A 43,125-nucleotide genomic window follows, 5' to 3' on the forward strand; every position below is an offset into this window, starting at 1 on the left:
CCATCGGCCCGAAACGCCTCAGGACCGTGGATGCACCGCTCACTCCCTTCACGCTACTCCCGTTCGCGGACCGTCCCCGCCCGAGCAGGCGGCACGTTAGGCTGGATGCGCCATGCTCGAACTCGATCTCTCCGCCGACATCCAGGCCCTTCGCGTCACCTACGGTGACATCCGCGAGGTCGTCGATGTCGATGCGCTCCGCTCCGACATCGCCAAGCTCAGTGAAGAGGCCGGCGCTCCCGACCTCTGGGACGACACCGAGCGCGCGCAGAAGGTCACGAGCGCCCTCAGCCACCGCCAGTCGTCTCTCGCGCGCATCGAGGGCATCGGACGCCGCCTCGACGACCTCGAGGTGCTGGTCGACCTCGCGAACGAGATGGGCGACGAAGACTCCGCGATCGAAGCCCGCAACGAGCTCGCCGCGCTGACCGAGGTCATCAACCAGCTCGAGGTGCAGACCCTCCTCGACGGCGAGTACGACGAGCGCGCCGCGATCATCACGATCCGCTCCGGCGCCGGTGGCGACGACGCCACCGACTTCGCCGAGATGCTCATGCGCATGTACCTGCGCTACGCCGAGCAGCACAAGTACCCGGTCAAGGTGATGGACACGTCGTACGCGGAGGGCGCCGGCATCAAGTCGGCGACGTTCGAGATCGACGCGCCCTACGCCTTCGGCACCTTGTCGGTCGAGGCGGGCACCCACCGTCTCGCGCGCATCAGTCCCTTCGGCTCCGCCGACAAGCGCCAGACGTCGTTCGCGGCCGTCGAGGTCATCCCGCTCATGGAGGAGGCGACCGAGGTCGACATCCCCGAGGGCGACATCCGCGTCGACGTGTTCCGCTCGTCGGGCCCGGGCGGCCAGTCGGTCAACACGACCGACTCGGCCGTGCGCATCACGCACCTCCCGACCGGGATCGTCGTGTCGATGCAGAACGAGAAGTCGCAGATCCAGAACCGCGCCGCCGCGATGCGCGTGCTGCAGACCCGCCTCCTGCTGCTGCAGAAGGAAGAGGAAGCGGCCAAGAAGAAGGAGCTCGCCGGCAACATCACCGCGAGCTGGGGCGACCAGATGCGCTCGTACTTCCTCTACGGCCAGCAGCTGGTGAAGGACCTCCGCACCGGCCACGAGTCGGGCAACCCCGCCGCGGTGTTCGACGGCGACCTCGACGGATTCATCTCGGCCGGCATCCGCTGGCGCAAGCGCAAGGAAGAGGACTGAGCTCCTCTGCCCAGCTGCATTGAGAGAGGGCCGGAACCCCTCGGGGATTCCGGCCCTCTCTCGTCGTCGGGTCTCAGCCGGCGGTCGGAGTGACCGTGATGCGCGCGACCTCCTGGAACATCTCGTCGGTGACGACGACCGTGTACGAGGCGCTCTGCGCGACGTCGAAGGTGACCTTGCCGCTGACCGAATCGCCCGCCTCGAGGTCGTCACTGCCGAGCTGGCCGTCGGCGAAGTAATCGTACGTGCCCTCTGCTCCCTCGGCGGTCTCGATCGCGAAGTAGATCGGGTTGACGTAGCTCGTGCCCTCGAGACCGGTGACGGTCACATCGAGGGAGACGAACCCGCCGTTGGTCGACGGGATGTCAGTGCCGTCGGTCGCGCTCCACGTCGCGGCTGTGATCGTGATCTCGCTGGTGCCCGAGTACTGCTCGATGGTGACGGGCTCGCCGAGCGTGCCTTCCACGACCTCGGTCGGCGTCGAGGTGTCATCCTCTGAACCGTCCGTGCTGGAGTCGCTCGACGGCGGCGAGCTCGGGAAGTCACGCACGCTCTCCGTCGCGACGGCCGCGACGAAGAAGACGAAGGCGACGACGGCGGCGATGATCGTACCGACCACCGAGAGGATCAGACCGGTGATTCCGGGCCACTTGCGCCCCTTCAGGAAGAGCGAGATGAGGGAGACGATGAAACCCGCGCCGAGCAGGACGAACCCCACGACGTTGAGCACCGGGATGAAGCCGAGGATGAATCCGAGTGCAGCCAGTCCCAGACCGATGATCCCGACGACGGAGAACGGCTTGGGTGCGGCGGGAGCGGAGGGGTAGGCGCCGGGGTACGCACCCGTCGGCGCAGCCGCCGGATACGCAGCCGCTCCCGGATAGGACGGTGCGGAGCCGGGGTACGTCGGCGCGCCGTAGCCGGGCGACTGCGGCGGCTGGGGCGATCCCGGGTAGGACGCCGCGGCTCCCGGATACGACGGCGCAGGGTTCGCGTACGGGGGCGCCTCGGTGCCGGACGCGCCGTACACCGACGTGTCCGCGCCGTTCTGTGCATTCGGCGCCGACCACGACGCTGCCGATTCGGGAGCGGAGACCTGCTCGGCGGAGGCCTGCTCGCTTGCCGCCGGTGGCTCGGTGCTCGCGGAGGAGGAGGCTGAGTCAGACGGCGTGGCGTCGTCGGACGGCGCCTGTCCGTATGCCGGCTCGGTGGACGGAGCGGGGGCGCCCGTGGACGGCTGCTCCCACGAACCGCTCTCGACGGCGGAGATCGACTCGACGGCGGCCGCCGTCTCGGCGGCAGCGGCCGATTCCGGCACGCTCGACTCGTCAGTGGAGGAGACAGCGCTCGAGGCGTCGGCGGCGGACGACGAGTCCGCGGTCTGCGAGACACCCGGATCTGCGGCATCCGTGGACGGAGCGAAGTGCTCCGTCCACTGCGTGCCGTCCCACCAGCGCTGACGTCCGGATCCGTCGTCGTACCAGCCTGCGGGCGTCGTCATGGGTCCCCCTCGAAGAATCGTCCGTGCGATCGGCACGGAGCGGATGTGCCGCTGAACACCGGCACATCATGTATAGCAGTGCGCCACGACGCGCAGGGGGCCACAGGGGTGTCGCTCGCGGGCGGAGCAATCAGCGCACTTAGGCTCGTATCGCCATGATTCGGTTCGAGAACGTCACGAAACGCTATCGCGGGACCACCAGGCCCGCTCTGTCCGGCGTCGACTTCGAGGTCCAGCGCGGGGAGTTCGTCTTCCTCGTCGGCGCCTCGGGGTCGGGGAAGTCGTCGTGTCTGCGGCTGATCCTGCGCGAGGACGTGCCCACCTCGGGTCGTGTCGCCGTGCTCGGTCGCGACCTGCGCTCGCTCGCCAACCGCAAGGTCCCCTACTTCCGCCGGCACATCGGATCGGTGTTCCAGGACTTCCGACTCCTCCCGTCGAAGACCGTCTATCAGAACGTGGCCTTCACCCTGCAGGTGACCGGGTCGTCGCGCGGCTTCATCCAGCAGGCAGTGCCGGAAGCCCTTGCCCTCGTCGGCCTCGACGGCAAGCAGAAGCGGATGCCGCACGAGCTGTCGGGCGGTGAGCAGCAGCGCGTCGCGATCGCGCGTGCGCTCGTCAACCGTCCCCAGGTGCTGCTGGCCGACGAGCCGACCGGAAACCTCGACCCCGCGACCTCCGTCGACATCATGCAGTTGCTCGCGCGCATCAACGCGGGCGGCACCACCGTGCTCATGGCGACACACGAGGCGGCCTTCGTCGACCAGATGCAGCGACGAGTCATCGAGCTCCGCGACGGAGTCATGGTGCGCGACGAGGTTCACGGCGGCTACGGCGACACCTCGCAGATCCCGCGCCTCGTGCCGGAGGAGGTGCGCGGAGCTGCTGCTGCCGCCGCCCTCACCGCTGTGCAGGAGGTGCAGCGTCAGACCGCCGACCTGTCGGTCGTGCGCGCCGCCCTCGCCGAGGAGCTCAGTGCGCAGCGCAAGGCTGCTGCCGCCGCGCCCGACGCCGTGCCCACCGCATCCGAGACGCCGGAGGCGCAGGCCGCGCCCGTCGTGCCGGCCGTCGAGGAGGCGCCGGTGGTTGCGGAAGCACCCGCCGCGCAGACCCCGCCGCGCACGCACCCCATCGTGCTCCCCGAGGTCGACGTCGCAGAACTGGGGGTCGCCGACCGCCTCGGCCTCTCGGACGACGGCGACGAGAAGGTGGGGCCGACGTCATGAGAATCGGGCTCATCCTCACCGAGGCCCTCGTCGGCCTCCGTCGCAACATCTCGATGGTCATCTCGGTCGTGCTCGTGACGTTCGTGTCGCTGACCTTCGTCGGCGCGGCCATTCTCATGCAGTCGCAGATCGGCACGATGCGCGGCTACTGGTCGGAGCGCGCTCAGGTCGCCGTGTACATGTGCTCGTCGATCTCGGAGTCGGAGACCTGCATCGACGGCGCGGCGACCGAGGACCAGGTCAACGCGGTGCGCGATCAGCTGGAGGGCGACGCGCTGTCTCCGCTCATCAGCGAGGTGGCCTTCGACAGCAAGGAGGACACCTACGCGAAGCTCGTGGCGCAGCTCGGCGAGGAGCAGGCCAGCGTCATCACCCCTGACCAGGCGTTCGAGGTGTTCTTCGTCACGATGAAGGACCCGGGGCAGTCGCAGGTGATCGCCGAGGCCTTCGGCGGGGTCGCGGGGGTGGAGCAGGTCACGGATCAGCTGCAGTACCTCGAGCCGCTGTTCTCGGCGCTGACCGTCGCGACGTACATCGCGGTCGGGATCGCGGTGCTCATGCTCATCGCCGCGATCCTGCTCATCGGCACCACGATCCGCCTCTCCGCGTACGCGAGACGCAAGGAGATCGGCATCATGCGCCTCGTCGGCGCCTCTAACCGGTTCATCCAGACGCCGTTCGTGCTGGAGGGCGTGTTCGCCGCCTTCCTCGGCTCCGTTCTCGCCAGTGCGGCCGTCGTGGCCGGCGTGCACTTCGGGGTCAACGGCTACCTGCGCGGGCGTGTGCCGTTCATCACGACGTGGATCGGGATGCAGGACGCCGCGGTCGTCGTACCCGTGCTGATCGTCATCGGCGTCGTGCTCGCCGCGCTCTCGGCGGGCTTCGCCATCCGGCGCTGGCTCCGCACCTGACCCGCATCGGTATAGACTGACAGGCTGCTCGGTGACGGATCGTGTCATCGACGTCGTCGTCACGCACAGGAGAGAATCATGCCCAGGGAACGCGGGGAGAAGGTCATCGCGACCAATCGTCGCGCACGTCACGACTACAACATCGAGAAGTCGTACGAGGCGGGGATGGTGCTCACCGGCACCGAGGTCAAGTCACTGCGTCAGGGGCGCGCGAACCTCAGTGACGGCTATGCGTTCGTGAAGGGCAACGAGGTGTTCCTCGACGCCGTGCACATCCCCGAATACTCGCAGGGGCACTGGACCAACCACTCGGCCAAGCGAATCCGCAAACTCCTGCTGCACCGCGAGGAGATCGCCAAGCTCGCGCACGCCGTCTCGGCGGGCGGCTACACACTGATTCCCCTGAAGCTCTACTTCTCCGACGGCCGCGCCAAGGTCGAGATCGCTCTCGCGAAGGGCAAGCGCGAGTACGACAAGCGGCAGACCCTGCGGGAGAGGCAGGACACGCGCGAGGCTGAGCGCGCCATGCGCCTGCGCAATCGCGTGGGCGAGTGATCAGTCAGCCGGGCTGAAGCCGAACACCCGGCCGAGGAACGCGAGTTCGCGCTCGAGAGCGTCGACGACGGTCTCCGCTGCTCGGAACCCGTGGCCCTCGGACGGATAGAGCACATACTCGTGCTCGACGCCGCGGGCCGCCAGTGCATCGCGGATCGCCTCCGACTGCGCCGGCGGAACGACCCGGTCCTCTCCGCCCTGCATGAGCAGCACGGGCACGTCGATGCGATCGGCCTGCGTGAGCGGTGAGCGCTCTTCGTAGAGGTCCTCCGCATCGGGAAGGGGACCGACGAGCCCTTCGATGTAGTGCGCCTCGAAGTCGTGGGAGTGTTCGACGAGCATCCGCAGGTCGGCGACGCCGTACCGACTGATGCCGGCGGCGAACGTGCCTCCGCGCACCAGGGCCGACAGCACGGTCCACCCGCCTGCCGAGCCGCCCTTGATCGCGATGCGGGCCGGGTCCGCCAACCCCGCGTCGACGAGCCCGCGCGCCGCGTCGATCACGTCGTCGACGTCGACGACGCCCCACGCGCCGTCCAGGCGCTCGCGGTACGCGCGCCCGTAACCGCTCGACCCGCCATAGTTGACGTCGAGCACGCCGATGCCTCGGCTGGTGTAGAACGCGACGGCCGAGGACGCGGCTCCGGTGACATGAGCGGTCGGACCGCCGTGCACGAGCACGATGTACGGAGGCTGCTCACCCTCGGGCGCGGTCGCCGAGGGGTTCGCCGGCGGGTAGGCGAAGGCGTGCACGGGGCCGTGAGCGCCCTCGACGACCAGAGCGGATGCCGTCGGCATCCACGCGGGGTCGGCCGGCGCGCCGCCGGCGACAGCCTCGACGGCGCCGGTGTCGACGTCGACGAGCCACAGGCCGGGAGCCCCGGTCGAGCTGGTGCCCGACAGGAGCACGCGCGACCCTGACGCATCATCGACGCTGACATGGCCGTCGGTCGGGACGCTCAGCGGCCGGACGCTGCCGTCGGGTGAGATCACGACGACCGCGTCTCGGCCGTTCGTGCGCACGGCCACGATCCGGCCGTCCTCCAGCACCCGGAACCAGCGGTTGCCGAGAACCCAGAGTCCGTAGCCGGTGTCGGCATCCGCCTCGGCGCCTGTCGCGGCCCTCGGAGCTGCCGGACGTCCGTCGTGATCGATGCGCACTCGGTGGAGCGCCCAGCGGCCGGACGGGTCGTCGGCGAACACGAGCTCGTCATCGTCCGCCCACTCCGGCTGCAGGGCGGCGCGGGTCGGAACGACCGTCGTGCGCGAGCCGTCGGCGATCGCGAGACGCGCCGACTGCCACGGCATCCGCGTCGCGTCCCACTCGACCCACGCGATCCGGCTACCGTCAGGCGACGGCGCAGGATGCGCGAAGAAGCCCTCGCCCTCGACGATCACCCGGACTGCGTCGGCATCGTCCGCGGCCGTTGCGTCGGTGGGGATCTCAACGATGGCACGGCGGTGCGGGTCGACGGTCAGGTCCTCGCGCACCGCGAACAGTCGCCCGTGCTGCAGGCGTAGACCGCCGTGAGCAGGTCCTGGCGGCGTGAGCGCCACGGGCTCGCCGCCCCGCGTCACCTTGCGCACGCGCTGGTCCTTCGCGTCGACGAAGTAGAGCGTTCCGTCGTGGTCGGCCGTCCAGGCGCCGCCGCCGTACTCGTGCACTCGCGAGCGCGCGCTCCACGGCGCCGGGAGCAGCTGGTCGCCGGTCGAACTCCGCACCGTCACGCGGCCGCCCTCGGCCGGGACCGACTCGCCCCACCAGACGTCGTCGCCGACGAACCGTGCGCCGTCGATGCGGGGCGATGAGGCGGCGACCGACGCGGGGGTGAAGGGAGACGGCCAGGAGCCGAACGGTGCGGGCATGCCTCGAGCCTAGGCCGCGCCGATGTTCCGGCGGGGCTTGAGCGGATGCTGTCAGACGGCGCGCAGGACGGCGACGACCTTGCCGAGCACCACGGCCTCGTCGCCGAGGATGGGCTCGAACGCCGAGTTGCGCGGCAGCAGCCAGGTGTGACCGTCGCGGCGGCGCAGCACCTTGACGGTCGCCTCGCCGTCGAGCATCGCCGCGACGATCTCGCCGTTCTCCGCGCTGTTCTGCGACCGGACGACGACCCAGTCGCCGTCGCAGATGGCGGCATCGATCATGGACTCGCCGGAGACCTTGAGCATGAACAGGTCGCCCTTGCCCACGAGCTGGCGGGGGAGCGGGAAGATCTCCTCGACCTGCTGGTCGGCTGTGATCGGTACGCCCGCGGCGATCCGGCCGACGAGGGGGACGAGTGCGGCGTCGCCGACCGGGGTCGCGACATCGGCGGGGTTCTCGGCGCCGGTGCCCGGCAGGTCGATGAGCACCTCCATGGCGCGCGTCTTGCCGGGATCTCGCCGCAGGTATCCGCTCAGCTCGAGCTGTCCGAGCTGGTGGGTCACGCTGGAGAGCGACTTGAGCCCGACGGCGTCGCCGATCTCGCGCATGCTCGGCGGGTAGCCGTAGCGGCTGATCGACGTCTGGATGACCTCGAGGATCGCCATCTGCTTGGGGCTGAGGCTCTTCCTCCGCCGAGTGCGCGGCGCCTCGGATTCGGGGGCGGAGATCTCGCTCATGGTGCTCCTCAGGTGTGCGGTATCGCGGTCCGGATTCGAATGTCGGTGGTCCGTGATGGGGTGTGCGTATCGAAACCGTATCCGAGAATCGGCCCGATCTGGAAGATCTGTTCGAGCGTGTCGGTCGATTCGGGGATCGGGTTTCGAAGAACTCTTGACAGATGTTCGAATTCGAAGATACCTTCGGAACGTAGCTTCGCATTCATGGCTCCCGGCCGAGTCGCGGATGCGAACGCTACGCCAACTTCATCGCCGGCGCAGACGCGCAGCGGTAGAGCAGAGGAGCACCAGATGAGCACCATCACCTTCAGCAGCGCAGCGGTCCTTCCGGCACGTCCGGCTACGCGCCTCCGGCTGACGGCGCGCGGTCGCCGCTTCCTGCTCGCTCTCGCCGCCGTCCCGCTCGCCGGGGGCATCGGCTTCGCGGCTCTGAGCGGGGGCACGGCCCTCGCCTCGAACGAGAGCGTCGCGACGGCATCGTTCGAGACCGTCACGGTCATGCCGGGCGACACCCTGTGGTCGATCGCCGAGAGCGTCGCGCCCGGCGCCGACCCGCGGGAGGTCATCGGCGACATCACCCGCCTGAACGTCCTCCAGGGCGGCGCGTTGCAGATCGGGCAGGAGATCGCGATCCCCGCGCAGTACTCCGAGTGATGTCACTCGGCAGCCCGCAGTCGCAGCGCGGCCTACCATGGGAAGGGTGACTGCATCACTCGCCGACCTGCCGCTTCGTGACGATCTTCGAGGCCTCACGCCCTACGGTGCTCCTCAGGCTCCACTTCCCATCGCGCTGAACGTGAACGAGAACACGCATCCGGTTCCGGATGCGGTGGCGAGCGACATCCTCGACGACATCGCCGTGGCGCTTCGCGACGTCAACCGCTATCCCGACCGCGAGTTCACCACCCTCCGCGAGGGTTTCGCGGAGTATCTCGGTCACGGCCTCGCGGCGGAGCAGATCTGGGCCGGCAACGGCTCCAACGAGGTTCTGCAGCACATCCTGCAGGCGTTCGGCGGGCCGGGGCGCACCGCTTTCAGCTTCGCGCCCACGTACTCGATGTACCCGCTCATCGCGAAGGGCACGGGCGCGACGTGGGTCGCCGGCACGCGCCAGTCCGACTACTCGCTCACTCCCGACGATGCCGCCGTGCAGGTCGAGGAGGCCGATCCCGATGTCATCCTCCTGTGCGCACCCAACAATCCCACCGGCACACCGCTGTCGCTCGATGTGATCGAGGCGGTATACGAGGCCAGCCGCGGGATCGTGGTCGTGGATGAGGCGTATCAGGAGTTCGCTCCGCACGACGCGCCATCGGCGTTGACCCTGCTCGGCGGGCGACCCCGCCTCGCCGTCTCCCGCACCATGAGCAAGGCCTTCGCCTTCGCCGGCGCGCGCGTCGGCTACCTCGCCGCCGATCCCGCGTTCATCGACGCCCTGCGACTCGTGCGGCTGCCCTACCACCTGAGCGCGCTCACGCAGGCCGCCGCCATCGCCGCGCTTCGCAACTCCGACGTGATGCTCGGCATGGTCGAGGAGATCGTCGAGCAGCGGAACCGCATCTCGGCGACGCTCGAGGCTCTCGGCTACACGCCGCACGAATCGTGGTCCAACTTCGTCCTCTTCGGCGGTGTGTCCGATCCGGCCTCCGTCTGGCAGCAGCTCTACGACCGCGGTGTGCTGATCCGTGACGTGGGCATCCCCGGTCACCTCCGCGTGACCGCAGGCACGGAGGCCGAGACGACCGCGTTCCTCGACGCGCTGGCCTCGATAGGATCGGCTTCATGAGCAGCACCGCCCTGACCCCGCGCACCGCGACGCGTGTGCGCAGCACCTCGGAGTCCACCGTCGAGCTCGAGCTGAACCTCGACGGCACCGGTGCGAGCCGGATCGACACGTCGGTGCCCTTCTTCGACCACATGCTGACGGCATTCGCGAAGCACTCGCTGACCGACCTCACCGTCCGCGCATCCGGCGACACGGACATCGACGCGCACCACACCGTCGAGGACATCTCGATCGTGCTCGGGCAGGCGATCCGCGAGGCGCTCGGCGACAAGTCCGGCATCTCGCGCTACGGCGACGCCCTGGTCCCGCTCGACGAGGCGCTCGCGCAGGCCGTCGTCGACATCTCCGGGCGTCCGTACCTCGTTCACACGGGCGAGCCGGCGGGTTTCGAGCACCACCTGATCGGCGGCCACTTCACCGGCTCGCTCGTCCGACACACGTTCGAGGCGATCTCGTTCAACGCCGGCCTGACGGTGCACGTGCGGGTCCTGGGCGGGCGCGACCCGCACCACATCGCCGAGGCCGAGTACAAGGCGTTCGCCAGGGCGTTCCGTGAGGCGAAGGCGCTCGACCCGCTCGTCGACGGCATCCCCTCGACCAAGGGCGCGCTGTGAGCGGCGCACCCCGCGTCGCGGTCTTCGACTACGAGTCCGGCAACGTGCACTCGGCCGTCAAAGCGCTGGTCGCGGCGGGGGCTGACGCCGTGCTCACCCGTGACCGCACCGAGGCGCTCGAGGCCGACGGCCTGCTCGTCCCCGGCGTCGGCGCCTTCCAGGCGGTGCGCGATGCGCTCCACGCGCACGGAGGCGACGAGATCATCGATCGCCGACTCGCGGGCGGGCGCCCGGTGCTCGGGATCTGCGTCGGCATGCAGGTGCTCTTCTCCCACGGCGTGGAGCGTGGTCACGACGCCGAGGGACTCGGCGAGTGGCCGGGTGCCGTCACCGAGCTCAACGCCCCGGTGTTACCCCACATGGGGTGGAACACGGTGGAGCCGGGCAGCGACAGCGTCCTGTTCCGGGGCATCGAAGACGAGCGGTTCTACTTCGTGCACTCCTACGCGGCGCAGTCGTGGGAGCTCGACGTGATCCCGCCGTTCCCGCAGCCCGTGCTCACCTGGTCGACGTACGGCGAGCCGTTCCTCGCGGCCGTCGAGAACGGTCCGCTGTCCGCGACGCAGTTCCACCCCGAGAAGTCGGGGGAGGCGGGCATCCAGCTGCTGCGCAACTGGGTGAACAGCCTGCGCGACTGATCAGAAGCCGCGTGCCACCGCGGCGGCAGCTGACAGCCACGCACGCTGCGTCGGCGCGGCCAGAGCCCGTAGACGCAGGTGGCCGTCGACCATCTCGCGGTCGAACGGGATCTGCACGACATCGCGGGCGAGCGGCTGGTACCCGGCGACGACCTCGGCGACGTCGGCCGATGACGCCTTGGGGTCTGCCTGGCTGACCACGACCACGGACTCGCGCGCCAGTCGCGCGGAGCGCTCGTCCCGGTCCTCGAGGGCCTCGAGCAGCAGGGCGCCGGCTTCCGCGTGGTCGTCGCGGGTGGTGGTGGCGACGACGATCTGGTCAGCGAGCTCGATCATCCGCAACCACATCGGGTCGGACTCGTCGTTGCCGGAGTCGATGATGATGAGGCGATAGAACTTCGCGGCCACGGCGTGGATCGCATCCACGTCGTCGGGACTCAGCCGATTCTCGTGTGCGAGGCGGATCGGCTTAGAGCGCAGCACGTCGTACTTCTCCTGCGGCTGGTGGTGCACGAAGTGAGCGAGATCCGCCGACTGGCCCTGCGCGCCGAGGAGCCGCTGCGTCTGCGGGAGCAGTTCGAGCAGCGTCCTGTCGTGCGCGCCGGTCTCGGTGCGCCAGCCGAGCGTTCCGCGGGTCTGGTTGTTGTCCCAGGCCAGCACACCCGCGCCGCCGTACTGCGCGAACACCGCGGACAGGAGGACGGTGGCCGGGGTCTTGCCCGCCCCGCCCTTGCCGTTCACGACCGCGACCGTGCGAGGGCCGGGCCAATGCCGGCTCACGGCGTGCTCATCCTCGCGCACCGCTCGCTCCTGGGCGTTTGGGGCGAGGGAGAAGCCGAGGCGGTTGAGCACGCCCCGGCCTCCGTGGCGGGCGGGCTCCTCGCGCGGATCCTGCTGCAGGAAGGAACGTCGCTCGATACCCTGCTCGCGCTGCAGGCGGCGAGACGACGCGACGGCATCGGCGGCGGGGCCGGTACCGGCAGGTCCCGGCGCACCCTGAGGAGTGGGCGGGATCGACGGGGGCGAGACGGGCGCGGACGGCGCTCCGGCGCCCGGCACGGCGGGGGTCGATGCCCCAGGGGCGACCGGCGGCACCGGCTGCGCGGTGGGTGCGGCCGGAGCGGGACGCGTCGGAACCGGGGCCGTCGCCGGCACGGACGTCGGGGCAGGCGGCGCCGTCGGAGCGGGAGGCATCGTCGGGACGGAGGAGACGATAGGTTGGCCCACGGGTGAGGTCGGCTGAGCGGGTGCGGTCGGCTGCGCCGGGGCGGGCAGCGGGGCCGGTGCGGTCGGCTGAGCGGCTGAGGTCTGCTGAGCGGGTGGAGTCATCGGCGCTCCAGGCACGGAAGGCACCGCGGCCGGAGCAGCGGGCGCCGGGGATGCGGGCGCCGGGGATGCGGCCGGCTCGGGGCGCGCGGGGGCGGCGGGCGATCCTCCGGATGCGGCGGCCGCGGCCTCGGCGCGAGTCGATGGCGCCGGTGCCGTTCGCGGGTCGCCAACGGGCTGGTCGCCGGTCTCGGGCCGCGGTCGAAGCGCGCTGGCCGGAACGGTCGGCCAGTCGTCGTCATCCTGCGGCGTGAGAGGCACGCGCTCGACGATCTCGGGCGCCGATGGCGGGGGAGTGTTGCCCCGCCGCAGGGGGCCTCCGCCGTATGCTTCCCCGTCGCGCGCCATGAACCATCTCCTCATCGACCGAATAGACGTGGTATCGAGGCTACCGCGTGCAGAGCGTCCGTCTCCGTCACGTCATTTGGAGCCGACTCCCGCGGAGGCTAATGTCGTTTCTCGTGCCGGTGATCAGGCGCATCCATCTCACCTGAGGACGTCATGAACGACTTCGCGCAGTCTCCCTCTCTCACCCTGCTCCCCGCGGTCGATGTGGCCGGCGGAAAGGCCGTCCGGCTCACCCAGGGGGAGGCCGGCACCGAGACCAGCTACGGCGACCCGCTCGACGCCGCCGGGGAGTGGGTGTCGCAGGGCGCGAAGTGGATCCACCTGGTCGACCTCGACGCGGCCTTCGGACGAGGCAGCAACGCCCCGATCCTGCGCAAGGTCATCAAGCAGTACCGCAACGTGAACGTGGAGCTGTCCGGCGGCATCCGGGATGACGCGACGCTCGAGGCGGCTCTCGAGAGCGGCGCGACGCGCATCAACCTCGGCACCGCGGCATTGGAGAACCCCGAATGGGCGGCCGACGTCATCGGCCGCTACGGCGAGGCCATCGCCGTGGGGCTCGACGTGCGCGGCACGACGCTCGCCGCGCGCGGGTGGACGAAGGAGGGCGGCGACCTCTGGGAGGTGCTCGAGCGCCTCGAGGATGCCGGGTGCAGCCGCTACGTCGTCACCGACGTCACCAAGGACGGGACGCTCAAGGGTCCGAACCTCGAACTGCTCCGCGAGGTGACGTCGCGCACCCCGAAGCCCGTCGTGGCTTCGGGTGGCATCTCCAACCTCGACGACATCATCGCCCTGCGCGACCTCGTGCCGCTCGGCGTCGAGGGTGCGATCGTCGGGAAGGCGCTCTACGCCGGCGCGTTCACGCTGGCCGAGGCTCTGGATGTCGCAGGGGACTGATGACCACGGCCATCACCACGGCGACTCTGCAGGGGTGCCGTGGGAAGGTCGCAGCTTCGAGTCGAACCCGCACTCCGGCGACGACGGATCCGCCGACCCCGCACTGCTCGCAGCCCTGACGCGCTTCCGGAAGGGGGAGGGATCGCAGGCCGAGGTCGTCGACGCGTTCCGTTCGGCCCGTGTGCTGATACCCCTCATCGCCGAGAAGGGCGAGGAGGGCGTGGCGCCCAGCGGTCTCGCCGTCGACAAGACGCAGGAGCTGTCGATCGTGACGGTCGCCGCACCCGACGGCCGCCGCGTGCAGCCGGTGTTCTCGTCGGTTCAGACGATGCAGCAGTGGGATGCCGCGGCGCGGCCGATCCCGGTCGAAGCCGTGCGCGTGGCTCTGTCGGCATCAGCCGAGGACACGGACCTCATCGTGCTCGATCCGACCGCCGACACCGAGTTCGTCATCCGGCGGCCCGCCGTCTGGTCGATCGCGCAGGGGCTTGCGTGGGAGCCCAGCTTCCTGTCGCCGGAGGTCTTCCGTGCCCTCCAGGAGAGCGTCGCGCACGAGCTCGCCGTGATCGACGTGTCGGTGGCGGCCGGTGATCCGGAGGCACGGCTCCGCGGCCCCGAGCTCGTCGTCGTGCTGGAGTTGGTTGACGGACTCGAGCGCGAGGTTCTGGATGCCGTGCTCGCCCGCCTCGCACAGCGCTGGGCCGCCGACGACCGCATCGCCGTGCTCGCCGACTCCCTCACGGTCAAGCTCCGTCGCTCCGCCTAGCCTCCTGCCTGATCAACAGGCGGCGAGGGCGCAGGGAACATCCCAGCGACCGTCCCCCGCAGACCTAGGTGACCGGGCCGGTCCACTTCTCGCCGGGACCCTTGCCGATCGGGTCGGGGATAGTCGAGGCCTCGCGGAATGCGAGCTGAAGGGAGCGGAGTCCGTCGCGCAGGGAGCGGGCGTGCATGTCGCTGATCTCCGGTGCGCCGGCGGTGATGAGGCCGGCGAGGGAGTTGATGAGCTTGCGTGCCTCGTCGAGGTCGAGCTGCTCGGCCGCATCCGGGTCGTCGGCGAGGCCGAGCTTCACGGCGGCGGCGCTCATGAGGTGCACGGCGGCGGTGGTGATGACCTCCACGGCGGGCACATCGGCGATGTCGCGGGTGGCTGACGATGCGGCCTCCTCCTGCCGTGCCCAGCGCTCCTCGCGCTCGCGTGCGGAATCGTCCGATACCTGGTTCGTCACTTCGCCTTGCTCTCTGTTAGACTATGTCGGGCTCCGGAGCGTCATGCTCCGGCACGAAAGAGGATTCACTTCCCACCCGCGCTTGCCGTTCCAGGCTACCGGGTCTTGCGCTCCGCCGGATCGCGTCGTCAGATGCGACCGGTAGACAGGGTGCGAAGCCGGCGTCTGACTGCCGGCGGGTGGGGGACGATTCCGATTTCGCTCGGGATGCAGACAGCATCCCGATGGCCGAATCCCATCGTCTAAGGAGTTCCGCATCAGCGATCCCCGCACCAATGAGCGCATCCGCGTCCCCGAGGTCCGCCTCGTCGGCCCCGCGGGTGAGCAGATCGGCGTCGTCCGCATCGAGGCGGCGCTGCGCCTTGCGCAGGAAGCCGACCTCGACCTCGTCGAGGTGGCCCCCAACTCGAAGCCCCCCGTGGTCAAGATCATGGACTACGGCAAGTTCAAGTACGAAGCCGCCCAGAAGGAGAAGGAAGCTCGCCGCAACCAGGCGAACACCGTTCTCAAAGAGGTCCGCTTCCGTCTGAAGATCGAGGCGCACGACTACACGACGAAGCTCAAGCGCGCCGAGGGCTTCCTCAAGGCCGGAGACAAGGTCAAGGCCATGATCCTTTTCCGCGGTCGTGAGCAGTCGCGTCCCGAGCAGGGTGTGCGTCTGCTGCGCAAGTTCGCCGAGGACGTCGCCGAGCTCGGCACCGTCGAGTCAAACCCGACGATCGACGGTCGCAACATGGTGATGATCGTGGCTCCGCTGAAGAGCAAGTCCGAAGCGAAGCAGGAGCAGAACGCCGTCCGCGATGCGAAGAAGCAGGCAGCGCGCGACGCCAAGCACGAGGCCGATGCTCCGGCCGAGGCCGCGGCGGAGTGACGACCGCCCCCACCGACTCCCGCACCGCGGGTTGACCCCGTCGCCTGAGAAGGCGCCATACGAAGGAAGAGAAGATGCCGAAGCAGAAGACCCACTCGGGTGCTAAGAAGCGCTTCAAGATCACCGGCAGCGGCAAGCTGAAGAAGCAGCAGGCGAACATGCGCCACAACCTCGAGCACAAGTCGAGCCGTCGCACCCGTCGCCTGAACCAGGACCAGGTGCTCTCGAAGGCCGACTTCAAGGTCGCCAAGAAGCTTCTCGGCCGCTGACGCGCCGAACGCACGAATAGGAACACACGAAAATGGCAAGAGTCAAGCGGGCAGTAAACGCCCACAAGAAGCGCCGCGTCATCCTCGAGCGCGCGTCCGGCTACCGCGGTCAGCGTTCGCGCCTGTACCGGAAGGCCAAGGAGCAGGTCATCCACTCCCTGGTCTACTCGTACCGGGACCGTCGCAAGCGCAAGGGTGACTTCCGTCGCCTCTGGATCCAGCGCATCAACGCCGCTGCACGCCAGAACGGCATCACGTACAACCGCTTCATCCAGGGCCTCGGCCTCGCGGGCGTGACGGTCGACCGTCGCATGCTCGCCGACCTCGCGGTCAACGACGCGGCGACGTTCACCACGCTCGTCGAGACGGCCAAGAAGGCTCTGCCTTCCGACGTCAACGCGCCGAAGTCGGCTGCGTAAGCAGCTCGTCAGCACAGAGGACGCCTTCCTTCGGGAAGGCGTCCTCTGTCGTTCGCCCGCTGTTCTCCACGGATCCGCGTCCGCTGTTCCCTAGACTGAGATCGTGCTGGAGAACCCCCGGTCCCCCCGAGTCCGTGCCGTCGCGAAGCTGACCAAGCGCAGTGCGCGCGCGGAGACGGGCCTGTTCCTGTCGGAGGGGCCGCAGGCGGTCCGCGAGGCGCTCACCTACAGCCCCGAGGCCATCGTCGAACTCTTCGCGACCCCGACCGGGTGGGACAAGCATCCCGACATCCGGGCCAAGGCGTCGGATGCCGATGTCACGGTCGAGCTGGTCACGGAATACGTGCTCAACGCCATGGCCGACACCGTGACGCCGCAGGGACTCGTCGCCGTCGTGCGGCAGACGCCGACCTCGGCGCGCGACATCTTCGACGGGTCTCCGCGGCTCGTGGCGATCTGCGAGGAGATCCGCGACCCGGGCAATCTGGGAACGATCATCCGGGCGGCGGACGCGGCCGGCGCGGATGCCGTCGTGCTCACCGGCCGCACCGTCGATCCGTACAACCCGAAGGTCGTGCGCGCCACCACGGGATCGCTCTTCCACCTTCCGGTCGCCGTGGGCGCCGAGCTCGACGACGTGGTCGTGCGGGCACACGCCGCGGGACTCACGATCCTCGCCGCCGACGTCAAGGGCGACGACCTGCTGCAGGCGCGCGCTGACGGCGTGCTCGCAGAGCCGACGGGATGGCTGTTCGGGAACGAGGCCCGGGGACTCGACGACGACGCGCTCGACAGGGCTGACCGGGTGCTCAAGCTGCCCATCTTCGGCCGAGCCGAATCCTTGAATCTCGCGACCGCGGCGAGCGTGTGCCTGTACGAGAGCGCCTTCGCGCAGCGCGCCGGCGCGTCGGCCTGACCCCTCCCCGCCTCTCCCGCCGAGTCCGCGACGAGGACCCGACTGGTAGGGTTTGTCCCTGCGCGTGGGCGGAGAAGGGGACCGGGGTCGATGCGGATTCTGATCGTGGAGGACGACGAGCGTGTCGCCGCCGCACTCGACGCATTTCTCGCCCGATCCGGCTACGCCACGGTCCGCGCGGCCGACGGGGCCGCGGCGCTCGACCTCCTCGGCGCAGACACCGAGGTCGTCCTCCTGGATCTCGGCCTCCCCGACGTCGACGGCATCGATCTGTGCCGCCGCATCCGCGGGCGCTCCGAGGTGCCCATCGTGATCGTGACGGCCCGCAACCAGGTCACCGAGCGCATCAAGGGGCTTCGGGCCGGCGCCGACGACTTCGTGGTCAAGCCCTACGACGTGCACGAGCTGCTCGCCCGCATCGAGGCGGTCACGAGGCGGTCCCGCCCGGTGCGGCCGGAGTCGGAGGGCGTCGTCGATCTCGACGGAGGCACCGTGCGCATCGACTTCGTCGCTCGGCAGGTCGTCGTGGACCGAGAGCCCATCGAGCTGACGCGCAAGGAGTTCGACATCGTCGCGGTGCTCGCGCGGTACCCCGGCGTCGCCGTGCCGAAGGAGAGGCTGATCCGCGAGGTGTGGAACACCGACTGGCGGGGCTTCGGCCACTCGCTGGAGGTGCACGTGGGAGCGATCCGCCGCAAGGCCGGGCAGCGTCGGCTGATCGAGACCGTGCGCGGTGTCGGCTACCGGCTGGCGGGCTGAGGGATGCGCAGGCGCCTCGTCGTCGTGTTCCTCGTCCCGCTGATCGCGATCCTCGTGTCGCTCGGCGGCGTCACGGCGTGGAGCGCGACGCGCAGCATCCAGCAGACCTTCTACACCGAGCAGCTCGGCGACCTCGCGTACTTCGTGACCAGTGCGAGGCAGTCACTGAGGTCGGGGAGCGCCACCGTGATCGACGCGGAGGTGCGCCGGTTCCACGAGGTGTACGACATCGATGTGCGGGTCTTCGATCTGGCCGGAACGGCCTGGGCGGCCGGTGACCGCGAGGACGACGTCCTCTCCGACGAGGAGGCGGCGCGCGTGGGCCTCGCGCTGTCCGGCCGGCGGGCGGAGGCTCCGGCGCCGGTTTTCCCCTGGAGCGTCGCGGAGTCCTCGCTGGTCGAGCCGGTCTTCGACGACGGAGACGTCATCGGTGCGGTCATGGTGTCTGCCGACACCGCGGCTCCGCGGGCTGAGATCGTGCAGCAGGTCATCGTGCTCTCGCTCGTGTCCGTGGTCACGGTCGGCCTCGGCATCCTGCTGGTGATGCAGCTCGCGCGCTGGGTGCTCTCGCCGGTGCGGCGACTCGACGAGGCGATGATCGCGATCGAGCGCGGGGAGATGGATGCGCGTGTCGCGGAGGACACAGGTCCGCCGGAGCTGCGACGGATGACGCGGGTGTTCAACGGCATGGCCGATGAGATCGAGCGGGTGATGACGAGGCAGCAGGAGTTCGCGCTGAACGCGTCGCACGAGCTGCGGAATCCCCTCAACGCGCTGCTTCTCCGCGTCGAGCACCTGTCGACGGGACTCGGCGACGACTGGCGCGACGATGTCGAGGAGACGCGCGAGGAAGGAAGACGCATGGTCCGCATCCTCGAGACGCTGCTGAGTCTCGCCAGGGGCGGCCGCGGCGACACCACCGTCTCGGCGGTCGACCTGACCGCGCTGGCAGGGCGACGCGCGGAGGCCTGGCAGGAGGTCGCCGCTCAGCGGGGCATCTCGGTCATGGCGCCGGAAGGCGAGCCCGTCATGACCGTGACCGACCGCACGATCGTGGAGAGCGCGCTGGATGCCGTGATCGACAACGCTGTGAAGTACTCGACCCCGGATTCGGTCGTGGAGGTCACGGCGCAGCGAGACGTCGATGCGTGCCGGCTCACCGTGCGCGACCAGGGACCGGGTCTCACCGACGAGCAGGCGGCGGCGGCCACCGACCGCTTCTGGCGCAGCGATGACCGGGGGGACACCCCCGGTTCAGGTCTCGGCCTCGCGATCGCGACGGATCTGCTCGAATCCCTGGGGGCCGAGCTGCTCGTCGAGTCGCCGGACGGCGGCGGACTGCTCGTCACCCTCGTGCTGCCGGACGGAGTGCACGCATGACGCGGGGCGTGTCGGGTCGGCGCATCGTCGCCGGCGTGCTCGCCGTGCTGGTCGCCGGCTCGATGAGCGCGTGCTCATCGCGATCCGCGGAGTGGCGCGACACCGACTACGAGATCGCGGGAGGCGGGGCGAACGGCGTCTACTTCGCCTACGGCGAGGGGCTCGCCGCCGAGCTCGGGAGCGGCCTCGACGTGCGCATAACCGCCGTGCAGACCGCCGGTTCGGTCGACAACCTGCTCCGCGTCAGCTCCGGGGATGCCCTGCTCGGCTTCGCGCAGGGGGACGCCGCGGCGGATGCGGTGGAGGGGGACGGCGCGTTCCACGACCCGCTCTCCGTGCAGGCCGTCGCCCGCCTCTACGACGAGTACCTGCACGTCGTGGTGCGCGCTGACTCGGACATCGACGGACTCGACGATCTTGCGGGTCGCGTCGTGTCGCTCGGCGCCCAGAACTCGGGGGTCAACGTCATCGCATCGCGCGTGCTGGATGCCGCGGGCGTCGACCCCGCGTCGATCAGCGACCCGGAGCTCGGACTCGCCGCGTCGATCGACGCGCTGCAGAGCGGGGGGATCGACGGCTTCTTCTGGGTCGGCGGCGTCCCCACTCCCGGCATCGCCGAACTCGCGCAGACGACCCCGGTGCGGCTTCTGCCGATCGAGCAGAGCTGGGTGAACCGGGTCAATGAGCGCTACTCGTACGCCTACCGCCCCTCAGACCTGCCGGTCGGCCTCTACGGGCTCGAGCGGTCCGAGCCGACGCTCGCGGTGCCGAACTACCTCGTGACCTCGAGCGACACCCCTGCGGGGGTGGTGCACGACGTCCTGCGCGGTCTCTTCGACGGACGCACACGCCTTGCGCACGACGTGCCCGTCGCCGCCCTCCTCGACCGCACGCAGGCCATCTTCACCGGTCCCGTCCCGCTGCACCCCGGGGCGATCGAGTATTTCCGCGAGCAGCGCGACTGATATTCCGATCGCCGATCTCAAGAAATCCTCAAGAAGTTCTCGTCGCCGTATTCTGCTCTGCCAATCTGGGGTCGATCGCGCATGATTCGACGGAGAACTCCTATGCCGCAGTCCCGACGCCCTGCCCGCAGGCGAGGTCTTCGGCATCCCGTCGCCTCAGCGCTCGATCGCATCGGATCGGAGGCTTGCTGCCTCGAGCTCCTTGGGGGAGGAGCACGGCAGCAGGGACGCCCCCACGGTTCGCGGGGGCGGACCGGGGGGCACTCCGCCGCCGAGGCGGAACCGCCGCGATCAGGGGATTACGAACGTGTAAATCTCCCCGAGTCCGCCTGGAGCCGCGTCACACACGTGGTTAGTTTGGAGAAATGATGACCTCTGATAAGCCCCTCGTCGTGGTCGACGACGTGCAGAAGCACTACGGCGACTTCCAGGCGCTCACGGATATCAACCTCACGGTGAACGCCGGCGAGGTCGTGGTCGTGATCGGACCTTCGGGTTCCGGCAAGTCCACCCTGTGCCGCACGATCAACCGCCTCGAGACCATCACGAGCGGGACGATCAGCATCGACGGCAAGGCCCTGCCCGCCGAGGGCAAGGGGCTCGCGAACCTCCGTGCCGACGTGGGCATGGTGTTCCAGTCGTTCAACCTCTTCGCTCACCTGACGATCCTCGAGAACGTGACGCTCGGCCCGATCAAGGTCCGTGGCATGAAGAAGGCGGATGCCGAGAAGGAGGCCATGGCCCTGCTCGAGCGGGTGGGTGTCGCGCAGCAGGCGTCCAAGCTCCCCGCTCAGCTCTCCGGCGGACAGCAGCAGCGCGTCGCGATCGCGCGCGCCCTGGCCATGCATCCCAAGGTCATGCTCTTCGACGAGCCCACCAGCGCGCTCGACCCCGAGATGATCAACGAGGTGCTCGACGTCATGGTCGAGCTCGCTCAGGAGGGCATGACGATGATCGTCGTGACCCACGAGATGGGCTTCGCGCGCAAGGCCGCCGACCGCGTCGTCTTCATGGCCGACGGTCAGATCGTCGAAGAGGCGAAGCCGGAGGAGTTCTTCACGAACCCGAAGAGCGATCGGGCGAAGGACTTCCTCTCGAAGCTCCTCACGCACTGACCCGGCCCCCGCACCTTTCACAGACCCTGCACACACAGCACACGAAGGAGACGCACATGCGACGCACACGGACACTGGCAGGACTCGGTATCGCAGCCGCTGCACTGCTCGCCCTGACCGCTTGCAACAGCGGCAGCCCCTCGAACCCCGGCGGAGGCACCGGCGGCGACGAGGGCGGAGAGGACTCGACCTGGTTCGAGGTGGCGACGGACGTCGACCTCGAGGGCAGCCCGACGTTCGACGCCATCAAGGAGCGCGACAAGGTCGTCATCGGCGTCAAGGAGGACCAGCCCGGTCTCGGCTACCTCGACGTCACGACCAACGAGCGCACCGGATTCGACGTGGACATCGCCCGCTGGATCGCCGCGTCGCTCGGCTACGACGAGGACAAGATCGAGTTCAAGCCGATCGCCTCGGCGAACCGCGAGCAGGCGATCACGAACGGTGACATCGACTACTACGTCGGCACCTACTCGATCACCGACAAGCGCAAGGAGCAGATCGCCTTCGCCGGTCCGTACTTCATCACCGGACAGGGCCTGCTCGTCGCCGCCGACAACGACGACATCAAGAGCGAAGCGGACCTGAACGCCGACACCACGGTGTGCTCGGCGACCGGTTCCACGCCGATCCAGAACATCCGCACGAACTACCCGGAGGTTCCGACCAAGGAGTTCGACCTGTACTCCGCGTGCGTCGAGGCTCTGCTCTCGGGCGAGGTCCAGGCTGTCACGACCGACCAGGCGATCCTGATCGGCTACGCGGCGCAGGACCCCGACAACCTCAAGGTCGTCGGCGAGCCGTTCACGGAGGAGCGCTACGGCGTGGGCCTCGCGAAGGACGACGCCGCGCTGCAGGAGTTCATCAACACGATGTTCACCGACGGTGGCGACATCTGGCAGGCGATCTTCGACAAGAACCTCGGCTCCTCGGGCATCGAGGTCACCCAGCCGGCCGTCGACTGATCGACTGAACGACCCGAGGGGGCGGCCCGACGTGGCCGCCCCCTCCTCAGAACCCAGAAGGGGAGGACGGCGTGGACGTCATCTTCGGAAACACCGACCTGTGGGGGAGGGCGCTGGGCAACACCCTGCTGATCTTCTTCGGCGGCGGTGTCCTCGCTCTCGTCCTCGGTATCATCGTGGGCGCCATGCGGGTCTCGCCCGTTCCGATCGCGCGCGGCGTCGGCACGGTCTACGTGAACCTCATCCGCAACACCCCGCTGACGCTCGTCTTCTTCTTCTTCGTCTTCGGCTACCCCCAGCTGGGACTGCCGAAGCTCAGCACCACCATCCTCGGCATCCTGGCGATCGGCATCTACACCGCGACCTACGTCGCGGAGGTGCTGCGTGCCGGCATCAACACCGTCCCCGTCGGGCAGGCAGAGGCCGCCAGGGCGATCGGCCTGCCGTTCGGGCAGGTCATGTCCCTGGTCGTCCTCCCGCAGGCCTTCCGGTCGGTCGTTCCGCCCATGATGAGCGTGTTCATCGCCCTGCTCAAGAACACCACGGTCGCCGCGGGCTTCTCGGTTCTCGAGCTGGGAGCGATCCGCTCCTACCTCAGCGAGCGCGGTGAGAACGCGCTCGTCGTCCTCCTGTGGGTCGCGGCGATCTTCGTCGCCCTCGTCCTGCTGCTCAGCTGGCTCCAGCGGTATCTCGAGAACAAGTGGAGGATCGCGCGATGACTTCCGTCCTGTACGACGTCCCCGGTCCCAAGGCGATCCTCCGGAACCGCCTCCTCGGGGTGGCGACCGTCGTCGTCATCCTCGCCCTGCTCGGCTTCATCGTCTGGCGCTTCGCCGTCAGCGGGCAGTTCGACGCATCGCGCTGGTATGTCTTCACCTTCAGCGCCGTGTGGACGCAGATCTTGGGCGCCCTGGGGCGCACCCTCGCGGCGTTCGCCCTCGCAGGTGTGCTGAGCCTCGTCGTCGGATTCGTCCTCGCGATCGGTCGTCTGTCGGATCACGCGTGGATCCGCGTGCCCGTGACCGTCGTCACCGAGGTCTTCCGCGCGGTTCCCGTGCTCGTGCTGATGATGCTGCTCTACTACGGTCTGCCGACGGTCGGCGTGAAGATGGAACCCTACTGGGCCGTCGTGATCGCGCTCATGGTCTACAACGGCTCCGTGCTCGCCGAGGTCATCCGTGCGGGCGTCGAGTCGCTGCCCCGCGGCCAGAAGGAGGCCGGCTACGCGATCGGTCTTCGCAAGAGCGGCGTCATGCGCCTCATCCTCCTGCCGCAGGCAATCCGTGCCATGCTGCCGGTGATCGTCGCCCAGCTCGTCGTGACTCTCAAGGACACCGCGCTCGGGTTCATCATCACGTACCCCGAGCTGCTGTACTTCGCGAAGCAGCTGACGTCACAGCAGGGACGCCCCGTGCTGCAGTCCGCGTTCGTGATCGGCGGCATCTACATCGTCATGTGCCTCATCCTGTCGGGCATCGCTCGCTGGCTGGAGATCCGCACCCGGCGGTCGCCCAAGCTGCGCGGAGGCGTAGGAGCGCCCGGCGGCCCGAACGAAGGACCGGACCCTCGTCAGCACGAGGGCGGCACGAACACCGAGCTGATCGCGATGCAACGCGGGGCAGGCAAGTTCGACGGCACGAGTACCGGCGCAGGCGGCGTCTGAGCGCATCGCCGCCCGCCGGTAGACTCGACTCTCGTGTCTGAGTCTCTCGAAATCACCCCGGAAGCGGTCGAAGCCGCCGTCGCGGCGGCGCTCGACGCCATCGCCGCGGCAGCCGACACCGCCGAGCTGAAAGCCGCTCGCGCGGCGCACGTCGCGGAGGGATCGCCGCTGGCCGTCCTGAACGCCTCGATGCGCCAGGTCGCACCGGAGAACAAGGCCGCGTTCGGCAAGCTCGTCGGCCAGGGACGAGGACGGGTCACGCAGGCTCTCGCGGCCAAGGAGTCCGAGCTCGCCGCCGCCGAGGTCGCGGCCCGGCTCGAGTCCGAGCGCGTCGACATCACCGCGGTCTCTTCGCGGTCGCGCGTCGGCGCCCGGCATCCGCTCACCCTGCTCAGCGAGCAGATCTCCGACATCTTCGTAGGCATGGGGTGGGAGATCGCCGAGGGCCCGGAACTCGAGCACGAGTGGTTCAACTTCGACGCGCTGAACTTCGACGTCGATCACCCCGCACGCCAGGAGCAGGACACGTTCTACGTCGACCCCACTTCGCGTCACCTCGTCATGCGCACCCACACGAGTCCGGTGCAGGTTCGCTCGATGCTCGACCGCGATGTGCCGATCTACGTGCTCTGCCCCGGCCGCGTCTACCGCACCGACGAGTTCGACGCGACTCACCTGCCGGTGTTCACGCAGTTCGAGGGCCTCGTGATCGACAAGGGCATCTCGATGGCCCACCTGAAGGGCACGCTCGACCACGTCGCGCGCCAGCTCTTCGGCCCGGAGGCGAAGACCCGCTTCCGCACGAACTTCTTCCCGTTCACCGAGCCCTCTGCCGAGCTCGACCTGTGGCACCCGACCTTCAAGGGCGGCGCGCGCTGGATCGAGTGGGGCGGATGCGGGATGGTGAATCCGAACGTGCTGCGCGCGGCGGGGATCGACCCCGACGTGTACAGCGGCTTCGCGTTCGGGATGGGCGTCGAGCGGGCACTCATGTTCCGCAGCGACGTGCAGGACATGCGCGACATGGCCGAGGGCGATGTCCGTTTCAGCGAGCAGTACGGGATGGTGGTGTGATGCGCGTCCCGCTCTCGTGGCTGCGTGAATACGTCGATGTCGCAGCCGATGCGACGCCTGAGGACGTCCTCGCGGCGATGGTCTCCGTCGGGTTCGAGGAGGAGGACGTCCACCGTTTCGACCTGCAGGGTCCGATCGTCGTCGGCCAGGTGCTGTCGCTCGAGCCGGAACCCCAGTCGAACGGCAAGACGATCAACTGGTGCCAGGTCGACGTCGGCGAGGAGAACGGCGGCGTCCGCGGCATCGTCTGCGGCGCGCACAACTTCGTCGTCGGCGACAAGGTCGTGGTGACGCTTCCCGGAGCCGTGCTGCCCGGGCCGTTCCCCATCGCGGCGCGCAAGACCTACGGGCATGTGTCCGACGGCATGATCGCCTCGGCGCGCGAACTCGGCCTGGGCGACGAGCACAACGGCATCCTCGTGCTGTCGGATCTCGGCATCGATGCCCCCGTCGGCGCCGATGCGATCGCGCTGCTCGGACTCGACGACGTCGCGGTCGACGTGAACGTCACACCCGATCGCGGCTACGCGTTCTCGGTGCGCGGCATCGCCCGCGAGTACTCGCACGCGACGGGCGCGGAGTTCCGCGACCCCGCCGAGCGGGACTTCACCGAGCTACAGCCGGGAACCGGCCACACCGCCATCGTCGACGACGCTGCGCCCATCCGGGGCCGGGTCGGGGCGAGCGAGTTCGTCACGCGGGTCGTGCGCGACGTCGACCCTTCGCGTCCCACGCCCCCGTGGATGATCGCTCGCCTGTCGCTCGCCGGCATGCGGTCGCTGGGCGTGCTGATCGACATCACCAACTACGTGATGCTCGAGCTCGGCCAGCCCCTGCACGGCTACGACCTCGACACGCTTCAGGGCGGCATCACTGTTCGCCGAGCCACGCCCGGCGAGAAGATGACCACCCTCGACGGACAGGAGCGGAAGCTCCACGTCGAGGACCTGCTGATCACGGACGAGTCCGGTCCCATCGGCCTCGCCGGCGTGATGGGCGGCGGCACCACCGAGATGAGCGACACGACGCGCAACGTGCTCATCGAGGCGGCCACCTTCGACCCGATCACGATCGCGCGGACGGCCCGCCGGCACAAGCTGCCGAGCGAGGCGTCCAAGCGCTTCGAGCGCGGCGTCGACCCGCTCGTGCCGTTCGTCGCGGCCCGCCGCGCCGCCGACCTCATGGTCGAGCTGGCCGGAGGAACGCTGACGGAGGAGGGCGGCGCGCTCTTCGCCGAGATCTTCGTCGCCGAGATCGAGCTGCCCGCCGGTTTCGTGCAGGGGCTCATCGGCGTGGACTACACGGATGCCGAGATCACCAATGCTCTGACGATGATCGGCGCCGACGTCGCTCCCTTGGCGGGTTCGAACGCCGAGGGAGCCGGCTGGACCGTCATCCCGCCGACCTGGCGTCCTGACATCACCGACAAGTGGTCGCTGGCCGAGGAGGTCGCGCGCATCCACGGGCTCGGCCGCATCCCGTCGGTGCTGCCCACCCCGCCCTCGGGTCGGGGTCTGACCGCTCACCAGCAGGGGCGCCGTCGCGTCGCGAACGCTCTCGCCGCAGCCGGTCTGGTCGAGACGCCGTCGTTCCCGTTCACGACGGAAGCGCAGAACGATCTGCACGGGTCGGCATCGGGGGAGCCCCTGCCCAGCATCCGGCTGGCGAATCCGCTCGACGGGTCGGCGCCGTACCTGCGTCGCTCGCTCGTCCCCGGGCTGCTGCAGACCGCGCACCGCAACATCTCGCGCGGCCTGACCGATCTCGCGCTGTTCGAGACCGGTGTCGTCTTCCTTCCGGAGCCCGGCGTCACGTACGGTACCGACGAGGTGCCGCCGCTGGGTGAGCGTCCCTCGGACGAGACCCTCGCGCAGCTGAACGCGTCGATCCCGCCGCAGCACCGCCATGTCGCCGTGCTGCTCACCGGCAACACCGCGGCGCGCCAGCCCGGCCGTGCAGCAGAGCCCTCCGGCCTGTCGGAAGCGCTGGATGCCGTGCGCGTCATCGGCGAAGCGGCGGGTGTGACGATCGACGTGGCGCAGTCGCAGCGTGCGGCACTGCACCCGGGTCGCGCAGGCGTGCTCACCGTCGGCGGCACCGAGGTCGGGTACGTGGGCGAGCTCCACCCCGACGTCGCCTCCGCTGCGGATCTGCCGGGTCGCGCGACCGTGGTCGAACTCGACCTCGACGGCATCCTGTCCCTCGCCGGCGGGAAGTCGGTGGCGCCGTCGCTGTCGACGTTCCCCGCGGCGACGCAGGACGTCTCGCTCGTCGTGCCCGCCGAGGTGCCCGCGGGTGATGTCCGCGCGGCCCTCGTCGAAGGCGCGGGCGAGCTGCTCGAGTCCGTGCGCCTCGTCGACGACTACCGCGGCGACGGACTCGCCGCGGGAACGAAGAGCCTCACGTTCGCGCTGCGCTTCCGCGCCGACGACCGCACGCTCACGGCTGCGGAGGCCACCGAGGCGAAGCTCGCGGGCGTGGCCGTGGCCACCAAGCGCTTCGGGGCGGCGATCCGCGACTGAACCGGCGGACGCCTGCTGCATACCGATATGGGATGCAGCAGGCGTATCCTCGAGTCATGAGCACTCAGATCGCCGTCCGCCTCCCCGACACGACCGTGTCGGAGCTGGATGCGCTCGTCGCCGCGGGAGCAGCGGCGAGCCGCACCGCCCTTGTGACCGTCGCGATCCAGCGGGAGCTGCGGCGTAGAGCCGCGGAGAATGACGCAGAGATCCTGACCCGACGGGGAGCGGCGGACGATCTCGACGGCCTGGTGGACTGGACGGTCGGCAGGTTCGAGATCGAGCGCTGACGTGCGGGAGATCTGCCTCGCGCGTTTGGACAAGACGCGGCCGGTCGTCGTGCTCACGCGCGACGCGGCCCGGGCCAGTATGACGAAGGTGACGGTCGCGCCCATCGCCTCCACGGTGAAGGGCCTGAGCAGCGAGGTTCCCGTCGGCCCTCTCGATGGACTCGACAGGTCCAGTGTCATCTCGATCGACAACACCGTCACCGTGCCCGTCGGCGTGCTGGGACGCACGATCGGATTCCTCTCGGAAAGGCAGGAGGCGCAGCTCGCTCGGGCGATCATCCTCGCTTTCGACCTCGACGCGCTTCCGACGGCCGAGCAAGAGTGACGGCGCCACGCGGTACCGTGGCGAGATGACGACCGTGAACCCGCACCCCACGCCGCCGTCGGTACCGCGCGGGACGCGTGCGCTCGGTGAGGCGCCGTTCCTGGCGCCCGGAGATCAGATCGACTGGCACTACCGCAAGCCCGGATGGCTGCGCGGCGAGCCATCGACGATCACGCCGATGCGGGTCGTGCGGGACGACGAGCGCGGGCTCGTCGCCTGGCTCGCGCCGGGGACGGAGCAGGAGGGGCAGGGCGCGGCAGACGGCGGGTCACTGCGGTCGATTCCGCTCGAGCGGCGCTGGATCGAACCGCGCAGGCGAATCGTCGAGCAGTGGGTGGGCAACGGCATCCTGCGGATCGCCCCGGCCGGTAAGCCCTGGTCGGTGTGGTTGTTCTGGAGCGATGTCCGCGGCGACGACTGGGTCTTCGCCGGGTGGTACGTGAACCTCGAGAACGCGCACCTGCGCACCGACCGCGAGACGTTCACCTCGGACCATGTGCTCGACGTCGAGATCGCGCCGGACGGACAGATCGTCATGAAGGACGAGGACGAGCTCGTCGCCGCCGTTGAACAGGGCCGCCTTGACAGCGATCAGGCCGCCGAGATCGAGGCGCACGCGGCGGCGGCCATCGCCTCGTCCACCGCCGGGGATTGGCCGTTCGACCCGGAGTGGATCGCCTGGCGCCCCGACTCCGCATGGACCGTGCCGGTTCTCGACGGGCTCGAGGACCTGCGCGCGCCCTGACGAGCGTCCGCTGACAGCGGATGCCTCTTCCGCCGCGGCGAGGATGCTGATGACATGAGTGCATGACAGATGTGCTGATCCTCGGCGGGACCGGATGGTTGTCGGGGCGCATCGCGCAACGCTGGCTGCTGTCTGGCGCGGCGGTGACCTGTCTCGTGCGAGGCGAGCGCCCGGCGCCCGACGGAGCGACGCTCGCGATCGGCGACCGCGACGACCCGGGCGCCTACGACCTCGTCTCGCGCACCGACTGGGATCACGTGGTCGACATCTCGTCGCGAGCCGATCACGTGCGAAGGGCCGTCGACGCGCTCGGGGAGCGGGCGCGACGCTGGACGTACGTCTCGTCGATGTCGGTCTACTCCGACGATGTGACGATCGATGCGGACGAGGCCGCGCCGCTCGTCGCTCCGGCCGCGCCCGGCGACGACGAGTACGGCGCCCAGAAGGTCGCCGCCGAGAACGCCGTTCGCGAGCTGGGAGACGACCGGACGCTGATCGTCCGGCCGGGGCTCATCGTCGGCGACGGCGATCCGAGCGACCGGTTCGGCTATTGGGCGGCGGCGTTCCTCCGGGCGCGCACCGAGCCTGTGCTCGTGCCGACCGTCGACGGCAGGGATGCGCAGGTCATCGATGTCGACGACCTCGCGAAGTTCATCGTGACGACGACGGCCACCGGCGTCGTGAATGCGATCGGCGACCGGCATCCGCTCTCGGAGGTGCTCGCGCTGTTCCGCACGGCCGCGCAGCACGACGGCGACATCGTGGAGGCGACGGACGACTGGCTCGTCGCGCAGAACGTGAGCTACTGGATGGGCGAGCGGTCGCTTCCGCTCTGGCTGCCCTCCGACATGCCGGGCTTCATGCGTCGGTCGAACCATCGTTATCGCGAGGCGGGCGGCGATCTCCGACCGCTCGAGGACACGGTCGCGGCGGTCTTCGCCGACGAGGAAGAGCGGGGCGTCGATCGCCACCGGCGCGCCGGGCTCACCCGCAACGCCGAACTCGCCCTCCTCCGGCTGCTGGCCTGACCCGCCGCGGTGCCCGTTCTGTGACGCGGCGGATTTGCGCGTCCCGCGAGGAGCGCGCTATCGTCGCGGCATGCCTTCGGCCTCCGCCACCCTGACGCTCGCTCCGAGCGTCATCGCTGTGCGCCGACGCCGCGGCGGCCGCCGACTCTAGGCGACTCCGCGCTCCTGCCTGCCCGGCGGTCGAGTGCCGGTGTCGCCGCCCCGGCCCCCGACACTGCACCCTGAGTTCCGCGAAGGGTCCGACCGTTAAGGTAGAAGCATGACGTATTCCGTCGCCGTCTCCGGCGCATCCGGCTATGCGGGCGGCGAGATCCTACGCCTCCTCGCCGGGCACCCCGACGTCGAGATCCGCACCGTCACGGCGCACTCGAACGCCGGACAGCCGCTCGTCCAGCACCAGCCGCACCTGCGTTCACTCGCACACCTCACCCTGCAGGACACGACCCCCGAGATCCTCGCGGGTCACGACATCGTGTTCCTCGCGCTGCCGCACGGCCAGTCCGGTCAGTACACGGATGCGCTGGGCGACACCCCGCTCGTGATCGACGCCGGTGCCGACCACCGGCTCACCTCGCAGGACGCATGGGACGCCTTCTACGGCGGAGCCTTCCACGACGCCTGGACCTACGGGGTGCCCGAGCTCCTCGCCGGGGGCGGCAAGCAGCGCGAGCAGCTGCGGGGCGCGACGAGGATCGCGGCACCGGGCTGCAACGCCTCGACCGTGAGTCTCAGCCTCGCGCCGGGAGTGGCCGCCGGCGTCATCGACCCTCGCGACATCGTCTCCGTGCTCGCCGTCGGCCCGTCGGGCGCCGGCAAGAGCCTCAAGACCAACCTGCTGGCGAGCGAGATCCTCGGCACCGCCAATCCGTACGCCGTCGGCGGCACCCACCGGCACATCCCGGAGATCCGGCAGGCCCTCGCCGCGGCATCCGGTCTTTCGCCGGAGGCCGCCGACGACGGCATCCGGATATCCTTCACGCCGGTGCTCGTGCCGATGTCGCGGGGGATCCTCGCGACATCCACGGCGCCGATCGTCGCCGGCGCCACCGACGACGAGGTCCGCGCCGCGTGGGAGTCCGCGTACGGCGACGAGACGTTCGTGCAGCTGCTGCCCGCCGGGGAGTTCCCCCGCACCGCCGACGTCCTCGGCGCGAACACCGCGCTCATGGGACTCGCGATCGATCGGGCCGCGAACCGTGTGACCGTCGTGACGGCCGTCGACAATCTCGTCAAGGGCACCGCCGGCGCCGCCGTGCAGTCCATGAACATCGCGCTGGGGCTTCCCGAGTCCCGCGCCCTCTCAGTGAACGGAGTCGCGCCGTGAGCGTCACCGCCCCCGCAGGATTCGAGGCGGCCGGAGTCGCCGCCGGACTCAAGTCGACCGGCAAGCCCGACGTCGCCGTCGTCGTCAATCGCGGGCCCCGCAAGGTGGGTGCCGCCGTGTTCACGAGCAACCGGGCGAAGGCCAACCCGATCCTCTGGTCGCAGCAGGCTGTGGCCGACCGCGTGGTCGAGGCGGTCGTGCTGAACTCCGGCGGGGCGAACTGCTTCACCGGAAGCTTCGGCTTCCAGACCACGCACCAGACCGCCGAGAAGGCCGCCGAGCTCCTGGGCGTCAGCGCTGGCGACGTGCTCGTCTGCTCGACGGGTCTGATCGGCGTGGGCGACGAGGTGTTCCGGGGCAAGGTGCTCGCCGGTACGGAGCAGGCCATCGCCGAGCTCTCGGCCGACGGCGGACCCGTGGCGGCCGAGGCCATCATGACCACCGACAGCGTGTCGAAGACCGCCGTCGTCAGCCGAGACGGGTGGACCATCGGCGGAATGGCGAAGGGCGCCGGGATGCTCGCGCCCGGTCTCGCGACCATGCTCGTCGTCATCACCACGGATGCCGTGCTCGAGCCCCTGGAAGCCGACGCCGCACTGCGGGCCGCGACGGGCCGCACGTTCGACCGCCTCGACTCCGACGGGTGCATGTCGACGAACGACCAGGTGACGCTCCTCGCCAACGGGGCCTCGGGTATCGCGCCTGCGCTCGACGACTTCGGCGCCGCGCTCCGGGAGCTCTGCCAGGAGCTCGCCGTGAAGCTGCAGGGCGACGCCGAGGGAGCGAGCCACGACATCACGATCGAGGTGCGCCACGCCGCGACCGAGACGGATGCCGTCGAGGTCGGCCGCTCCGTCGCCCGCAACAACCTCTTCAAGGCGGCGATCTTCGGTAACGACCCCAACTGGGGCCGCGTTCTCGCCGCGATCGGCACGACGAACGCGCAGTTCGATCCCTACGACGTGGACGTGTGGATGAACGGCGTCCGCGTGTGCAGCGAGGGCGGCCCCGATCGACCGCGCGAGGAGGTCGACCTGACGCCACGCGCCACGCACCTCGTCATCGACCTCAAGGTCGGCGATGAGACGGCGACGATCCTCACCAACGACCTCACCCACGACTACGTGCACGAGAACAGCGCCTACGCCTCATGACCGATATCCAGGACACCACGCCGGACGTCGCCGCAGTGAAGGCGTCGACGCTCATCGAATCGCTGCCGTGGCTGAAGAAGTTCCGCGACCAGATCGTCGTCGTCAAGTACGGCGGCAACGCGATGGTCTCGGATGAGCTGCAGGAGGCGTTCGCGCAGGACATCGCATATCTGCGCTACGTGGGCGTGCTGCCGGTCGTCGTGCACGGCGGCGGACCGCAGATCTCGAACATGCTCGAGCGTCTCGAGATCCCCAGCGAGTTCAAGGGCGGCTACCGCGTCACGAACACCGAGGCCATCAGCGTCGTGCGCATGGTGCTCACCGGTCAGGTGAACCCGCAGCTCGTGTCGAAGATCAACTCGCACGGCCCGATCGCGACAGGCCTCAGCGGAGAGGACGCCGGTCTTTTCGGAGGCCGCCGCCGCGGGGTCGTCGTCGATGGCGAGGAGATCGACCTCGGTCGAGTCGGCGACGTCGTGCAGGTCGACCCCACCCCGGTGCTCGACCACCTGTCGGCCGGACGGGTCCCCGTGGTGTCGAGCATCGCGCCGGACCTCGACCACCCGGGGCAGTCGCTCAACGTGAACGCCGACGCCGCGGCGGCCGCGCTCGCCGTGGCGCTGAAGGCGCGCAAGCTCGTCATCCTCACCGACGTCCCCGGCCTCTACGCCGACTGGCCCAACCGCGACTCGCTCGTGTCGCATCTGACCTCGGAGGCGCTCGTCGAGATGCTGCCGTCCCTGGAGTCGGGGATGATCCCGAAGATGCGCGCGTGCCTGGACGCGGTCGAGGGCGGCGTCGACGCCGCGGCGATCATCGACGGACGGGTGCCGCACTCGGTGCTCGTCGAACTCTTCACGAGTAAGGGAATCGGAACAGAAGTGGTCAAGGGAAGCGCAGGGACGACGGCATGAGCACCTGGCAGGACGACGCGGAGAACGACCTGGTCCTCAACGCGGGACGTCGACTCGCTCTCCTCACCCGAGGCGAGGGTTCATACCTCTGGGACTCGGAGGGCACCCGTCACCTCGACTTCCTCGCGGGCATCGCCGTGACCTCGCTCGGTCACGCGCACCCGGTGTTCGTCGATGCGGTCGCGACGCAGGCGGCGACCCTCGCCCACGTGTCGAACTACTTCGCCACCCCGCCGCAGCTCGCTCTCGCCGCCCGCCTCAAGCGCCTCGCCGGCGCAGGCATCGACGGCCGGGTGTTCTTCTCGAACTCGGGTGCCGAGGCGAACGAGGCCGCCTTCAAGCTCGCCCGGCTCCACGGCGGCGCCGACAGGCCACGCATCATCGCACTCGAGAACGGCTTCCACGGCCGCACCATGGGGTCGCTCGCCCTCACCGCGAAGCCGTCGATGCGGGCGCCGTTCGAACCCATGCCCGGGGGCGTCGAGCACATCCCGGCCACCGTCGAGGCTCTCGAAGCCGCCATCGACGACCGGGTCGCCGCGGTCATCGTCGAGCCGATCCAGGGTGAGGCGGGCGTCGTCGAACTGCCCGACGGGTACCTGCAGGCCGCCCGGTCGCTGACGCTGGCGCACGGCGCGCTGCTCATCGTCGACGAGATCCAGACCGGCGCGGGTCGCACCGGCGCCTGGTTCGGCTTCAGCCACGAGGGCATCATCCCCGACGCCATCACGCTGGCCAAGGGCATCGGCGGTGGGTTCCCCATCGGCGCGCTCGTCACCTACGGTGCGGCCAGCTCGCTGTTCACGCCCGGTTCGCACGGATCGACGTTCGGCGGCAACCCTCTCGCCACCGCCGTGGCCGATGCGGTGCTCGCAGAGATCGAGCGCGCCGGTCTCGTCGACAACGCCGCCCGTCGGGGGGAGGAGCTGCGCGACATCATCATCGGCCTCGACTCGCCGCTCGTCGCGGGGGTGCGCGGCCGCGGTCTGCTGATCGGCGTCGAGCTGAGCGCTCCTGTCGCCGGCGATGTCGTGGCCGCCGCTCAGGCGCACGGACTCATCGTCAACGCAGCCAACCCCGAGACGGTGCGCATCGCTCCGGCGCTCACGATCGGGGATGCCGAGCTCGCCGAGTTCCGCGACCTGTTCGCCGCCGCGCTCGCCGACGTCTCGGCATCCCTCACCGACTCCGGAAAGGCCAACGCATGACCCGCCACCTCCTTCGTGACGACGACCTGACCCCCGCAGAGCAGGCCGAGATCCTCGACCTCGCGATCGAGCTGAAGAAGGACCGCTGGGCGAACAAGGCTCTCGCGGGTCCGCAGACCGTCGCGGTGATCTTCGACAAGTCCTCGACGCGCACCCGGGTGTCGTTCGCGGTGGGCATCGCCGACCTCGGCGGATCGCCGCTGATCATCTCGACCGCGAACAGCCAGCTCGGCGGCAAGGAGACCCCCTCCGACACGGCGCGCGTGCTCGAGCGGCAGGTCGCCGCGATCGTGTGGCGCACCTACGCGCAGGCGGGGCTCGAGGAGATGGCGGCGGGAACCCGCGTGCCGGTGGTCAACGCGCTCTCCGACGACTTCCACCCGTGCCAGCTGCTCGCCGACCTGCTCACGATCCGCGAGCACAAGGGCGACCTGAAGGGCCTCACCCTGACGTTCTTCGGCGACGGCCAGAGCAACATGGCGCACTCGTACGCGCTCGCCGGCGTGACCGCAGGGATGCACGTGCGCATCGCCTCGCCGGCCGACTACGCCCCGCGCGCCGATGTCGTCGAGGCTGCCGATCGGCGTGCGGCGGAGACCGGCGGCTCGATCACGCTCCTCACCGACCCGGTCGAGGCCGCGGCCGGAGCCGACGTCGTCGTCACCGACACCTGGGTCTCGATGGGCAAGGAGGAGGAGAAGCTCGCCCGCATCCGTGACCTGGGCGGCTACAAGGTGACCCCCGAGACCATGACGCTCGCCGACTCCGAGGCGATCTTCATCCACTGCCTCCCCGCCGACCGCGGGTACGAGGTCGACTCCGAGGTGATCGACGGTCCGCAGAGCGTGGTGTGGGACGAGGCGGAGAACCGCCTGCACGCCCAGAAGGCGCTGCTGGTGTGGCTGCTCGGCAAGAAGGACGCGTGATGACCTCCTCCAAGAACGACGGGACCAACGAGGGCGCGCTGTGGGGCGCCCGCTTCGCGAGCGGGCCGTCGCCCGAGCTCGCCGAGCTCAGTCGCTCCACGCACTTCGACTGGATCCTCGCGCCCTACGACATCGCGGGTTCGCACGCGCACGCGACGGCGCTCGAAGCGGCCGGGTACCTGGAGGCCGATGAGGCCGCGAGGATGCACGAGGGGCTGGATGCCGTCGCGCGCAAGGTCGCCGACGGCAGCATCCGCCCCGTCCCCTCCGACGAGGACGTGCACGGCGCGCTGGAGCAGGCGCTGATCGCGGAGCTCGGCCCCGAGCTCGGCGGGCGCCTGCGCGCCGGCCGCAGCAGGAACGATCAGATCGCGACGCTCGTGCGGATGTACCTGATCGACCACGCGCGCGTCATCGCCCGCGACCTGCTCCGGGTGATCGACGCGCTCGTGTCGCAGGCGGAAGCCCACCCCGACGCGATCCTTCCCGGGCGCACTCACCTGCAGCACGCGCAGCCCGTTCTCCTCGCCCATCACCTGCAGGCCCACGGGTGGCCGCTGGTGCGTGAGCTCGAGCGCCTGGTCGACTGGCGTCGGCGTGCGGGCGTCTCGCCCTACGGCGGGGGAGCGCTGGCCGGGTCCACACTCGGCCTCGACCCCGCGCTCGTCGCCACCGAGCTGGGCCTCGATCGGCCGGCCGAGAATTCGCTCGACGGCACCGCCGCGCGCGATGTGGTCGCGGAGTTCGCGTTCATCGCGGCGATGACGGGCGTCGATCTGTCGCGCCTCAGCGAGGAGATCATCCTCTGGAACACCCGTGAGTTCGGCTTCGTGACCCTGCACGACAGCTGGTCGACCGGGTCGAGCATCATGCCGCAGAAGAAGAACCCCGACATCGCCGAGCTCGCGCGCGGCAAGTCCGGCCGTCTGATCGGCAACCTGTCCGGCCTGCTGGCGACGCTCAAGGGGCTGCCTCTCGCGTACAACCGCGACCTGCAGGAGGACAAGGAGCCCGTCTTCGACTCGGTGCAGACGCTCGAGGTCGTGCTGCCGGCGTTCGCGGGCATGATCGCGACGCTGCGCTTCGACACCGAGCGCATGGCCGCGCTGGCGCCGGAGGGCTTCTCACTCGCGACGGATGTCGCGGAGTGGCTGGTGAAGCGACGGGTGCCGTTCCGCGACGCTCACGAGATCTCGGGTGCGCTGGTCCGCGCCTGCGAGGAGCAGGGGATCGGCCTGGAGGACGCATCCGACGAGCTGCTGGCGTCGGTGTCTGCGCACCTCACGCCCGAGGTCCGCGAGGTGCTCACGATCGAGGGTTCGGTGGCCTCGCGCACGGGCGCGGGCGGCACGGCCCCTGTGCGCGTCGCCGAGCAGCGCGCGGAGCTTGTCGCGAGGGCTCAGGCCGCAGCGCACGCACTCGGGCTCTGACGCGGATCCGGGCCGCGGGTTCGACCCGTCAGTGCAGCGTGTCGTCGGCGGCCGTCCGCACCCAGCGGGTGAACGTGACGGTGAGTCCGGCGCGCGTCGGCGCGGCGAGGAAAGGCCCGGCGGAGGCCGTCGCCTCGCCGTCGAACGGTGCGACCCGCACGAGCCGCCACGGTCGATCGTCCGCCCGGGCCCGGACGATCACGGCATCCGCCCATCGGCTCACGCGCACGGTGATCTCGCTGTCGAGCCAGTCGTCGACGTGGCCCACCGACCAGTCGGAGCGGACGGCGGTCACGACAGCGCCCAGGCCGAGGTGTCCGTCGGCGTATTCGACGCCGGCTTTGACCCAGTGCTCGTCGTCGGCCCGGACGAAGACGCCGGCCTGGTCGAACTGGCCTGTCCAGGGTGCGCGGAAGGACACCTCGACGGCATCGCCCACGCCGAGCGGTGCGAGCAGTGCGTGCTCGGTGTCGTGCACGAAGCCGTAGGCCGTATGCCGCCAGGCGTCGCTGCCCTCGTCGGCAGTGACGGCGAGACGATCGTCGGCGGAATCGATCGCGGCGGGAGCGGTGGTCCAGGTGCCCTGGGTCCAGGGGATGACGGCTGCATCAGGCATATCGACAGCTTATAGCCAGATAAGGCATAAATCTAGAGTATGCGTGATATGGTTATCCCATGGTCATCGCCGTGGTCGCCGACATCGTGGGCTCTCGCAAGCTCGACGATCGCTCCGCCGCGCAGCGCGTGCTGGATGAGACGATCGCCCTCGTCGAGCAGGACATGCCGCTCGCGAGTCAGCCGCTCACGCCCACGGTAGGCGACGAGCAGCAGGGCGTCTACCGTCGGCTGGAAGACGCCCTGGTATCGCTGCTCATGATCCAGCTGCGCCTGCCCGACGGGATCGGGTTCCGGTTCGGCATCGGCATCGGAGCGGTCAGCACTGTGGAATCGGTGCACGGCGAACTCGCCGACGGTCCCGGCTGGTACGCCGCGCGAGAGGCGATCGAGACCGTGCACGCGAAGGAGGGGCGCGCCGTCCCCCGCTCGAGGACGTGGATTGTCGGTGCCCCGGGGCAGGATGAGGTGATGGAGAGCACGATCGCCACCTCGAACGCGTATCTGCTCGTGCGCGACGAGCTCGTCGGCGCGATGTCCGAACGCGAACGGCGCCTGACCTACGGGCGTCTGATCGGTCGTTCCCAGCTCGACCTCGCCGACGACGAGGGGATCACGCAGCCGAGCGTGTCCAAGTCCCTGCGCAACGCCGGCAGCACCGCGATCCTCGACGGGGTCACCGCTCTCCTGGGAGGCACCGCATGATCGTCGCCGGTTTCGCCCTGCTCGCCGTCGGAGCGGCCGACCTCGTGCGGCAGTTCGCGCCACGTCGATGGATCGGCTACCTGACGGTCGCCATCATCCTGCTGCTCCTCGGCAGCGTGAGCGATGCGCTGCTCCCGATGATCGCCGCGCTGGCGGTGGGCGCGCTGTGGGTGTGGTGCATGCCCTCCGAGCGTCGTGCGCCGCTGGGCTTCTGGCCGGCGGCGCTCCTCGGCATCCTCGTCATTGGCACCGTGGTCTGGCTCGGTCCCCGTCAGGAGAGCGGACTGATCGGCGGGATCTGGGAGCTGAGGTCGCCGTTCGGCGAGATACCCTTCGATCTCGCGGTGCTCAGCTTCGGGGCCGGCGTGTTCCTGCTCGAATCCGCGAACCTCGTCGTGCGCGCGGCCCTCGACGGCGAGCACACCTGGCGTCCGGTCGACATCGCCCGGCCGAGCGCTGCGGGCGAGTCCGAGTCGGCAGTCACGGCGACCGCGCCGCCTCTCGCTGTGACGACGGATGCCGCCACCGACCCCATCGACCTCACCGGGGCCACCGGGCCGGTCGATCCGCTCAGCGGGTTCAAGGGCGGGCGCCTGATCGGCCCGCTCGAGCGCATTCTCGTGCTGATACTCACCCTCGCGGCGGCGTACCCGATCCTCGCCGCCATGCTCGCTGCGAAGGGAATCGTCCGATTCCCCGAGATCTCCCGTGACGGCGAGACCGGGGCCAGAGCGGAGTACTTCCTCGTGGGCAGCCTCGTCAGCTGGGTGATCGCTCTCGGCGCCGCGTTCCTCGTGTGGTGGGCCGCGCACAGCTGACCACGCGGCGCGATTCGACGTCGTGGCGCGCTGATAGCCTGGAGCGCGTGTCTGATTCCGCTCTGACGACCGCCACGCCGGCGATCGATCCCACGTTCGAGAACGTGTGGGACGAACTGGTGTGGCGCGGCCTCGTCCACGTGTCCACCGATCAGGAGGCGCTGCGCGCCCTTCTCGCCGGGGATCCGATCACGTATTACTGCGGATTCGACCCGACGGCGCCCAGCCTGCACCTCGGCAACCTCGTGCAGCTGCTCACCCTGCGCCGCATCCAGCTCGCCGGGCACAAGCCCCTCGGCCTCGTCGGCGGCTCGACCGGCCTGATCGGCGACCCGCGGCCCACCGCCGAGCGCACGCTGAACACGCGCGAGACGGTCGGCGAGTGGGTCGACCGTCTGCGCGCACAGGTCGAGCGCTACCTGAGCTTCGAGGGCGACAACGCCGCGCGCATCGTCAACAACCTCGACTGGACGGCGCCGCTGTCGGCGATCGACTTCCTCCGCGAGATCGGCAAGCACTACCGTGTCGGCACGATGCTCAAGAAGGATGCCGTCGCCGCGCGCCTGAACTCGGACGCAGGCATCAGCTACACCGAGTTCAGCTACCAGATCCTGCAGGGCATGGACTTCCTGGAGCTCTACCGGCAGTACGACTGCGTGCTGCAGACCGGCGGATCCGACCAGTGGGGCAACCTCACGAGCGGCACCGACCTCATCCACCGCGTCGAGGGCGTCTCCGTGCATGCCATCGGGACGCCGTTGATCACCAACAGCGACGGCACGAAGTTCGGCAAGAGCGAAGGGAACGCCATCTGGCTCGACGCCGAGATGTGCAGCCCGTACCGCATGTACCAGTTCTGGCTGAGCACGGCGGATGCCGACGTGATCGACCGGCTCAAGGTCTTCACGTTCCTGAGCCGCGCCGAGATCGAGGAGTACGCGGCGCTCGTCGAGTCCGAGCCCTTCCGCCGCGCGGCGCAGAAGCGTCTCGCGCTCGAGGTGGTCGCCACCGTGCACGGCATCGATGCGGCCGCGGCCGTCATCGCGGCATCCGAAGCGCTGTTCGGCCAGGGCGACCTGACGACGTTGGATGCCGAGACGCTGCGGACCGCGCTCGAAGAGCTGCCCCACGCCTCGGTCGTCTCCGAGTCTCTCGTCGTGGAAGCACTCGTCGCCACCGGCCTCGTGTCGAGCCTCTCCGAAGCACGGCGTGCGATCGCCCAGGGCGGCGTGTCGCTCGACGGCGTCCGCGTCGAAGACGAGAGCGCGACCGTGCGGGGCTCGCTTCCCGGTGGCGTCTCGGTTCTGCGTCGCGGCAAGAAGACGCTCGCCGGCGTCTTCGTCTCCTGAGTCGATCCTGACGGCGGCGATCCGGGTGTTCCCAGGTCCTCGCCGTTAGGCTTCACGCGTTCGTCGCTCGACAGGAGACAGCCATGCCGTTCACCCCGAGCCACGCGCTGGTGGCGCTGCCGTTCGTCAGGACGCCGTTCGTGCCCTCCGCGATCGCGATCGGCGCCATGACGCCCGATCTGCCCCTGTTCCTGCGCGGCATCGGCCTGGACTACGGATTCACGCACGCCTTCGGGAACGTCGTGTGGACCGCGGTCGTCGCGCTCGTGCTCTTCCTCGTCTGGCGTGTGGTCCTGCGTCCGGCGGTCGGCGAACTCGCCCCGCTCTCGATCGCGCGGCGCCTGCCGGACGACTGGTCGACGACCGGTGTCAGCGCGGTTCGAGGCGCTCTGCTCGGGTCTCCGCGGCGTTCGGTGTACCCGGCGCTCCTCGCCGTCTCGCTCCTGCTCGGCGTGCTGTCGCACATCGTCTGGGACCTCTTCACGCACGAGGGTCGGTGGGGTGTCGAGGTGCTCCCGGTGCTCGACGAGATGTGGGGGCCGTTGACGGGATACAAGTGGCTGCAGCACGGGTCGAGCATCCTCGGCCTGGTCGCGGTCGGCATCTGGGCGCTCCTGCGGCTCGACCGTGCCGAGGCGCGGGACGACGTCGTGCAGTCCCTGCCCGCGGGGGTGCGCCTTGCGTGGTGGGTATCGCTCCCGGTCGTCCTGGTCGTCGCACTGATCCTCGGCTACGCCCTCCACGGCCCCTTCACCGAGGACTTCACCGTGCAGCACCTCGCGTATCGGATGCTGCCGTCTGCGTGCGCGCTGTGGGGCGCCGCCACGCTGGTGCTGTGTCTCTCGCTGCCGATGTTCCGTCGCGCTCACCAGCGCGGCTGATCGCGACCCCATCGACGGGGCGCTGCGAACTCGAGACCGGGGAGCGCCGGCCGCGCGGTCGTCACCCGGAGACCGTCCACGTCGAACGTCGCGACGTGCGGCGCGGTGTCGAACTCGCGGACCGGCTGCGGCTCGTCGTGCCGCGGCATCCCGAGCAGCTCTGCCGCGACGCGGCGGAGGGAGGTGCTGATGTGCCACCCGCCGCCCTCCTGCTCCCGACGCTGCAGCGCGGCGACGACGGCGGCCGCGAGCAGGTAGCCGGCGCTGTGATCCAGCGCCTGAGCGGGGAGCACGCCGGGCCGGACGCCGTCCGGCGACTCGACGACGGCGATCCCGGACTCCGCCTGCACGAGGCTGTCGAAACCGGCGCGCTCCGGATGATCGCGCCCCCATGCGCTGAGCTCAGCGACGACGAGGGACGGATGCCGCGCGAGAAGGTCGTCGGGTGCGACACCGAGGCGGGCCAGAGACGCGGGCCGGTAGCCGAGAACCACCACGTCCGCGTGGTCGAGCAGCTCCCGGAATCGATCCGTCCGGGCATCGAGCAGGACGGAGCGCTTCCCATGCCCGGTGTCGAAGTGCTGCCACTCCGGCTCAGGGAGGCGCGGAGGGTCCACGCGCAGCACGTCCGCACCGAGGAGCGCGAGCGTTCTCGTGCAGACGGGACCCGCGATGACCCGGGTCAGATCGAGCACGCGGATGCCGTGGAGCGGCCGAGCTCCCGTGCCGATCCGCCCTCCGGCCGTGGGGCGGCTCGCGGTGCGTTCGAGATCGAGCAGGGGAGAGCGACGGAGTTCGCGGTCGACGGCCGGTTGCTCGGGCAGGACGCGAACAGCCACACCGCCGGCATCGACGACGGCAGCGATCGCCTCGTCGGAGCTCCTCTCCCGGACGGCTTCCTCGAGATCCTGGGCGGCGGGCTCGTCGCCCAGGGCGAATGCCCGCCGAAGGGCTGCCGCATGGTGGGGGTAGTTCCCGTGAGTGCGGATCCAGCCGTCGGCCGCCTGCCAGAAGCCGGACAGCGGTGCCCACACCGTCGGCGCCGAGCGGTCGACGGTGAGCACGCGGTCGCTCCGGTAGGACATCGCTATGCGATCTGGGTCAGGGGGAGTGCGGATGCCGCTGAGCAGTCCGATTGCGCGCACGCTGCACCAGGCGAGCTCCGCCGTCGCGAGCCGCGAGGCGAGCGGTGTCTCGCCAGCGGCGCCGAGGTGATCGGCGGCGCCGACGGGGCGGAGTCCCAGGTCCGTCCACACCCGCTCCAGTAGCGCGAGGGCGGCGTTCGACGGGGAGGCGGAGGACACACTCCGATCGTACGACTCCGGCACATCCACTCGGTTTCCGCTTCTGGTCGGGAGAAACAGTGATCGGGCGACGCTCGACACGCCCGGGCTGCCCCGCCCGATTTGCCAGACCGCCGGGATCCGCGTAACTTATTACTTGTTCGCCCCACAGGGAAGCGGAGAGGCCGAAGAGCTTCACCCCCCTCAAGCGGAGAACCACCTCCCGCCTCCTCTCACTTGTGAGAACAGACGCTTACGTCTAGGATGGGAGATCCACCCCTTCTGCGGCTGTCATCAGCTGCGCAGCGGATCTGAGATCTGCGCCGCGCGCCGATTTGACAGGCGAGACAGGGTG

Annotated in this window: 45 protein-coding genes (1 of these 45 running past the window's edge); 37 read left to right on the forward strand and 8 right to left on the reverse strand. The window is 69.7% G+C overall.

Annotation, left to right across the window (positions count from 1 at the left end; translation table 11 throughout):
- Positions 1 to 4, reverse strand: partial view of an MFS transporter gene (locus tag RAC81_RS11610; RefSeq protein ID WP_375082526.1) — the beginning only. 1,226 nt of this gene lie to the left of the window's left edge; the window shows 4 of its 1,230 coding nt (coding positions 1-4); it begins with the start codon at positions 2 to 4; its stop codon lies beyond the left edge, outside the window.
- 108 nt (positions 5 to 112) lie between these two features.
- Here RAC81_RS11610 and prfB point away from each other — a divergent pair, with 108 nt between their 5' ends.
- Positions 113 to 1,222 carry a peptide chain release factor 2 gene (gene prfB / locus RAC81_RS11615; protein ID WP_375082485.1) on the forward strand — a complete coding sequence of 370 codons (1,110 nt, stop codon included), beginning with the start codon at positions 113 to 115 and terminating at the stop codon, positions 1,220 to 1,222.
- A gap of 73 nt (positions 1,223 to 1,295) precedes the next feature.
- On the opposite strand, the gene RAC81_RS11620 is transcribed toward prfB, so the two are convergent.
- The gene (locus RAC81_RS11620; RefSeq protein WP_375082486.1) at positions 1,296 to 2,723 is read right to left on the reverse strand and encodes a DUF2510 domain-containing protein; all 1,428 of its coding nucleotides are present in this window, start codon (positions 2,721 to 2,723) and stop codon (positions 1,296 to 1,298) included.
- Between the two features lie 155 nt (positions 2,724 to 2,878).
- On the opposite strand from RAC81_RS11620, the gene ftsE reads away from it, so the two are divergent.
- From ftsE to smpB, 3 genes are all read left to right on the forward strand, one after another.
- The gene (gene ftsE, locus RAC81_RS11625) at positions 2,879 to 3,946 is read left to right on the forward strand and encodes a cell division ATP-binding protein FtsE (RefSeq protein ID WP_375082487.1); all 1,068 of its coding nucleotides are present in this window, start codon (positions 2,879 to 2,881) and stop codon (positions 3,944 to 3,946) included.
- A complete protein-coding gene (gene ftsX, locus RAC81_RS11630) occupies positions 3,943 to 4,857 on the forward strand; it encodes a permease-like cell division protein FtsX (RefSeq protein WP_375082488.1) in 915 nt (304 codons plus the stop codon). The genes ftsE and ftsX overlap by 4 nt, the downstream gene beginning before the upstream one ends.
- A 78-nt stretch (positions 4,858 to 4,935) precedes the next feature.
- Complete coding sequence (gene smpB, locus RAC81_RS11635; protein ID WP_050722832.1) at positions 4,936 to 5,412, forward strand: SsrA-binding protein SmpB; 477 nt, start codon at positions 4,936 to 4,938, stop codon at positions 5,410 to 5,412.
- On the opposite strand, the gene RAC81_RS11640 is transcribed toward smpB, so the two are convergent.
- Positions 5,413 to 7,278: a S9 family peptidase gene (locus RAC81_RS11640; RefSeq protein ID WP_375082489.1), complete on the reverse strand. Its 1,866-nt coding sequence runs from the start codon at positions 7,276 to 7,278 to the stop codon at positions 5,413 to 5,415.
- 51 nt (positions 7,279 to 7,329) lie between these two features.
- Positions 7,330 to 8,016 carry a transcriptional repressor LexA gene (lexA, locus tag RAC81_RS11645; RefSeq protein ID WP_096713658.1) on the reverse strand — a complete coding sequence of 229 codons (687 nt, stop codon included), beginning with the start codon at positions 8,014 to 8,016 and terminating at the stop codon, positions 7,330 to 7,332.
- Between the two features lie 291 nt (positions 8,017 to 8,307).
- Here lexA and RAC81_RS11650 point away from each other — a divergent pair, with 291 nt between their 5' ends.
- Genes RAC81_RS11650 through hisH form a run of 4 tightly spaced genes read left to right on the forward strand, consistent with a single transcriptional unit; the run spans position 8,308 to position 11,054 of the window.
- The gene (locus tag RAC81_RS11650) at positions 8,308 to 8,670 is read left to right on the forward strand and encodes a LysM peptidoglycan-binding domain-containing protein (RefSeq protein ID WP_375082490.1); all 363 of its coding nucleotides are present in this window, start codon (positions 8,308 to 8,310) and stop codon (positions 8,668 to 8,670) included.
- Between the two features lie 37 nt (positions 8,671 to 8,707).
- Positions 8,708 to 9,802 (forward strand): histidinol-phosphate transaminase, encoded by a 1,095-nt coding sequence (locus RAC81_RS11655; protein ID WP_375082491.1) that lies wholly within the window; start codon positions 8,708 to 8,710, stop codon positions 9,800 to 9,802.
- Entirely contained in the window at positions 9,799 to 10,416 is a 618-nt protein-coding gene (gene hisB / locus RAC81_RS11660) for an imidazoleglycerol-phosphate dehydratase HisB (RefSeq protein ID WP_375082492.1), read from the forward strand. Before RAC81_RS11655 ends, hisB begins: the two co-directional genes overlap by 4 nt.
- Positions 10,413 to 11,054, forward strand: a complete 642-nt coding sequence (gene hisH / locus RAC81_RS11665) for an imidazole glycerol phosphate synthase subunit HisH (protein ID WP_375082493.1) — start codon at positions 10,413 to 10,415, stop codon at positions 11,052 to 11,054. The genes hisB and hisH overlap by 4 nt, the downstream gene beginning before the upstream one ends.
- Here the strand turns inward: hisH and RAC81_RS11670 are convergent, their stop codons facing one another.
- A complete protein-coding gene (locus RAC81_RS11670) occupies positions 11,055 to 12,383 on the reverse strand; it encodes an AAA family ATPase (RefSeq protein ID WP_375082494.1) in 1,329 nt (442 codons plus the stop codon).
- A 498-nt stretch (positions 12,384 to 12,881) separates the two neighbouring features.
- Here RAC81_RS11670 and priA point away from each other — a divergent pair, with 498 nt between their 5' ends.
- Both priA and RAC81_RS11680 read left to right on the forward strand, forming a co-directional pair.
- On the forward strand, positions 12,882 to 13,628 hold the full coding sequence (gene priA / locus RAC81_RS11675) for a bifunctional 1-(5-phosphoribosyl)-5-((5-phosphoribosylamino)methylideneamino)imidazole-4-carboxamide isomerase/phosphoribosylanthranilate isomerase PriA (RefSeq protein WP_341933974.1): 747 nt from the start codon (positions 12,882 to 12,884) through the stop codon (positions 13,626 to 13,628).
- Positions 13,612 to 14,394: an SseB family protein gene (locus RAC81_RS11680; RefSeq protein ID WP_375082495.1), complete on the forward strand. Its 783-nt coding sequence runs from the start codon at positions 13,612 to 13,614 to the stop codon at positions 14,392 to 14,394. The genes priA and RAC81_RS11680 overlap by 17 nt, the downstream gene beginning before the upstream one ends.
- Positions 14,395 to 14,458: 64 nt before the next feature.
- Here the strand turns inward: RAC81_RS11680 and RAC81_RS11685 are convergent, their stop codons facing one another.
- The gene (locus tag RAC81_RS11685; protein ID WP_375082496.1) at positions 14,459 to 14,857 is read right to left on the reverse strand and encodes a DUF1844 domain-containing protein; all 399 of its coding nucleotides are present in this window, start codon (positions 14,855 to 14,857) and stop codon (positions 14,459 to 14,461) included.
- Between the two features lie 232 nt (positions 14,858 to 15,089).
- On the opposite strand from RAC81_RS11685, the gene infC reads away from it, so the two are divergent.
- The 23 genes from infC (at position 15,090) to argH (ending at position 37,119) form a co-directional block, all read left to right on the forward strand.
- On the forward strand, positions 15,090 to 15,728 hold the full coding sequence (gene infC, locus RAC81_RS11690; protein WP_096713647.1) for a translation initiation factor IF-3: 639 nt from the start codon (positions 15,090 to 15,092) through the stop codon (positions 15,726 to 15,728).
- Between the two features lie 74 nt (positions 15,729 to 15,802).
- On the forward strand, positions 15,803 to 15,997 hold the full coding sequence (rpmI, locus tag RAC81_RS11695) for a 50S ribosomal protein L35 (protein WP_067357502.1): 195 nt from the start codon (positions 15,803 to 15,805) through the stop codon (positions 15,995 to 15,997).
- 32 nt (positions 15,998 to 16,029) lie between these two features.
- A complete protein-coding gene (rplT, locus tag RAC81_RS11700) occupies positions 16,030 to 16,416 on the forward strand; it encodes a 50S ribosomal protein L20 (RefSeq protein WP_045252681.1) in 387 nt (128 codons plus the stop codon).
- A gap of 103 nt (positions 16,417 to 16,519) precedes the next feature.
- Positions 16,520 to 17,332, forward strand: coding sequence for a TrmH family RNA methyltransferase (locus RAC81_RS11705; protein ID WP_375082497.1), 813 nt, complete (start codon positions 16,520 to 16,522; stop codon positions 17,330 to 17,332).
- Between the two features lie 90 nt (positions 17,333 to 17,422).
- Positions 17,423 to 18,091, forward strand: a complete 669-nt coding sequence (locus RAC81_RS11710) for a response regulator transcription factor (protein ID WP_375082498.1) — start codon at positions 17,423 to 17,425, stop codon at positions 18,089 to 18,091.
- Positions 18,092 to 18,094: 3 nt separating this feature from the next.
- Positions 18,095 to 19,471: an ATP-binding protein gene (locus RAC81_RS11715; RefSeq protein WP_375082499.1), complete on the forward strand. Its 1,377-nt coding sequence runs from the start codon at positions 18,095 to 18,097 to the stop codon at positions 19,469 to 19,471.
- The gene (locus tag RAC81_RS11720) at positions 19,468 to 20,436 is read left to right on the forward strand and encodes a TAXI family TRAP transporter solute-binding subunit (protein WP_375082500.1); all 969 of its coding nucleotides are present in this window, start codon (positions 19,468 to 19,470) and stop codon (positions 20,434 to 20,436) included. The genes RAC81_RS11715 and RAC81_RS11720 overlap by 4 nt, the downstream gene beginning before the upstream one ends.
- Before the next feature lie 365 nt (positions 20,437 to 20,801).
- On the forward strand, positions 20,802 to 21,551 hold the full coding sequence (locus tag RAC81_RS11725) for an amino acid ABC transporter ATP-binding protein (protein WP_374209321.1): 750 nt from the start codon (positions 20,802 to 20,804) through the stop codon (positions 21,549 to 21,551).
- Positions 21,552 to 21,607: 56 nt separating this feature from the next.
- Positions 21,608 to 22,516, forward strand: coding sequence for a glutamate ABC transporter substrate-binding protein (locus RAC81_RS11730; protein ID WP_251587537.1), 909 nt, complete (start codon positions 21,608 to 21,610; stop codon positions 22,514 to 22,516).
- 71 nt (positions 22,517 to 22,587) lie between these two features.
- Entirely contained in the window at positions 22,588 to 23,235 is a 648-nt protein-coding gene (locus tag RAC81_RS11735) for an amino acid ABC transporter permease (protein WP_096713640.1), read from the forward strand.
- Entirely contained in the window at positions 23,232 to 24,179 is a 948-nt protein-coding gene (locus RAC81_RS11740; RefSeq protein WP_375082501.1) for an amino acid ABC transporter permease, read from the forward strand. The genes RAC81_RS11735 and RAC81_RS11740 overlap by 4 nt, the downstream gene beginning before the upstream one ends.
- 33 nt (positions 24,180 to 24,212) lie before the next feature.
- Positions 24,213 to 25,253 (forward strand): phenylalanine--tRNA ligase subunit alpha, encoded by a 1,041-nt coding sequence (pheS, locus tag RAC81_RS11745; RefSeq protein WP_375082502.1) that lies wholly within the window; start codon positions 24,213 to 24,215, stop codon positions 25,251 to 25,253.
- Positions 25,253 to 27,775, forward strand: a complete 2,523-nt coding sequence (pheT, locus tag RAC81_RS11750; protein WP_375082503.1) for a phenylalanine--tRNA ligase subunit beta — start codon at positions 25,253 to 25,255, stop codon at positions 27,773 to 27,775. The genes pheS and pheT overlap by 1 nt, the downstream gene beginning before the upstream one ends.
- 56 nt (positions 27,776 to 27,831) lie before the next feature.
- Positions 27,832 to 28,065, forward strand: coding sequence for a hypothetical protein (locus RAC81_RS11755; protein ID WP_375082504.1), 234 nt, complete (start codon positions 27,832 to 27,834; stop codon positions 28,063 to 28,065).
- A gap of 1 nt (position 28,066) precedes the next feature.
- Entirely contained in the window at positions 28,067 to 28,390 is a 324-nt protein-coding gene (locus RAC81_RS11760) for a type II toxin-antitoxin system PemK/MazF family toxin (protein ID WP_375082505.1), read from the forward strand.
- 25 nt (positions 28,391 to 28,415) lie between these two features.
- Entirely contained in the window at positions 28,416 to 29,135 is a 720-nt protein-coding gene (locus RAC81_RS11765; RefSeq protein ID WP_375082506.1) for a DUF402 domain-containing protein, read from the forward strand.
- 62 nt (positions 29,136 to 29,197) lie between these two features.
- Positions 29,198 to 30,163, forward strand: a complete 966-nt coding sequence (locus RAC81_RS11770) for an NAD-dependent epimerase/dehydratase family protein (protein WP_375082507.1) — start codon at positions 29,198 to 29,200, stop codon at positions 30,161 to 30,163.
- A gap of 259 nt (positions 30,164 to 30,422) precedes the next feature.
- Positions 30,423 to 31,487 carry an N-acetyl-gamma-glutamyl-phosphate reductase gene (gene argC / locus RAC81_RS11775; protein ID WP_375082508.1) on the forward strand — a complete coding sequence of 355 codons (1,065 nt, stop codon included), beginning with the start codon at positions 30,423 to 30,425 and terminating at the stop codon, positions 31,485 to 31,487.
- A complete protein-coding gene (argJ, locus tag RAC81_RS11780; RefSeq protein ID WP_375082509.1) occupies positions 31,484 to 32,641 on the forward strand; it encodes a bifunctional glutamate N-acetyltransferase/amino-acid acetyltransferase ArgJ in 1,158 nt (385 codons plus the stop codon). Before argC ends, argJ begins: the two co-directional genes overlap by 4 nt.
- Positions 32,638 to 33,555: an acetylglutamate kinase gene (gene argB, locus RAC81_RS11785; protein WP_375082510.1), complete on the forward strand. Its 918-nt coding sequence runs from the start codon at positions 32,638 to 32,640 to the stop codon at positions 33,553 to 33,555. Before argJ ends, argB begins: the two co-directional genes overlap by 4 nt.
- Positions 33,552 to 34,763, forward strand: coding sequence for an acetylornithine transaminase (locus RAC81_RS11790; protein ID WP_375082511.1), 1,212 nt, complete (start codon positions 33,552 to 33,554; stop codon positions 34,761 to 34,763). The genes argB and RAC81_RS11790 overlap by 4 nt, the downstream gene beginning before the upstream one ends.
- Entirely contained in the window at positions 34,760 to 35,689 is a 930-nt protein-coding gene (argF, locus tag RAC81_RS11795; RefSeq protein WP_096713631.1) for an ornithine carbamoyltransferase, read from the forward strand. The genes RAC81_RS11790 and argF overlap by 4 nt, the downstream gene beginning before the upstream one ends.
- A complete protein-coding gene (gene argH, locus RAC81_RS11800) occupies positions 35,689 to 37,119 on the forward strand; it encodes an argininosuccinate lyase (protein ID WP_375082512.1) in 1,431 nt (476 codons plus the stop codon). The genes argF and argH overlap by 1 nt, the downstream gene beginning before the upstream one ends.
- Positions 37,120 to 37,147: 28 nt before the next feature.
- Here argH and RAC81_RS11805 read toward each other — a convergent pair whose 3' ends face one another.
- Positions 37,148 to 37,735, reverse strand: a complete 588-nt coding sequence (locus tag RAC81_RS11805; protein WP_375082513.1) for a DUF1349 domain-containing protein — start codon at positions 37,733 to 37,735, stop codon at positions 37,148 to 37,150.
- A gap of 59 nt (positions 37,736 to 37,794) precedes the next feature.
- Between RAC81_RS11805 and RAC81_RS11810 the strand changes: the two genes are divergently transcribed.
- The 4 genes from RAC81_RS11810 to RAC81_RS11825 all read left to right on the forward strand — a co-directional run bounded on the left by RAC81_RS11810 (position 37,795) and on the right by RAC81_RS11825 (position 41,487).
- Complete coding sequence (locus tag RAC81_RS11810) at positions 37,795 to 38,439, forward strand: SatD family protein (protein ID WP_375082514.1); 645 nt, start codon at positions 37,795 to 37,797, stop codon at positions 38,437 to 38,439.
- The gene (locus tag RAC81_RS11815) at positions 38,436 to 39,257 is read left to right on the forward strand and encodes a hypothetical protein (RefSeq protein WP_375082515.1); all 822 of its coding nucleotides are present in this window, start codon (positions 38,436 to 38,438) and stop codon (positions 39,255 to 39,257) included. Before RAC81_RS11810 ends, RAC81_RS11815 begins: the two co-directional genes overlap by 4 nt.
- 47 nt (positions 39,258 to 39,304) lie before the next feature.
- Positions 39,305 to 40,606, forward strand: coding sequence for a tyrosine--tRNA ligase (gene tyrS / locus RAC81_RS11820; RefSeq protein WP_375082516.1), 1,302 nt, complete (start codon positions 39,305 to 39,307; stop codon positions 40,604 to 40,606).
- Between the two features lie 83 nt (positions 40,607 to 40,689).
- Positions 40,690 to 41,487 (forward strand): DUF4184 family protein, encoded by a 798-nt coding sequence (locus RAC81_RS11825; RefSeq protein ID WP_375082517.1) that lies wholly within the window; start codon positions 40,690 to 40,692, stop codon positions 41,485 to 41,487.
- Here the strand turns inward: RAC81_RS11825 and RAC81_RS11830 are convergent.
- A complete protein-coding gene (locus RAC81_RS11830; RefSeq protein WP_375082518.1) occupies positions 41,472 to 42,791 on the reverse strand; it encodes a CoA transferase in 1,320 nt (439 codons plus the stop codon). The two genes, RAC81_RS11825 and RAC81_RS11830, sit on opposite strands and share 16 nt — an antisense overlap.
- Positions 42,792 to 43,125 lie beyond the last annotated feature (334 nt).

The organism is Microbacterium sp. CR_7, from assembly GCF_041954755.1.
GTDB lineage: Bacteria > Actinomycetota > Actinomycetes > Actinomycetales > Microbacteriaceae > Microbacterium.

Excerpts from the sequence above, each read along its gene's own strand:
- RAC81_RS11650 (WP_375082490.1), top strand. The coding sequence starts at position 8,308 with ATGAGCACCATCACCTTCAGCAGCGCAGCGGTCCTTCCGGCACGTCCG.
- ftsE (WP_375082487.1), top strand. The coding sequence starts at position 2,879 with ATGATTCGGTTCGAGAACGTCACGAAACGCTATCGCGGGACCACCAGG.
- RAC81_RS11810 (WP_375082514.1), top strand. The coding sequence starts at position 37,795 with ATGGTCATCGCCGTGGTCGCCGACATCGTGGGCTCTCGCAAGCTCGAC.
- RAC81_RS11790 (WP_375082511.1), top strand. The coding sequence starts at position 33,552 with ATGAGCACCTGGCAGGACGACGCGGAGAACGACCTGGTCCTCAACGCG.
- argB (WP_375082510.1), top strand. The coding sequence starts at position 32,638 with ATGACCGATATCCAGGACACCACGCCGGACGTCGCCGCAGTGAAGGCG.
- smpB (WP_050722832.1), top strand. The coding sequence starts at position 4,936 with ATGCCCAGGGAACGCGGGGAGAAGGTCATCGCGACCAATCGTCGCGCA.
- RAC81_RS11815 (WP_375082515.1), top strand. The coding sequence starts at position 38,436 with ATGATCGTCGCCGGTTTCGCCCTGCTCGCCGTCGGAGCGGCCGACCTC.
- RAC81_RS11730 (WP_251587537.1), top strand. The coding sequence starts at position 21,608 with ATGCGACGCACACGGACACTGGCAGGACTCGGTATCGCAGCCGCTGCA.
- RAC81_RS11755 (WP_375082504.1), top strand. The coding sequence starts at position 27,832 with ATGAGCACTCAGATCGCCGTCCGCCTCCCCGACACGACCGTGTCGGAG.
- RAC81_RS11680 (WP_375082495.1), top strand. The coding sequence starts at position 13,612 with ATGTCGCAGGGGACTGATGACCACGGCCATCACCACGGCGACTCTGCA.
- hisB (WP_375082492.1), top strand. The coding sequence starts at position 9,799 with ATGAGCAGCACCGCCCTGACCCCGCGCACCGCGACGCGTGTGCGCAGC.
- RAC81_RS11715 (WP_375082499.1), top strand. The coding sequence starts at position 18,095 with ATGCGCAGGCGCCTCGTCGTCGTGTTCCTCGTCCCGCTGATCGCGATC.
- argH (WP_375082512.1), top strand. The coding sequence starts at position 35,689 with ATGACCTCCTCCAAGAACGACGGGACCAACGAGGGCGCGCTGTGGGGC.
- RAC81_RS11725 (WP_374209321.1), top strand. The coding sequence starts at position 20,802 with ATGATGACCTCTGATAAGCCCCTCGTCGTGGTCGACGACGTGCAGAAG.
- RAC81_RS11670 (WP_375082494.1), bottom strand. The coding sequence starts at position 12,383 with ATGACTCCACCCGCTCAGCAGACCTCAGCCGCTCAGCCGACCGCACCG.
- lexA (WP_096713658.1), bottom strand. The coding sequence starts at position 8,016 with ATGAGCGAGATCTCCGCCCCCGAATCCGAGGCGCCGCGCACTCGGCGG.
- RAC81_RS11620 (WP_375082486.1), bottom strand. The coding sequence starts at position 2,723 with ATGACGACGCCCGCAGGCTGGTACGACGACGGATCCGGACGTCAGCGC.
- RAC81_RS11710 (WP_375082498.1), top strand. The coding sequence starts at position 17,423 with ATGCGGATTCTGATCGTGGAGGACGACGAGCGTGTCGCCGCCGCACTC.
- RAC81_RS11805 (WP_375082513.1), bottom strand. The coding sequence starts at position 37,735 with ATGCCTGATGCAGCCGTCATCCCCTGGACCCAGGGCACCTGGACCACC.
- argC (WP_375082508.1), top strand. The coding sequence starts at position 30,423 with ATGACGTATTCCGTCGCCGTCTCCGGCGCATCCGGCTATGCGGGCGGC.
- RAC81_RS11740 (WP_375082501.1), top strand. The coding sequence starts at position 23,232 with ATGACTTCCGTCCTGTACGACGTCCCCGGTCCCAAGGCGATCCTCCGG.
- rplT (WP_045252681.1), top strand. The coding sequence starts at position 16,030 with ATGGCAAGAGTCAAGCGGGCAGTAAACGCCCACAAGAAGCGCCGCGTC.
- pheT (WP_375082503.1), top strand. The coding sequence starts at position 25,253 with ATGCGCGTCCCGCTCTCGTGGCTGCGTGAATACGTCGATGTCGCAGCC.
- rpmI (WP_067357502.1), top strand. The coding sequence starts at position 15,803 with ATGCCGAAGCAGAAGACCCACTCGGGTGCTAAGAAGCGCTTCAAGATC.
- ftsX (WP_375082488.1), top strand. The coding sequence starts at position 3,943 with ATGAGAATCGGGCTCATCCTCACCGAGGCCCTCGTCGGCCTCCGTCGC.
- argF (WP_096713631.1), top strand. The coding sequence starts at position 34,760 with ATGACCCGCCACCTCCTTCGTGACGACGACCTGACCCCCGCAGAGCAG.
- RAC81_RS11825 (WP_375082517.1), top strand. The coding sequence starts at position 40,690 with ATGCCGTTCACCCCGAGCCACGCGCTGGTGGCGCTGCCGTTCGTCAGG.
- prfB (WP_375082485.1), top strand. The coding sequence starts at position 113 with ATGCTCGAACTCGATCTCTCCGCCGACATCCAGGCCCTTCGCGTCACC.
- RAC81_RS11640 (WP_375082489.1), bottom strand. The coding sequence starts at position 7,278 with ATGCCCGCACCGTTCGGCTCCTGGCCGTCTCCCTTCACCCCCGCGTCG.
- RAC81_RS11720 (WP_375082500.1), top strand. The coding sequence starts at position 19,468 with ATGACGCGGGGCGTGTCGGGTCGGCGCATCGTCGCCGGCGTGCTCGCC.
- RAC81_RS11655 (WP_375082491.1), top strand. The coding sequence starts at position 8,708 with ATGGGAAGGGTGACTGCATCACTCGCCGACCTGCCGCTTCGTGACGAT.
- priA (WP_341933974.1), top strand. The coding sequence starts at position 12,882 with ATGAACGACTTCGCGCAGTCTCCCTCTCTCACCCTGCTCCCCGCGGTC.
- RAC81_RS11770 (WP_375082507.1), top strand. The coding sequence starts at position 29,198 with ATGACAGATGTGCTGATCCTCGGCGGGACCGGATGGTTGTCGGGGCGC.
- RAC81_RS11765 (WP_375082506.1), top strand. The coding sequence starts at position 28,416 with ATGACGACCGTGAACCCGCACCCCACGCCGCCGTCGGTACCGCGCGGG.